This is a genomic window from Proteus mirabilis ATCC 29906 (assembly GCF_000160755.1).
Classification (GTDB): domain Bacteria; phylum Pseudomonadota; class Gammaproteobacteria; order Enterobacterales; family Enterobacteriaceae; genus Proteus; species Proteus mirabilis.
Window position 1 is genome coordinate 1 of record NZ_GG668593.1, and the last position, 57,671, is coordinate 57,671.

The 57,671-nt window shown below is 36.0% G+C and carries 52 protein-coding genes, 1 tRNA gene and 3 pseudogenes (1 of these 56 running past the window's edge); 28 read left to right on the forward strand and 28 right to left on the reverse strand.

Annotated features, from left to right (window positions below; all coding sequences use genetic code 11):
• Positions 1 to 447 precede the first annotated feature (447 nt).
• A complete protein-coding gene (locus HMPREF0693_RS19625; protein ID WP_004247006.1) occupies positions 448 to 639 on the reverse strand; it encodes a hypothetical protein in 192 nt (63 codons plus the stop codon).
• Positions 640 to 1,224: 585 nt separating this feature from the next.
• Between HMPREF0693_RS19625 and HMPREF0693_RS17605 the strand changes: the two genes are divergently transcribed.
• A complete protein-coding gene (locus HMPREF0693_RS17605) occupies positions 1,225 to 1,755 on the forward strand; it encodes a GNAT family N-acetyltransferase (RefSeq protein ID WP_004247007.1) in 531 nt (176 codons plus the stop codon).
• A 233-nt stretch (positions 1,756 to 1,988) separates the two neighbouring features.
• On the opposite strand, the gene HMPREF0693_RS17610 is transcribed toward HMPREF0693_RS17605, so the two are convergent.
• Both HMPREF0693_RS17610 and HMPREF0693_RS17615 read right to left on the reverse strand, forming a co-directional pair.
• Complete coding sequence (locus tag HMPREF0693_RS17610; protein ID WP_004247008.1) at positions 1,989 to 2,333, reverse strand: DUF1869 domain-containing protein; 345 nt, start codon at positions 2,331 to 2,333, stop codon at positions 1,989 to 1,991.
• Between the two features lie 2 nt (positions 2,334 to 2,335).
• Complete coding sequence (locus HMPREF0693_RS17615; RefSeq protein ID WP_004247785.1) at positions 2,336 to 2,668, reverse strand: TehB family protein; 333 nt, start codon at positions 2,666 to 2,668, stop codon at positions 2,336 to 2,338.
• A 352-nt stretch (positions 2,669 to 3,020) separates the two neighbouring features.
• Here HMPREF0693_RS17615 and cbpA point away from each other — a divergent pair, with 352 nt between their 5' ends.
• The 3 genes from cbpA (at position 3,021) to yafC (ending at position 5,311) form a co-directional block, all read left to right on the forward strand.
• Positions 3,021 to 3,965, forward strand: coding sequence for a curved DNA-binding protein (gene cbpA / locus HMPREF0693_RS17620; protein WP_004247010.1), 945 nt, complete (start codon positions 3,021 to 3,023; stop codon positions 3,963 to 3,965).
• Positions 3,965 to 4,270 carry a chaperone modulator CbpM gene (gene cbpM, locus HMPREF0693_RS17625; RefSeq protein WP_004247011.1) on the forward strand — a complete coding sequence of 102 codons (306 nt, stop codon included), beginning with the start codon at positions 3,965 to 3,967 and terminating at the stop codon, positions 4,268 to 4,270. The genes cbpA and cbpM overlap by 1 nt, the downstream gene beginning before the upstream one ends.
• A 144-nt stretch (positions 4,271 to 4,414) precedes the next feature.
• Positions 4,415 to 5,311 (forward strand): DNA-binding transcriptional regulator YafC, encoded by an 897-nt coding sequence (gene yafC / locus HMPREF0693_RS17630; RefSeq protein ID WP_004247012.1) that lies wholly within the window; start codon positions 4,415 to 4,417, stop codon positions 5,309 to 5,311.
• Positions 5,312 to 5,366: 55 nt separating this feature from the next.
• Here the strand turns inward: yafC and dkgB are convergent, their stop codons facing one another.
• A complete protein-coding gene (dkgB, locus tag HMPREF0693_RS17635) occupies positions 5,367 to 6,170 on the reverse strand; it encodes a 2,5-didehydrogluconate reductase DkgB (RefSeq protein WP_012367745.1) in 804 nt (267 codons plus the stop codon).
• Positions 6,171 to 6,731: 561 nt separating this feature from the next.
• Between dkgB and HMPREF0693_RS17640 the strand changes: the two are divergent.
• A pseudogene (locus tag HMPREF0693_RS17640) lies at positions 6,732 to 8,229 on the forward strand (C69 family dipeptidase).
• A 78-nt stretch (positions 8,230 to 8,307) separates the two neighbouring features.
• Here HMPREF0693_RS17640 and HMPREF0693_RS17645 read toward each other — a convergent pair.
• Positions 8,308 to 9,204 carry an AraC family transcriptional regulator gene (locus HMPREF0693_RS17645; RefSeq protein WP_004247018.1) on the reverse strand — a complete coding sequence of 299 codons (897 nt, stop codon included), beginning with the start codon at positions 9,202 to 9,204 and terminating at the stop codon, positions 8,308 to 8,310.
• Positions 9,205 to 9,555: 351 nt separating this feature from the next.
• On the opposite strand from HMPREF0693_RS17645, the gene HMPREF0693_RS17650 reads away from it, so the two are divergent.
• The 6 genes from HMPREF0693_RS17650 (at position 9,556) to HMPREF0693_RS17675 (ending at position 14,709) form a co-directional block, all read left to right on the forward strand.
• Complete coding sequence (locus HMPREF0693_RS17650) at positions 9,556 to 9,888, forward strand: MliC family protein (protein WP_004247019.1); 333 nt, start codon at positions 9,556 to 9,558, stop codon at positions 9,886 to 9,888.
• A 293-nt stretch (positions 9,889 to 10,181) separates the two neighbouring features.
• On the forward strand, positions 10,182 to 11,039 hold the full coding sequence (locus tag HMPREF0693_RS17655; RefSeq protein WP_004247020.1) for an alpha/beta fold hydrolase: 858 nt from the start codon (positions 10,182 to 10,184) through the stop codon (positions 11,037 to 11,039).
• A gap of 414 nt (positions 11,040 to 11,453) precedes the next feature.
• Positions 11,454 to 11,666: a transcription antiterminator/RNA stability regulator CspE gene (gene cspE / locus HMPREF0693_RS17660; RefSeq protein WP_004247021.1), complete on the forward strand. Its 213-nt coding sequence runs from the start codon at positions 11,454 to 11,456 to the stop codon at positions 11,664 to 11,666.
• Positions 11,667 to 12,122: 456 nt separating this feature from the next.
• Positions 12,123 to 13,049 (forward strand): LpxL/LpxP family Kdo(2)-lipid IV(A) lauroyl/palmitoleoyl acyltransferase, encoded by a 927-nt coding sequence (gene lpxL / locus HMPREF0693_RS17665; RefSeq protein ID WP_004247022.1) that lies wholly within the window; start codon positions 12,123 to 12,125, stop codon positions 13,047 to 13,049.
• A gap of 264 nt (positions 13,050 to 13,313) precedes the next feature.
• Positions 13,314 to 14,069: a class I SAM-dependent methyltransferase gene (locus tag HMPREF0693_RS17670; RefSeq protein WP_004247023.1), complete on the forward strand. Its 756-nt coding sequence runs from the start codon at positions 13,314 to 13,316 to the stop codon at positions 14,067 to 14,069.
• A gap of 145 nt (positions 14,070 to 14,214) precedes the next feature.
• A complete protein-coding gene (locus HMPREF0693_RS17675; protein ID WP_004247024.1) occupies positions 14,215 to 14,709 on the forward strand; it encodes an anti-virulence regulator CigR family protein in 495 nt (164 codons plus the stop codon).
• Positions 14,710 to 14,997: 288 nt separating this feature from the next.
• Here the strand turns inward: HMPREF0693_RS17675 and HMPREF0693_RS19210 are convergent, their stop codons facing one another.
• Positions 14,998 to 15,156 carry a hypothetical protein gene (locus HMPREF0693_RS19210; protein ID WP_004247025.1) on the reverse strand — a complete coding sequence of 53 codons (159 nt, stop codon included), beginning with the start codon at positions 15,154 to 15,156 and terminating at the stop codon, positions 14,998 to 15,000.
• A gap of 451 nt (positions 15,157 to 15,607) precedes the next feature.
• Here HMPREF0693_RS19210 and HMPREF0693_RS19215 point away from each other — a divergent pair, with 451 nt between their 5' ends.
• A complete protein-coding gene (locus HMPREF0693_RS19215; protein ID WP_004247026.1) occupies positions 15,608 to 15,784 on the forward strand; it encodes a hypothetical protein in 177 nt (58 codons plus the stop codon).
• A gap of 176 nt (positions 15,785 to 15,960) precedes the next feature.
• Here the strand turns inward: HMPREF0693_RS19215 and HMPREF0693_RS17680 are convergent.
• A pseudogene (locus HMPREF0693_RS17680) lies at positions 15,961 to 16,707 on the reverse strand (class I SAM-dependent methyltransferase); the annotation flags it as partial.
• Between the two features lie 849 nt (positions 16,708 to 17,556).
• Here HMPREF0693_RS17680 and HMPREF0693_RS17690 point away from each other — a divergent pair.
• Positions 17,557 to 18,135: an RBBP9/YdeN family alpha/beta hydrolase gene (locus HMPREF0693_RS17690; protein WP_004247030.1), complete on the forward strand. Its 579-nt coding sequence runs from the start codon at positions 17,557 to 17,559 to the stop codon at positions 18,133 to 18,135.
• A gap of 112 nt (positions 18,136 to 18,247) precedes the next feature.
• Here the strand turns inward: HMPREF0693_RS17690 and HMPREF0693_RS17695 are convergent, their stop codons facing one another.
• The 4 genes from HMPREF0693_RS17695 to HMPREF0693_RS17710 all read right to left on the reverse strand — a co-directional run bounded on the left by HMPREF0693_RS17695 (position 18,248) and on the right by HMPREF0693_RS17710 (position 20,096).
• On the reverse strand, positions 18,248 to 18,550 hold the full coding sequence (locus HMPREF0693_RS17695) for a LysE family translocator (RefSeq protein ID WP_223293454.1): 303 nt from the start codon (positions 18,548 to 18,550) through the stop codon (positions 18,248 to 18,250).
• 304 nt (positions 18,551 to 18,854) lie between these two features.
• On the reverse strand, positions 18,855 to 19,355 hold the full coding sequence (locus HMPREF0693_RS17700; protein WP_004247032.1) for a response regulator: 501 nt from the start codon (positions 19,353 to 19,355) through the stop codon (positions 18,855 to 18,857).
• A 95-nt stretch (positions 19,356 to 19,450) separates the two neighbouring features.
• Entirely contained in the window at positions 19,451 to 19,864 is a 414-nt protein-coding gene (locus HMPREF0693_RS17705) for a type II toxin-antitoxin system HicB family antitoxin (protein ID WP_004247034.1), read from the reverse strand.
• A 46-nt stretch (positions 19,865 to 19,910) separates the two neighbouring features.
• On the reverse strand, positions 19,911 to 20,096 hold the full coding sequence (locus HMPREF0693_RS17710; RefSeq protein ID WP_004247035.1) for a type II toxin-antitoxin system HicA family toxin: 186 nt from the start codon (positions 20,094 to 20,096) through the stop codon (positions 19,911 to 19,913).
• A gap of 72 nt (positions 20,097 to 20,168) precedes the next feature.
• On the opposite strand from HMPREF0693_RS17710, the pseudogene HMPREF0693_RS19840 reads away from it, so the two are divergent.
• Positions 20,169 to 20,977 (forward strand): annotated as a pseudogene (locus tag HMPREF0693_RS19840) (anti-CBASS protein Acb1 family protein); the annotation flags it as partial.
• A gap of 558 nt (positions 20,978 to 21,535) precedes the next feature.
• On the opposite strand, the gene HMPREF0693_RS17720 reads toward HMPREF0693_RS19840, so the two are convergent.
• The 5 genes from HMPREF0693_RS17720 to HMPREF0693_RS17740 form a co-directional block, all read right to left on the reverse strand.
• Complete coding sequence (locus tag HMPREF0693_RS17720) at positions 21,536 to 22,006, reverse strand: PH domain-containing protein (protein WP_004247039.1); 471 nt, start codon at positions 22,004 to 22,006, stop codon at positions 21,536 to 21,538.
• A 185-nt stretch (positions 22,007 to 22,191) separates the two neighbouring features.
• Positions 22,192 to 22,467: a hypothetical protein gene (locus HMPREF0693_RS17725; RefSeq protein WP_004247040.1), complete on the reverse strand. Its 276-nt coding sequence runs from the start codon at positions 22,465 to 22,467 to the stop codon at positions 22,192 to 22,194.
• A gap of 214 nt (positions 22,468 to 22,681) precedes the next feature.
• Positions 22,682 to 22,758, reverse strand: a tRNA-Pro gene (locus tag HMPREF0693_RS17730).
• 126 nt (positions 22,759 to 22,884) lie between these two features.
• Positions 22,885 to 24,618, reverse strand: a complete 1,734-nt coding sequence (yejM, locus tag HMPREF0693_RS17735) for an LPS biosynthesis-modulating metalloenzyme YejM (protein WP_004247041.1) — start codon at positions 24,616 to 24,618, stop codon at positions 22,885 to 22,887.
• 23 nt (positions 24,619 to 24,641) lie between these two features.
• Positions 24,642 to 24,869 (reverse strand): YejL family protein, encoded by a 228-nt coding sequence (locus HMPREF0693_RS17740; protein WP_004247042.1) that lies wholly within the window; start codon positions 24,867 to 24,869, stop codon positions 24,642 to 24,644.
• Between the two features lie 163 nt (positions 24,870 to 25,032).
• Between HMPREF0693_RS17740 and yejK the strand changes: the two genes are divergently transcribed.
• Positions 25,033 to 26,037: a nucleoid-associated protein YejK gene (gene yejK, locus HMPREF0693_RS17745; RefSeq protein ID WP_004247043.1), complete on the forward strand. Its 1,005-nt coding sequence runs from the start codon at positions 25,033 to 25,035 to the stop codon at positions 26,035 to 26,037.
• A gap of 83 nt (positions 26,038 to 26,120) precedes the next feature.
• Here the strand turns inward: yejK and rplY are convergent, their stop codons facing one another.
• Together rplY and radD are read right to left on the reverse strand one after the other, a co-directional pair.
• Positions 26,121 to 26,405 (reverse strand): 50S ribosomal protein L25, encoded by a 285-nt coding sequence (rplY, locus tag HMPREF0693_RS17750; protein ID WP_004247799.1) that lies wholly within the window; start codon positions 26,403 to 26,405, stop codon positions 26,121 to 26,123.
• Between the two features lie 140 nt (positions 26,406 to 26,545).
• Positions 26,546 to 28,309, reverse strand: coding sequence for a DNA repair helicase RadD (radD, locus tag HMPREF0693_RS17755; RefSeq protein ID WP_004251887.1), 1,764 nt, complete (start codon positions 28,307 to 28,309; stop codon positions 26,546 to 26,548).
• A gap of 194 nt (positions 28,310 to 28,503) precedes the next feature.
• On the opposite strand from radD, the gene rsuA reads away from it, so the two are divergent.
• From rsuA to HMPREF0693_RS17770, 3 genes are all read left to right on the forward strand, one after another.
• Complete coding sequence (gene rsuA / locus HMPREF0693_RS17760) at positions 28,504 to 29,208, forward strand: 16S rRNA pseudouridine(516) synthase RsuA (protein ID WP_004247801.1); 705 nt, start codon at positions 28,504 to 28,506, stop codon at positions 29,206 to 29,208.
• 35 nt (positions 29,209 to 29,243) lie between these two features.
• The gene (locus tag HMPREF0693_RS17765) at positions 29,244 to 30,428 is read left to right on the forward strand and encodes a Bcr/CflA family multidrug efflux MFS transporter (RefSeq protein ID WP_004247802.1); all 1,185 of its coding nucleotides are present in this window, start codon (positions 29,244 to 29,246) and stop codon (positions 30,426 to 30,428) included.
• A gap of 515 nt (positions 30,429 to 30,943) precedes the next feature.
• A complete protein-coding gene (locus tag HMPREF0693_RS17770; protein ID WP_004247049.1) occupies positions 30,944 to 31,291 on the forward strand; it encodes a YejG family protein in 348 nt (115 codons plus the stop codon).
• A 185-nt stretch (positions 31,292 to 31,476) separates the two neighbouring features.
• On the opposite strand, the gene mepS is transcribed toward HMPREF0693_RS17770, so the two are convergent.
• On the reverse strand, positions 31,477 to 32,091 hold the full coding sequence (gene mepS, locus HMPREF0693_RS17775; protein ID WP_004247050.1) for a bifunctional murein DD-endopeptidase/murein LD-carboxypeptidase: 615 nt from the start codon (positions 32,089 to 32,091) through the stop codon (positions 31,477 to 31,479).
• A gap of 348 nt (positions 32,092 to 32,439) precedes the next feature.
• Complete coding sequence (locus HMPREF0693_RS17780) at positions 32,440 to 33,162, reverse strand: phosphatase PAP2 family protein (RefSeq protein WP_004247051.1); 723 nt, start codon at positions 33,160 to 33,162, stop codon at positions 32,440 to 32,442.
• 346 nt (positions 33,163 to 33,508) lie between these two features.
• Here HMPREF0693_RS17780 and HMPREF0693_RS17785 point away from each other — a divergent pair, with 346 nt between their 5' ends.
• Both HMPREF0693_RS17785 and HMPREF0693_RS17790 read left to right on the forward strand, forming a co-directional pair.
• On the forward strand, positions 33,509 to 33,820 hold the full coding sequence (locus HMPREF0693_RS17785; protein WP_004247052.1) for a hypothetical protein: 312 nt from the start codon (positions 33,509 to 33,511) through the stop codon (positions 33,818 to 33,820).
• 264 nt (positions 33,821 to 34,084) lie between these two features.
• The gene (locus tag HMPREF0693_RS17790; RefSeq protein ID WP_004247806.1) at positions 34,085 to 34,411 is read left to right on the forward strand and encodes a hypothetical protein; all 327 of its coding nucleotides are present in this window, start codon (positions 34,085 to 34,087) and stop codon (positions 34,409 to 34,411) included.
• A gap of 134 nt (positions 34,412 to 34,545) precedes the next feature.
• On the opposite strand, the gene yeiP is transcribed toward HMPREF0693_RS17790, so the two are convergent.
• The 5 genes from yeiP to HMPREF0693_RS17815 all read right to left on the reverse strand — a co-directional run bounded on the left by yeiP (position 34,546) and on the right by HMPREF0693_RS17815 (position 39,370).
• Entirely contained in the window at positions 34,546 to 35,118 is a 573-nt protein-coding gene (gene yeiP, locus HMPREF0693_RS17795; RefSeq protein WP_004247054.1) for an elongation factor P-like protein YeiP, read from the reverse strand.
• 134 nt (positions 35,119 to 35,252) lie between these two features.
• A complete protein-coding gene (gene mtr, locus HMPREF0693_RS17800) occupies positions 35,253 to 36,494 on the reverse strand; it encodes a tryptophan permease (RefSeq protein WP_004247056.1) in 1,242 nt (413 codons plus the stop codon).
• A gap of 296 nt (positions 36,495 to 36,790) precedes the next feature.
• A complete protein-coding gene (locus tag HMPREF0693_RS17805; RefSeq protein WP_004247058.1) occupies positions 36,791 to 37,207 on the reverse strand; it encodes a nucleotide triphosphate diphosphatase NUDT15 in 417 nt (138 codons plus the stop codon).
• Between the two features lie 84 nt (positions 37,208 to 37,291).
• Positions 37,292 to 38,137 carry a deoxyribonuclease IV gene (nfo, locus tag HMPREF0693_RS17810; RefSeq protein ID WP_012367755.1) on the reverse strand — a complete coding sequence of 282 codons (846 nt, stop codon included), beginning with the start codon at positions 38,135 to 38,137 and terminating at the stop codon, positions 37,292 to 37,294.
• Between the two features lie 147 nt (positions 38,138 to 38,284).
• On the reverse strand, positions 38,285 to 39,370 hold the full coding sequence (locus HMPREF0693_RS17815; RefSeq protein WP_004247810.1) for a YeiH family protein: 1,086 nt from the start codon (positions 39,368 to 39,370) through the stop codon (positions 38,285 to 38,287).
• Positions 39,371 to 39,554: 184 nt separating this feature from the next.
• Here HMPREF0693_RS17815 and yieE point away from each other — a divergent pair, with 184 nt between their 5' ends.
• From yieE to HMPREF0693_RS17835, 5 genes are all read left to right on the forward strand, one after another.
• Complete coding sequence (yieE, locus tag HMPREF0693_RS17820; RefSeq protein ID WP_004247811.1) at positions 39,555 to 40,445, forward strand: DNA-binding transcriptional regulator YeiE; 891 nt, start codon at positions 39,555 to 39,557, stop codon at positions 40,443 to 40,445.
• A gap of 122 nt (positions 40,446 to 40,567) precedes the next feature.
• Entirely contained in the window at positions 40,568 to 42,055 is a 1,488-nt protein-coding gene (locus tag HMPREF0693_RS17825; RefSeq protein ID WP_036932513.1) for an amino acid permease, read from the forward strand.
• Between the two features lie 780 nt (positions 42,056 to 42,835).
• On the forward strand, positions 42,836 to 44,818 hold the full coding sequence (locus HMPREF0693_RS17830; RefSeq protein ID WP_004247064.1) for a ligand-gated channel protein: 1,983 nt from the start codon (positions 42,836 to 42,838) through the stop codon (positions 44,816 to 44,818).
• Between the two features lie 751 nt (positions 44,819 to 45,569).
• Complete coding sequence (locus tag HMPREF0693_RS19645; protein ID WP_017628390.1) at positions 45,570 to 45,779, forward strand: hypothetical protein; 210 nt, start codon at positions 45,570 to 45,572, stop codon at positions 45,777 to 45,779.
• Complete coding sequence (locus HMPREF0693_RS17835) at positions 45,769 to 47,148, forward strand: APC family permease (protein WP_004247065.1); 1,380 nt, start codon at positions 45,769 to 45,771, stop codon at positions 47,146 to 47,148. Before HMPREF0693_RS19645 ends, HMPREF0693_RS17835 begins: the two co-directional genes overlap by 11 nt.
• A gap of 64 nt (positions 47,149 to 47,212) precedes the next feature.
• Here HMPREF0693_RS17835 and HMPREF0693_RS17840 read toward each other — a convergent pair whose 3' ends face one another.
• Entirely contained in the window at positions 47,213 to 50,146 is a 2,934-nt protein-coding gene (locus tag HMPREF0693_RS17840; RefSeq protein WP_004247066.1) for an autotransporter domain-containing protein, read from the reverse strand.
• A gap of 316 nt (positions 50,147 to 50,462) precedes the next feature.
• A complete protein-coding gene (locus tag HMPREF0693_RS17845) occupies positions 50,463 to 52,112 on the reverse strand; it encodes an alpha-keto acid decarboxylase family protein (RefSeq protein ID WP_004247067.1) in 1,650 nt (549 codons plus the stop codon).
• Between the two features lie 149 nt (positions 52,113 to 52,261).
• On the opposite strand from HMPREF0693_RS17845, the gene HMPREF0693_RS17850 reads away from it, so the two are divergent.
• Both HMPREF0693_RS17850 and dld read left to right on the forward strand, forming a co-directional pair.
• Positions 52,262 to 53,155: a LysR family transcriptional regulator gene (locus HMPREF0693_RS17850; RefSeq protein ID WP_004247069.1), complete on the forward strand. Its 894-nt coding sequence runs from the start codon at positions 52,262 to 52,264 to the stop codon at positions 53,153 to 53,155.
• Between the two features lie 217 nt (positions 53,156 to 53,372).
• Entirely contained in the window at positions 53,373 to 55,142 is a 1,770-nt protein-coding gene (gene dld / locus HMPREF0693_RS17855; RefSeq protein WP_004247070.1) for a D-lactate dehydrogenase, read from the forward strand.
• An 81-nt stretch (positions 55,143 to 55,223) separates the two neighbouring features.
• On the opposite strand, the gene sbcB is transcribed toward dld, so the two are convergent.
• Positions 55,224 to 56,654, reverse strand: a complete 1,431-nt coding sequence (gene sbcB / locus HMPREF0693_RS17860; RefSeq protein ID WP_004247071.1) for an exodeoxyribonuclease I — start codon at positions 56,652 to 56,654, stop codon at positions 55,224 to 55,226.
• Positions 56,655 to 57,073: 419 nt separating this feature from the next.
• Here sbcB and HMPREF0693_RS17865 point away from each other — a divergent pair, with 419 nt between their 5' ends.
• Positions 57,074 to 57,671, forward strand: partial view of an MFS transporter gene (locus HMPREF0693_RS17865; RefSeq protein ID WP_004247072.1) — the 5' portion only. 665 nt of this gene lie beyond the right edge of the window; the window shows 598 of its 1,263 coding nt (coding positions 1-598); the start codon lies at positions 57,074 to 57,076; its stop codon lies beyond the right edge, outside the window.

Here is a 57,671-nt window from a genome sequence, read left to right on the forward strand (position 1 = left end):
TCCGTGTAGCAACTTCTTATTTTTTTCATTATAAAACACTAACCCTTTATTAAAATACATTCATAAATGTGCTGGTTGTTGTCGTTCAATTTCTACGGCAACAACTGGTATATTGAGTTGTGTTTATATTTTATTGAAATAAAACATGTAGCCACAATTAGGACCTAATAAGATTAGGTTCTTCTTAAGCTTGTGTTTATTTTATTTTGCAACGTAAGAACAACTTGGGCAGGTAACTTGTACTGGTGCGTCTTGAAACATTCTTATCACATTAAAAGCTTTCATATCTTTCACCCATTATAGGGATATCGTGATTCAGTGTACGCTACTTTGTATTTAATTGCTCAATTTTTGTTCTTTTATTTGTGGTGACAATTTTTATTACACCACATGATAAAGCACAGCAAGTACGTTTGAGTATTTAAGGTGCCAGAAACTGCCTGTTGGTTAGCCAACTACCACACACTCACCTTCAATAAAATCCTCTCCGTCATCTTCGCATTTCACAAGACGACACTTTCCACATAAGCCATATCGACTAACGACACAACGAACACCAGGAGAGCTACTTGAGCCTTGGTGTTTGTTTTGTCGTCTCTCATAGCTGGATATTTTTTCTAACAAGCCATCTTTAACCATGCTATCTAATGTTCTGCGAGTAGATTCGAGAATACTTTTCTTGTTAAAAGAATCCTATCCTTTAAGCATTAAGCTACACCAGAAACCTCAAAAGGAGGGGCGCCTATTTCGCCAGCTACTCATGCAAAATTATCAGGCTTAAATAATTCCATTATCTTTTTTTCTTTCTGGATTAGCTTCATGAGGTTCATAACAGCTCCAGTTAGTTTTTGGATAGGTGGAATTAAAAATGAGGAGGTGGTATAAAAGTATCACCTTTCTTTTTTTTGCATTCATGTCTTATCTAAAAATAACCTCTAAAAATCCAAAAGGGGTATTTATGGGGGTATGAAAATTTATTTGTATGTTTATTTTTATATAAATCAGTGTGTTAACCTATTTATTTTGTTCTCTCCTCCTCCGCCATTTCAATGTCTCCTAGTGTCTCCTTAACTTCCTTTGATCCACTAAAAAATTTCCTAGTTAATAGTTTTATTCATAATTATTCAAATTTCTGTTTGTATAAAGAGTATTGAGCATTATTGTAACCTCTAAATATTTCGAATAGATTATGGTTGAATATATTTACGACTGGGGACACTCAATATGATGATTTATTGTTATGATGACAAAATAAGTGAAATTAAAATAGAACAACTCACCAAATTGTTATATAGATGTGTCCTTGGTGGGGCAAGTGTTGGGTATACTGACGCAGAAACTCAAGTAGATGATATGAGAAATTATTGGCTTAGTGTTAATCACTCATTATCAACAAATACGTTTAAATTAATTGCTGCAGTGATTGACGGACAAATAGTCGGTGTTGTTGGTCTTGAATTATGCACTAAACCAAATGGCAAACATCGTGGGGAGATTTGCAAACTATTAGTATCCCCTGATCATAGGCATAAAGGAATAGCACAGCAATTGATGCAAAAGGCTGAACAAATAGCATGGGAGAGAGGGATAACACTTTTAACTTTAGATACCATTACAAAAGGTATGACGGTGAGTCTATATCGCTTTCTTGGTTGGCAAGTTAGTGGTGAAATTCCTGAGTTTGCTCAAGCAGTTGATGGTAAGTTTGAGGCTACAACCATTATGTTTAAACTTAAGCCTGAGAGTAATAGTTAAATAAAAATAAGTTAATGTCATTTTGCTATATATGATATTTTTCTAAATACACCAAAATAAGCCCCAGTCCTAGAGCTTATTTTTAAATTAACGATTAAAAAATTTAATTATTAATAATCGTTAATGTACTAAATGATGAATAAGATATTGTATTCATCATTTAGTAGCTTATTAACTCTATTTCCTTTATAGAATGAGATAGTGACTGCTTTAATTGTTGATTAATTTTTAATTTACCAACCACAAACATTGGCTTCTTCATCCATATCATAACCACGGACGATATTGATTAAATCTTTAACCATTAGACTCGCCATATCAGGATCAAGTAAATCTTTTATCTCGCATTCTTTATCCACTGAAACACCATTATTTTTATTGGTGAGCGTTAAAGTCAGCGCTTGGGCTGAGAGATCTATTTTGCCCTTTAATTCGTTAGTTAATAACAAAATTTCTTTAGCGGCAACATCAGGAATATAAAGTATCTTAGGATTAAGGAAGATTTTCTCTACTTTATCATTACTGTTATCACAAATAAGTGTCAATAAATAACCTTTATTATCATTTTTCATAGTCATTTTTAACCTTCAGCAAGTATTTTGGGGTCAACATAAAAGTCGATATTAAACACGGTGTCTTCAGTTTGTGCTTCAATTCTGTGCCAAGTTTCTGGTGGAAATACACCAAACTCACCCTCCTTAATCACTAAGGTTTCGGTAGGCTTTGGGCTATATTGATCGGCATAGGCATAATAAATAATAGTGCCTTGCATCACGGATAATCTAGGGTATACCCCTTGCTGGGTGCCTTTGTCTAAATGTCTCTCCCAGATTGATTTAGGGGCTGTCTCCCTTGTCCAAAAAGGCGTTGTTCGTATATGAATATAGTTTGTGGGAATAATGATACGTTTCATTGCTTCTCCCTTATTATTGCCAGTTATTTTGTTGCTTTTTATCTTAGTGAAAATAAAAAACAGAGATAAATCACCTGATAAATTATTTCTTCTTTGACCAAAATTTACCGCCAATAAAGAAGTATTTCAAATGCAATTTAATGATATTTAGATGATTAGTTATTCGATTTAGCTCTAACTATTTGTTTTTATTTATTTAAAATATTTAATAAATAAAAAATTTTTAATTTTAGCTCTCTAATGAGCTTAAATAGGGATTTATGAAACTTATTTTGGTTAACAAAAAAGCGTTCTCTGTCCTATAATCTATAGATGTAGGGTATTTAATGTTTAACATAATCGAGATATCACTATGGAATTAAAGGATTATTACGCCATTATGGGGGTAAAACCCACTGATGACATGAAAACAATTAAAACTGCTTATCGCCGTTTAGCGAAAAAATATCACCCAGATGTAAGTAAAGAGCCAGATGCTGAGGAGCGTTTTAAAGAAATAGCGCAAGCTTGGGAAATTCTTGGTGATGAACAGCGTAGAGCTGAATATGACGAACTTTGGGCTCACCGCAATGATCCGAAATTTAAACAATTTACACAGCACAACAATTCACATTCAAACCAACAAAGTTTTAGTCAGGAAGATTTTGACGATCTTTATGCTTCTTTCTTTGGTCAAGGTTCACCTTTTGAAGGGCGCCATTCACGTCAAGCACCTAGACAACGTGGACAAGATCTAGAAATTGAATTACCGGTTTTTCTTGAAGAAGCACAAGAAGAGCATAAGCGTACCATTAGCTATCATTTACCGGTTTATAATGTCTTTGGCATGATAGAGAAAGAAATTCCTAAGACCTTGAATGTCAAAATTCCTGCCGGTGTTGTTGATGGACAACGTATTCGTTTAAAAGGCCAAGGTACTGCTGGGGAGAATGGCGGAGAAAATGGTGATTTATGGCTAACTATTCGTATTGCACCTCACCCATTATTTGATGTAAAAGGGCATGATCTTGAAATTGTGGTTCCTATTGCACCTTGGGAAGCCGCATTAGGTACTAAAATTGCTATTCCTACACTTAAAGATAAAATTTTACTTACTATTCCTCCCGCTAGTCAGGCAGGTCAACGCCTGAGAATTAAAGGAAAAGGCTTAGTAAGTAAGCAAAAGAGTGGTGATCTCTATGCCATTTTGAAAGTCGTCATGCCACCTAAAGTGGATGAAAAAACACATTCATTATGGCAACAACTCGCCGAAGCCCAAGCCGATTATAATCCACGTAAAAACTGGGAGAATAAATAATGGCACAATTAACAACAATATTTACTATGACTGAGCTTTGTCATCATACTGGTGTTTCCAAAGAGGAACTTCAAGAAATTGTTGAATTAGGGGTTATTGAGCCTGTAGAAATTACCACACAGGAGTGGTTTTTCAATGATGATGCAGTTGTTGTTGTACATCGGGCGTTAAAACTTCATCGAGAGTTAGCATTGGATTGGCATGGTATTGCAATCGCCTTGACATTGTTGGATGAAAATGAACGATTAAAGCAAGATAATAAACAACTTCGACAACAGCTTATGCGCTTTATTAATAATGAATAAAGTGTCAGATAATATATCGCTAATTGCTTGAGAGAAACTAACTATAAAGATATGGAAATAATTTTTTAAAGCAATTAGCGTATATATTATATAATAAGAGTGATTCACCATTAGGTTATTATTCACTCGTTTCTAAGGTCAATCATGAAAGCCACCTCAGAAGAAGTCCAAGTTTTTATTGCAGTAGTTGAAAGTGGTAGTTTTACACGTGCTGCAGAAAAATTAGCATTAGCCAATTCTGCTGTTAGTCGTACAGTAAAAAAACTTGAGTCAAAGCTAGGCGTTAATTTATTAAATCGGACTACGCGACAATTGAGTTTAACGGAAGAGGGGGAGCATTACTTTCATCGTATGCAAGTTATCTTGCAAGATATGAAATTAGCTGAAGATGAATTAATTAATACACAAAAAACACCACAGGGTCTATTACGTATTGATGCCGCAACGCCGGTTGTTTTGCATCTACTGGTGCCTTTTATTAAACAATTTCAGCAAAAATATCCTCAAATAACCCTCTCTTTAGTTTCATCTGAAACATTTATCAATCTTATTGAACGTAAAGTAGATATCGCGATTAGAGTCGGTAATTTAACGGATTCCAGTTTACGGGCAAAACCACTATTGAATAGTTATCGAAAAATCGTTGCGACCCCGGACTATCTCGCCCGTTATGGACAGCCTAAAATCGCAGAAGATCTGCTTGACCATACTTGTCTAACTTTTACTGAACCAGTATCACTAAACACATGGCCTATTGAGCGAGAGAATGGACAATTATTAGAAGCTCCTATGGGAATATCGTCGAATAGTGGAGAAACGATAAGACAATTGTGTCTCGAAGGTAATGGTATTGCTTGCCTTTCCGATTTTATGGTGGTTAATGATATCGAAAATGGTCGATTTATCGAATTATTCCCCGATAAGCTGCGACCTATAGCTATGCCTTTTAATGCCGTTTATTATAGTGAAAAAGTGGTTAGCCAACGCATCCGTGTATTTATTGATTCTCTGAGTGAGTATATTGCTAAAAAAGTAGGTTAAAACATATAGGTGATAAAAATAATATCACCTATATTACGATTTAAATTGGTTAATCTTAATCCCAATGAGGCGCTAAACCTTCTGGGCTAACTAAACGATCATGACAATCTAACTTTGCAATCGCTTGTTTATCTTCACTATCCAATTTGATATTTACGCTGAGTAAATTACTGGCTAAATTTTCACGTTTTGTTGAAGATGGAATAACAGAATAACCTTCATTCATAGCCCAAGCTAAAATGATTTGTGCTGGTGTTGCATTGTGTTTTTTAGCAATGGTTTGTATTGTTTCATCTTTTAATGCTTTGCCGTAAGCTAGAGTCATATAAGATGTAATATGAATGCCATGCTGTTTAGCCCAATTTACCACTTTATGATTTTGTAAATAAGGTGATAATTCGATTTGGTTTGTTGCGATATTTTCAACACCAACGGCAGCAATAGCTTGTTCCATTAATGGAATGGTAAAATTTGAAATACCAATTTCTCGCGTTAATCCCATCTGTTTCGCAGCTAATAACTCTTGCATAAATTCTTTAACAGAAACTGCATCATTTGGTGATGGCCAGTGTACTAGAGTTAAGTCAACATAATCTGTTTGTAAATCACTTAAGCTTTGTTTCAAACTAGGAATTAATTTATCTTTACTTAAATTTTCTACCCAGATTTTTGTTGTGATGTAAAGCGCGTCGCGAGATATACCACTTTCTGCAATAGCTTGTCCTATAGCAGATTCATTTTCATAAATTTGTGCTGTATCAATAGCACGATAACCTAGTTCTAGTGCAGTTTTTACAGAATTTATAACCGCATCGTCTTTTAAACGAAAAGTACCAAGACCTAAAACGGGAACACTCATACATCTCTCCTGAAAGGTAATAACAGTAGGGGAATTAAGTTGATATTTGTGACACCTTATTGGGTGCCTCATCGTCATGGTGGACAGTATAGTCTTTTTTATTGTTCTAAAAACAAGCTATAAAGCAAAAGACTTTTGTGATAAAAGCAATAATCAAAAATATCAGTTTATAGGGGATAAAAAGTTCTTGGTATAAACATAATTAAAAATAAAATAATAAATTTATAATTATATTTTAGGTAAATAAATACGTTTTTTTATTAACGATATATCATATGATTATATTTTAATACACAATTCAATCAACATAGTTTGCGATATTTTTTAATATTTGACCACATCATATAATATTATTTGATTTTATATGCACTATAAAAAATGGTTGTTAGACTGATGCGATTTTTATTTTTTAAATAGTTAATCATTGAGATGTTAATCACGGTAATTGATTGTTTCTCATTGCTAATATTCTGCAGACCAAAAAATATCAAGTTTTTTACTCTAAAATAGAGATAATTAATTGAGATATAAATTATAAATAACAAGCAAATGAGGCATTATATGTTTTTATTTAAAAAAGCTGTTATCGCTTTGTCAATTAATATCGCATTAGTTTCTTCGGCTCTGGCCTGCACAACGTTATTAGCAGGGAGTGAAGCAACTAATGACGGCTCTTTGATTGTAGCTCGTAGCGCAGATAGTGATGCTTTAAAAGCACAACATTTTGTTATTCATCCAGCTAAAAGTAATCAGACTGGCATTTATAGCACTCAAGCCCATCATGGCGCTAATAACTTTACTTATCCACTACCTAAACACTCATTACGTTATACCACTGTACCTAATTGGAAAACTCAATTGCATGGTGCAACGGGTTTTAATGAGCTAGGCGTTGGGGTGAGTGGCACAGAATCCATTTTTGCCTCACCTAAAGCATTGGCGTTCGATCCTTATGTTGAAGATACAGGGATCACTGAAGATGATATTCCAGATATTTTACTCTCAAGGGCAAAAACTGCCCGTGAAGCAATTGAATTACTGGGGAACATCATCGAAACACAAGGTGCGGGAGAAGGATTTGGGGTTGCCGTCGTTGATAAAAATGAGGTGTGGTACCTAGAAACTGGTACAGGTCATCAATGGATGGCGCAAAAACTACCAAAAGATAAATATTTTGCGACGGGTAATCAAGGGCGTTTACAGGCTTACCATACAGATAGTAATGATAATTTAGGTTCTAAAAACTTAGTTGAGTTTGCAATAGAAAAAGGACTTTATGATCCTGCCACTGATGGCGAATTTAATTTTTCTAAAGCCTATACGCGTGATGATGAACGTGATCTCACTTATAATTACCCGAGGGTTTGGGTTATCCAGCAACAATTTAACCCTTCTCTGAAACAGAATGTGGCAGATGGTCGTCAATTTGCACCTATGCTGACACCGGAGAAAAAAGTATCAGTAGAAGACGCCAAAGCGATGTTACGCAACCATTTTGACGGTACAGAACATGATCCTTATACCAATGGATTGAATGGCAATGAACCATGGAGACCAATAAGTGTGTTTCGTACTTATGAATCTCATGTGATGCAAGTAAGACCTGAATTACCGCAAGAGATTGGTGAAGTGACTTATGTTGGTTTGGGAATGGCTGATCTAACCGCTTTTGTTCCTTATTACAGTGGATTAAAAGCATATCCGCAACACTATGCTATTGGAACAGATAAAGCAGATAATGACTCTATCTATTGGAAATATCGTAAGTTACAAACATTAGTAATGACAGATTATCCTCAATTTGCTCCTATTGTTAAAAAAGCATACCAAGAATGGGAAGCTAAAACAGCATTAGAACAAAAAGAAATGGAGGCTAACTATTTGTCAATGAGTAAAAAAAATAAAAGCAGCAGCGGATAACATGCTGAATGAATTTAATTTACGTGTAATGGCTGATGCAGAGCAATTAACTGAAAACCTAACTAATCAACTCTTTACTCTTAAAACTAAAAATATACAAGATGAGATCTTTTTTGCTAATCAATCTAAAAAAGATTAATTACTTTAACGTGTTGTAAATATTAAAAAGATCTCAAGATGCGTAATCAGATTGAGATCTTTTTATTTCTATTAGCGACTAAAGAACAGGGATATAGTAACTAATTTCTTGTAGATGTTGCTCACTATGACCGATTAACTTATCATAGCTAACCGATTGTTTTAAGGTATAGCGCTCAATATCAGGACCAGCTCGACGTAGCAAATTCATCTTTGGCAATACTTTGGTATATACAGTATAAATAATATCATCATACCCGGTGAGGGAATCTAAAATATTATCCATCTCGAAAGTAATAACTAAATATTTCCCATTGGGTAATTCTACGTTAGACATAGTGGAAATATTAGCAGAGCTTGTTAATTGTTCTTTACTTACTGCTGTTGTATAAATATAAGTCGTATCATCTAGCGAGCCTGCAGAAGCACGATGTGTGGCATACATTTCTGTAGGGATGGTATGTATTTCTTTTAAAAACTTCTTCCAGAATTCTTTTCTAAATTTTTTCTTATCATAATTCCATGCTGAAATATTTTTATTGTATTGATGAGCCATACCTATCAACTCTTTAGAAGGTAAGGTCATTACTTCATATTTTGCTTTAAGTTCAACAGTTTCTAATGCTGGAAAGATAAGCTCACTAATATCCCAACCTTGCTTTTTCCTGTATTCAGAAGGGGTGATATTAAATTGTTTTTTAAACGCACGACAAAACGTTTGTTGCGAATCAAAATGGTATTTTAAAGAAATATCTAAAAGGCTACTACGAGTGATCCTCAATGCATAAGCGCCACAAGATAAACGGCGTGCTAGGACATATTTGCCTAAAGATATTCCTGTATATGCTTTAAATAAGCGCTGGAAGTGCCACTTGGTATAGCCTGATTTTTCAGCAATAATATCTAATGATAAACGTGAATCTAAGTTTTGCTCGATCCAAACAATGATATCTTTAACTACATTTTCTTGAAGCATTGATCTTCCCACTATTTCACTTTATCGATATTATTAGATTAATCTATTGAAAATTAATCAAATTATTATTTGACAATAATATCATATTAGGCAGATTCTGTTACTCTAATTAAGGTAAAAGTTAATAACAATAATGTAAAGTTATGTATTTGAGTTGGTTTATTCTTAAAAATTAAGCTAGTAAAACTAATCTAGACTATTATACAGTGGGAAATAATTGCTTAGAAAATCGCTTATTTCTTTATATTACCCCTATAATTAAATACGGAGATATCTTATTTTTTATTTTAAAAAAGCTATCTAACCTAATTGGACTAACCATAGTTACTTTAATTATTTTAGGAGATGTAAATGCGTAAATTACTTTCTATCTCTGCAATTGCTTTATTAACTTCAATTATTGCAACACCTGCATTAGCTGCTAAAACAGAAACTTACGACTGTGAAGGGCAAAAAATCAGAGTTTCTTTCCCTAATGATGATTTGGCCGTAATGGATTATAATGATGAATTAATCGTGTTAAAATCTGCAGTCGCTGCAAGTGGTGCGCGTTATGTTGGAGAAAGTTTCCAACTGTGGGGTAAAGGTAGTGAAGAGTTCAATTTAGCGACGATGTCAGAAGATGAAATAGTTAATGATCGTATTGCTGAAGATACAGGGCGTACTTGTAAAATAGTAAAATAATTTAATGATTATTTATTGAGATAAAGGCGAGCTAGACTCGCCTTTATTTTTAAGTCATTATATATTTTTTATCGGCAGTTTGTTAGGATATCTAAATATCGATTATTTTATCTCAGATAAAATATAACTGTATAAATCAATGCATACTGAGAGTTAAAATGAAATCTTATCCTTAGCTAGTTTCAATATTAATTTTAATATCAGTTTTAATAAGAAACTGAAAAATAATTATTATATCTATCATTTTTTAATGACGGGTATTCTATCTATAAATTAATTTTGGATACAGTCTAATGAAAGTTACAAGTGCCGAAAAACATGCATTGTTATTACCAGATAATCGAACGTTAACTTGGTATGAATCTGGCCCATCAGATGGTCAACCGGTATTATTCTGCACAGGTGCAGGGATGAGTGGGCTATTAAGTATGGATGCTGATCTGTTAACTAAGTTAAATATTCGACTTATTACACCGACTCGTCCTGGTTTAGGTGAATCAACTTTTGATCCTAAAAAGACATTAAAATCGTTTTCTAGCGATGTATTATTCTTATTAGCATATCTTAATATTAAGAATATCAGTGTGATAGGATCCTCTCAAGGTGCTGTTTTTGCAATGGCCATTTGTTACTATGGTAAAGTGGATAAGCTGGCAATTGTTGCTGGTCAAGATCAACTAGATTATCCTGAAATAAAAAAACTGTTGTCCAGTGATGTGGTTAATATGCAACAACAGGCATTATTCGATCCTGATGGATTAAAGACCTGGATCATTGAAAATATCACCGCTGACTGGTTAATGGATTTTATTTTGAATTATAGTGCTGATGTTGATTTGGCTCTTTATCAAGAAAATAAATTTTTTCCTGTTTATCAAGCTTGTATGAAAGAAGCATTTAAATATGGAAATAAGGGCTATGCTCAAGATTTATTAATCACGATGCAACCTTGGGGATTTACTCCAGAAATGATTAGCACACCTACAACATTATGGTATGGACTAAAGGATACGAGTACTGTTCACTCGCCTGATTTTGGCAAGTTATTGTCTCAACGTTTTCCCCATGCACAACGTTATGTCTATGATAATGAAGGTGGCTCTTTGTTGTGGACTAAAACATCACAGATTTTAACTAATCTTATTAGTTAATCTGAGCAAATAAGCAATAAAAACAGTAGATGGTATAAATATATCAGTAGATATTGATTGTTTTGTAAAATTATCAGTATCTACTTTGAGTAGGCTTATTCCCAATAAATAGCTATCTATTTGTAAAGGTTAACAATTTCATGGTAAATAAATCAAATAAAAAATAAATTTACACTTCTATAAAAAATAAAAGTGAAAATAGTTTGCTATAAAATAAATTCTATGACTTAATAGCGTCATTGGTTTGGAAGTACAGACCTATTTATGTTAGTCCAGTTTTTAGTAGTTCACCGTTTAGCGCTATCCTTGATACCTCTTCGTTGCGAATTCCTTCAAATAGTACCCATAAGTAAAAATCCGAAATCAAACCGCAATTAGCCTTATGGCATAACTAAATTTATTAAAGGAAATTCTATGTCTAATACAATGACTGGTACAGTTAAATGGTTTAACGACGATAAAGGCTTTGGCTTTATCACACCTAAAGATGGTAGCAAAGATGTATTTGTTCACTTTTCAGCAATTCAAAGCGATAGCTTTAAATCACTGAAAGAAGGCCAAGAAGTATCATTTTCTATTGAAAATGGTGCAAAAGGTCCAGCAGCTGCTAATGTTATCGGTCTGTAATAATTATGGATTATTGCGTCTAAGACTTAAAGACACTTATATAAGTGTATCTTACTAGACGAAATAACTTAAAAACCTCACTGATGTGAGGTTTTTTTATATCTATTATTTGCTAATAAAAATAAATTTTATTCTAACTGATATTATTAAAGTTTGGTAAATATTCACCATACATAAAAAAAGAAAATAAAAATAATTTTACTTACTTTGCTATTACATATTTTTCCAAAAAGATTAGAATAAAAGCAATCAGAAAATAAAGCTATGACTGGTAGTTTTTTTTTAAGAAAAGAATAGGAAAAAGCCGTTTAAAATAAACTTATATAAGATAAATGGTAAATTTTATTAAGTGGTATTCACTAAGTAACTTATCTTAAATAAACTATCTTAAATAACTGTTGTCTAAATTAACTTAAGCTTAAAAGAAGTCTTTTAAGTGACGAAAGGACAAATCTTGTGTACGCTAAAAATTCTTTTTCACTACATCTGTTACACCCTAAATATTTTCTTACTTGGCTAGGCGTATTTATTCTTTTTTTATTAGTACAATTACCTTACACGTGGCTTTTATTCTTAGGAAAACATTTAGGATTACTATCGCGTTTTTTTATTAAAAGAAGAGTTTCGATAATAAAGAAAAATTTAGAGTTATGTTTTCCGAATAAAAGTAAAAAAGATATCGATAAGCTAGTTATGGAAAATTTATCAGCATTAGGTATCGCTTTATTCGAAACTGGCATGGCATGGTTTTGGAGCGATAACAGACTGAAAAATATCTATCAAGTCGATGGAATAACAAATTTTACTGAGGCTAATCGAAAGCATACCGGTATTTTGTTGATTGGTATTCACTCCATGTCGTTGGAGCTTGGAGGGCGTATTATGGGGTTGTGCTTCCCTGTAAACGCAATGTATCGGCCTCATAATAATAAAGCGATGGAGTTTATTCAAACTAGGGCAAGATGCCGTTCTAATAAAGGTATGATTGATAGACGTAATTTAAAGTTTATGGTCACTGAATTAAAAAAAGGGAAGGCCATTTGGTTTGCACCAGATCAAGATTTTGGCTTAAAAGGAACCACCTTTTCACCATTTTTTTCGGTGAAGGAAACGTCTACTTCAAAAGGCGCTGTTATATTAGCAAAGTTATCAGGAGCTCCTTCTTTAACGGTAACATTGGTACGTAATCATGGCCATGATAATAAAAAATATAGCTTAATTATAGGTAAAGAGCTTCATAATTATCCAACAGAAAATATTCAAAATGATACAGATAGAATGAATCATCTGATTGAAATTGAGATTATGCGAGCGCCAGAGCAATACTTATGGGCTCATAGACGCTTTAAGACCAGACCCAAAGGTGAAGCCAGTTTTTATTAATAAAAAAAGACCAACACATTAAGTGTTGGTCACAGTAAATACTGGAAGCAATGTGAGCAATGTCGTTGCAAATAGTTTAGTAAAACACTCAACTATTCACGAGTTAAAAGATAATCATTCTCAACTAGATTGTCAACCTTAAATTTTATAAGGGGATAAGTAGTGTGAGGGTAATGTAAAGGCCTACTCTAGATACCTTGGTGCCTTGTATAATTTTTTGTTTTTAATAAGATACATAAAAATTGGTACAGACTAAGGGATATTATGCAGAGTTATCACTCTCTATCGGCTCAAGTTTATCAATTGGATAAACCGATAGGATGCAGTTTCGGCGATGTTGAATACTATCAACAGCGATTAAAAGATGTTAAAGGTAAAATTTTAGAGCCGGCAGTAGGAACAGGACGCATCCTTATTCCTTTATTGCAATCAGGTTTTAATATTGAGGGATTTGATCTTTCCGAAGAGATGCTTGAATTTTGTAAGAAAAATCTAATCGAGCATGGGTTTACAACCAACTACGTAACTCAAAATAATTTAGTCACTTTTGAAGTTAATACCCCTGTCGAGGCTATTATTATTCCTACAGGGACATTCCTCTTATTAAATACGCAACAGCAGGCGATCCAAGCCTTAAAACAGTGTTATCAAGCGCTTGAGTTTGGTGGGCGCTTATTGGTTGATATTAGTCTTGCCCATCATTTTGTTAAAGGTGAATGTACTAGTCGCCAATTTAATACACCAGAAGGCGATCTAATTACCTTACAGATAATTAATGCTGAAATTGATTATATAAATCAGTTAACTACTTCACACCATCGTTATGATAAATGGCGAGATGGCAAGATCATTGAAAGTGAATGGGAAGTTTTCAGCTTAAAATGGTTTGGTGTGTCTGAATTTGAACAAATACTACGCTTGATTGGTTTTAAACAGATCACAATATCAGCCGATTACCAGTATCTGCAAACCCCCAGTAATACGACAGAAATTATGACTTTTGAAGCGTATAAAAAATAGCATTAAATAATAAGAGGCTGTATTTAAAGCTAATTTTTATAGCCTCATTTATTTCGCCTTTCTAAAGTTAATCAGAATATTGGCAGTTGTATTTTTATGTGTGGAATTATAACGTTGTAAGGCGTCCTTTTAAGGAATAACTCACATGAAAATACCCACTTTATTAAAGCATGGCTTAATAGCTACTTTGACCTTTATGGTTTCTTTGAATTCCTTCGCCGATCCCGGAAATGGTAAAGGTAATGGAAACGGTAATCCCCATAGTCATCAAAATCAAAGAGGTAACAACGGTTTTAATAAAGGACACCAGAACGTAAACCAACAAGATGGATTTTCTTCGCAACTGCGTATTGATAGTCGAGGAGGGCTCTCTGTCTCAATCACTTATGATGATGCAAGAGCATTAGCAATAAAGAACAATCTAACTGGATATAAAGGTCTTCCTCCGGGAATAGCAAAGAATTTAACAAGAGGTAAGCCATTACCTCCAGGTATTGCGAAAAAAGCCGTACCCAGCATTATGCTAAGTCAGTTACCGCATTACGATGGATATGAATGGCAGATAGTGGGTAATGATTTGGTGTTAATCGCAATAACCACATCAATTATTGCCTCTGTTATTAATAATGTTTTTGATTAAGGTAAAACATAGCCTCATTTTAATGTCATGTTATATCTGCTTCAAAACTATAAAACCTTCCTACTAACAGGGAAGGTTTTGTGTTTATTGAAAGGCAAAAATAAAAAAAAGACCAACGCTAGGAGAGTTGGTCAATAAATACTAGAAGCAATGTGAGCAATGTCGTTGTGAAAGACCGAGTAACGCACTCAACTATTCACGAGTTAAAAGATAATCATTATCATTTGAGTTGTCAACCCCACTGAAATTGTGACTACTATTTTTTGATATAAAAAACCAAGTGCTTAGCTATTTTATAAAAACAAGTGTTGGGTTTTTATTAATAATAACAAGTAGATCTGCTTCTTTATTACAATTAATCGCCTTTTCTATGGCACGCATTTTTTTTATCTTTTTTGCTAAATTCTTAACATGCTGAGAGCGTAATGACATTGTTGGTTTAACCATGATATTTCTCCTTAGTAGTAGAAGAGATAACAATAGTAGGGATATTGACTAAATGCAAATGATAATTAATATCATTTGATGGCTATTAATACCCTCACTTATTAAATGTGATCTGTATGGAGCGTTTTTATTGCAATTTTTCTTGCTTTTTCCCGTCAACAGACTAAAAAATAAGGATAAAGTACTTGAGATAAATTTTTTATCAGAACTACCTTCTGTAAACATTCTATTTAGTGCTATAAATCTCAATAATTAATATTAAAAATTACTCCGTAAATATAGAAGTATTATATATTGTATAATTTATATTTTAACCATACTTTATTTGAAATTTTTTATATAAGTAGTATGGTAGTTAGCAGCTATTAAAAAATAGCAAAGAAATAAAAAATTTATTTTTAACAAATCTAAGAGGAACCTATTTACTCTAAAATAATTGAGGAAAATAATAATGGATAGTAGTGATAAGTTTTTTTCTAACGATATATGTCCTAAAACTGCTTTATATGGACAATTTTATGGGAATGATCAATACGCAGGCCGTGAACACGAAAGAAAAATATACTACGGCAGAAAATTTCCTAAAACTAAAAAAGGTTATTATTTTAAAAAGCTAATGAATTTTTAATAATAAAAATCACTATATTAAATAATATATATTTTCTAAGTGCTTATAAGATGGGTAGTCTTATATAAGGTTATCCATCTTAGATGATTTTATATATTTATCTGTGGATATTAAATTTATATAAATATAATAATTTAAAAGGTATAGCCCGTTTAGACTATACCTTTAGTGTTATTTTATCGAGCAATTAATACAAATACCCCCCAGCCTAAGTATTCTCGTGTAAAACTAACATGACGTTTAGGGGCTATAGTCAATTCTGTTCGAATTTCTTGAGCAAAATTATCGGCACTATTTTTGTCAAGCCAACGGCGCATAGTCATCCATTTAGCAGCTTCATATCTATCCCAACCCTCTTGATCTGCCAGTACCATTTCGACTAGATCGTATCCTTGATTGTCGAAAGAGACAACAAGCTCAGATAAAGTTAAAAAATCTGATATGGATGAAGCACCACAAGCTTGTGCTATCTCTTGTGTTGTTGGAATTTGTCGCCAATATGGTTCTCCGATAAGAATAAGCCCACCTGTTTTAATACTTTTTGCTAGTAGCTCGATAGTTTCAATTACACCACCAGCAATCCAAGTTGCTCCTATGCATGCTGCTATATCACATTTTTTATCACTAATATAATCTGAGGCATCATGATGGATAAAATGTACTCGATGGCTGACGCCTAACTCTTCTGCTCTAGATTTTGCTTGTAGAGTAAACAGCGGGCTTATATCGATGCCAATACCTGTAATATTGTAATCGTGAGCCCAAGTACATAGCATTTCACCAGAGCCACTTCCGAGATCAAGAATTTGCCAGTTTTCTTTCATTCGTAATACTCGACCTAAGGTGGCATATTTCTCTGGTGTGAAAGGGTTATGAATACGATGCTCACTTTCGCTAATAGTGAAAATACGAGGAATATCCATTTTAATTTCCTTTAATTGTTATAAAAGAGAGTGTGGACATTATTAAACCTAGTAATATTATTGATATAATATTACTATCTAACTGATTTAATTTGCTTTTTAATTTTTTTAGAAAGGTAAGCTTATACGTTAGGACATCTAGATTTTGGCAATAATCTTTAATAAGAGTGATACAACTAGCTATAGCGCCAATAAACGTAAATTGGGTAGAAATAAGTAAAGAATAGTATTTTTGATGTGATGGATCCATACTAGAAAACCTGTTTAATCATCATATGCAATATAAGCAAACATATTGTGGTGCTTGCATGAGAATACAGCGCATTGAAACCAGCTATTCGCCCTAAAAGGTCGAAATAGTGGTTATTAGATGATTACATTTTCCAGCATCAAAGCCTCAGATAGGAATTAAAGGTTGTTTACACTAGGACATTTTCATCGATTTTTTAGATTTGTAAATGCGTAAGTCTGTAAAGTGTGAGCCGGATGATAGTTTTATTTTGGTTGAGCCATCTATTTACAATATATCAAAGTAAAAGATAGTGAACAGGGGAACCCCGGACCTTGGCCGACGCTTATCTTGCAGACCAAACTATTTCATGTGGTGTTTTATCAGGTGTATCGTAAAACCTTGTCCTCAGTGAAGAGAGTAGTGCAGAAGCTATGTTTAATAAGAATACAAAATAACTGGTTATAAAAACAGTACTTGCTTGTGTTGTGTCCGTGATTATCTTATTATTTCTAAATCGTGGGTGACTTATTACTTACCATACTAAATTTTATCAATACCTAGGGTATACAGGTATTAAACTTATTATTTTGATAATGTGTATCTATATAGGAGGATGAGTGAAAGGCAAAAGAGTTGTTATTGTTCATGGCTATACTGCATCTCCCAAGGATAATTGGTTTCCATGGTTGAAAGAAGAGCTTGGATCATTAGGATATGATGTCAGTATACCTATGATGCCTGAGCCTAATCATCCTAACCCTAATGAGTGGCAACAAAAACTTGCCGATGAAAACATAATACTTGATAAAGATACTATTCTTATTGGGCATAGTCTGGGATGTATAACTTTATTACGTTTTCTTTCTGAACAGGCTTGTGAAGATATAACAATAGGCGGGTATATTTTAGTCGCTGGTTTTAATAGTGAACAAAAAACTTTACCTGAGTTGAACTCTCATATTTATAATAACCTGAATTATAGTAAGTTAATTAAAATATCGGATAAAAGGGTATCATTAATATCATCCAATGATTGGATTGTGAGTCCTGATTCATCCAAAAAATTAGCTAGTCAATTACAAACTCAAATTGTTATTGAAGAAGATGCGGGACATTTTCTTGATAAAGAAGGCTATATTAAATTGCCAGTCATGCTTGATATTTTTAAATATATGCTGAATCAATATAAGCTATAAATACAATATCAGAATATTCGTCAATTGGTTTTTATCAGTCATTTAAATAAAAGAAAGAAAAGTCGCCTTTACCTTTATAAAAGGCGACTGTTTACTCAGCGTGTGGTGTTATTTAATGGCTTTTCTGTGAAACTAAAAGCCCAATCCCTGCACTAGCTAATAAACTTGAGCACATACGATTGAACACTTTTTTAGCATGTGGTTTTTTTTGCAACTTTTTCATGTGTAAGCCTAACCAAGCGTAGAGCATTATTGCAATAAACTCGAGTAACAAGAATAAAGAACCAAGTATTAGAAACTGGGAACTAGCCGGTAATTGTGGGCTAACGAATTGCGGAAGAAAGGCCGTAAAGATAAGTATTGCCTTTGGATTTCCTGCTGCAATAAAAAACTCTTGCCTTGCTAATAAGGTTATTACTCGTAATTAAGATGAAGCACTTGGAATGGTTGCACAGCATTTAGGTATGTTGAAAAAATAGAATTAACTGGTGCCGATGGTGAACCAATTCAAGCAACTGGGATTGGCCTAGGGCACCTAAGTTTTGAATAACTAATGAAGTTGAGGAGTAAAGATAGAAATTTAATGGGCAGCATTATTAAAAGCTCCGTTCCTGATGAAGTTATATCAGTAACACCTGCTTTTTTAGCTTCTTCACGTAAATTTGTAGAGGCCCAATTACCGCAGAAAATGAAAATTGGAGTTTGAATTTTAAGATCTCTTATTTTTTTGTAAGAGTTATGCCAGCTCGATCGTCTTCGGGTCTCCCCATATCTGATATTATAACATCAAAGTTATTGCTTTTTATTTTTTCAATGGCATCACTTGTTGAAAGTGAAGTATCTACATCTATATGATTTATTTTTAGTGTTTCAATCAAATAGCTATTATTTGAAGGGTTATCATCAACCCATAAGACCTTTTTTTTCATTGGAATATTAGGCAGTAAAATTTTTTCTGAATTAGGATGTAATGTGTGTATTTTCTTTCCCATTTCAACAAGTTTAGATTGTAGATCTAGAATAATGTGACCTTGTTGTATTGAATTTTCTTTCAAATTTAGTTCAAATCCTGAAATTTTTATATTTAACTTGCCATCAAAGAAAGTATCTATTAGCTTTAATAGATGCTTTCTAAAATAAAAAATTAAAAAACATACAATCAATGGCCATAATAAAGAAGATATTACCACATTCCCGTTTTCTGGCCATGACGCAAGCATTACGCGATTTATATCAGAAGAAAAAAGGTAGTTTCTTTACAACTAAAAGATGATAGAGATTACCTCGCCTATACAGGCGAGGCTTATAACTATTATTAAATATTCTTTTGGAGTTCTTTACGGGTTGCTGTGGCAATAAATCCGCTACGACTCCCATATTCAGGATTTGTTTTTACGATAGTATCGATGCGACTCAATAATCGATGTGGCAATGTGATATTAATACGCTCTGCTCGTCCGTCGTATTTATCCATATCAACATCAACTAAAAGCCATATTCCATTATTGTAATCACCACTAGAATTAATTAAATGCTCTTGTTGAGATTTTGGAGAGGGGATATCTAAACCCTTCTCGCTTAACAATTCAAAATGGGCATCAATAGCGCTCCTCGCATCTGCGTGAGCTTCTTCAATACTGTCCCCCGCAAAGATGCAACCATCAATATCAGGGAACCAGCCACTTGCGCTACCATCTTCATCAATTTCAATAAAGGCTGGATATAACATAATTTCATCTCCATAAAGAGCGCGCCCTATATGAGCGCATTCTTAATTAATTTTTCAGTTTGGCACTTTTAATAATTTGATTTAATGTTCCTTTTTTTAAATCTTTTCTTGGATGCGGTACTGTTACAACAAAAGAAAAATCAGGGTGAGTAAATTGATGATGACTTCCTTTTATTCTATCAAGTATCCATCCGTTTTTTTCTAACAACTTAATCAGTTCCGAACTTTTCAAACTCCCTCCATTCCGTCAACTGATATACACACTATACACACTAAGACGTAGGCAATCAAATATTTTGTGTGTATGGTGTGTATTTTATTATCTATAATAAAAGATTTGCCATGTAGCCGTTTAAAAGAAAAAATTGCAGAGCAGATTTCACCGCCACAGAGGTCAGCATTCACAACTGACTTATATCCTGCGCTGGCGCGAGAACAAGGCTTTGATGGGATTGATTTACCCCAGCCCACAATTGCAGGTGTTGCGATGGATAGCATTGATAGCTATGTGCCCTCATTTAAAGGGGAACAAGTTTACGGTGTGCCAGAGTCACAGGCCTCATGGTATGCCTCACAAATGTTTATCGGCAACAATATGTGTGCGGTTATCGCTAAACACTGGCTGGTGGATAAAGCCTGTAATATGCCCGCGCGTGATGCGATACGTCAGGGTTACGATATTGATTGTGATAACGACGATGATCGTGCTATCAGTAAAAAGCATCGCAAACGAGATAAAAATACCGCATTACACATCAGCTTAAAGAGCAGGTTCACTTTGGGCATGTATACGGTGATCGTTTAGCATTATTCGTTGTGGAGACATCAAATCCGAAAGAGTGGTATGAAAACCCGTTTAATATCGATGGTGTGACCAAAGGCATGTACAAGGGGATTAAACAGATTGATCCACAATGGGTAACACCTGATTTAACGGACGCCAATGTTCAAGATCCTGCCAGCATGGATTTCTACGAACCAACCTATTATGTGATTGGTGGGCGCAAGTATCACAAATCTCACTTTATTAAGTTTGTACCGTTTCCTGTGCCGAATGTCTTGAAACCAATGTACAACTACTTTGGTGTTTCTGTTCCTGAGCGCATTTATGAGTGACACACTATGCAACGGCTGGAAGTAGCTACACAAAAGAGGAAAGTGACGGGCGTTATCAAGGTTAGGGAAATTATCAACTAGCGGGCAATTATGCGCTAGTAGGTGCTTCGTATACTAAGGCTGAGTCTGACGGTAAATATCAGCCTAAAGGGAATTATGTCCCAGTAGGCAGTAGTTATACTAAAAATGAATCTGATAATCGATATAAAAAACTAGGTAATTTAAAACAGTTTAAAAAAACTGCGTCAACAGTTAATGCAGATAAAACAATAGTTAAATTCGAATCAAATATGATTGGTAAACAGCTTTTTGCTACTGCTAGCGATAATAGAGCATATCCTGTCACTGTGTTACCACCTCCTTATCAATCTCTCATTTTATGGTATGGTGGCAATCAGTTCTGGGGGACAACAGTCACTACTCTAGTGACGGTAAAACATTAACAATACACCATCCGGGTTATACTGGGCCTACCGATATGTATGTCTTGGAATAAAATAGAATGACTTAAAATTTTTATCATACGGACACCGATAGAGTGTCCGTTATTGAGAATTATAAATTAAGTAATTTACTTTTTTGTTCTTGGAACTCTTCTTCTGTCAGTACGCCACTTTCTTTTAGTTTTCCTAATTTTTCTAATTTTGATAGCAAGTCATCACCACTGTTATTTGAAGATTGCGATGAAGAGTTATTTTTTTTAGATAGGATAATATCAACTAGTGGTTGTACTGAGTTTTTTTGTAGTGTACCAATTTCATAAATAGTACCAGGAGTATTTATTTTTATTTTACCTCCTGTCAATCCGGAAGATGAGTCAATAGAAGTAATTGCATCATAGTTTACTGAAGATAAATCAACTTTTTTATGGAAAAGCCCACTCTTTTTATGCAGAAAAATAATTCGTTTATTTGTAGGTATAATCAACCAAATATTAGATTTTACGATTCCGCTATTAACACATAAAACTGTTTCATCATTATTTAATAATTCAGGTAATCTAGTAAATATATCAAAAACACCCATTGTTGATTTATAACTTGTTAATGCTGTAAGTCGATTAAACTCTTCTTTTAATTGTTTTTTATCGCATTGTTTTTAAGTCCATTATAATCTCTCTTTTTATCTAAACACTAAAGAAAATTTAATGGAAATAGATACTAACAAACTCCTAAGTAACAAGCGAGAAAGATGGTTTTAAATTACTCAAACTACATAAGTTTTTTTATGTTTTTTGATGTTAGTACCATATTTTTATGATTGAAATACCTCTCCAACTTCTCAAACAAATCCCTTGCTACAGCTTCCGTCATATACGTTCTCATCGGTTCCCGCTTAACATTCTTCATTTCAAACGTATTCTTATCAAACCTTGGATCAGAAAAGACAATGTCCATAAACAGGTAACCATAAGGGTTATCTGCAGATAAACGAGCCTCTTCTAACTGAGCAATATATTCCGCATTATTGATTTCAAGCTTAATCATGGCATCACCTATTGCACTGTGTTTTTATACAGTATCTTATATAAGGTAACGAATAGAATAGCAAGGAGAAAAGGGCAATTTTATGAGCTAAAGAAAGGGGGATTTTGAGAGATGATTTGTCGTCGTTTTACCAGAGTTTTACCAGAGTTTTACCAGTGACAAATTCCAGACATAAAAAAACCAACCGTAAGTGGTTGGTTTTCTTAAATAAAAATGGTCGGCATGATAGGATTTGAACCTACGACCCCTGACACCCCATGACAGTGCGCTACCAGGCTGCGCTACATGCCGATTGTGCTTAGTATATTACTGTTTTTTACTGCTAAAGCAACCCCTTAGATACTTAACTGCTGTATTTTTATTCATTATAGTGACGTCAGTTGTTATTAACTTTTTACTTATAGTCTTTTTTTAATACTAACGCTCAATAAATCGTTTTTGCTCAGCCAGTACTTGCAATAATAGGCGTAAATCAGGTTTGGCGGATTGGATCTCTTTGCCTGATTTATCAAACAAAGCATATCTGCCATGTTTATCTATCATTAACGTATTATCTTGTAAAAAGACCACTAGAGTTTCATTATCACCAGTAAAAATCCAAGGGTGATTACGCGTATTAGCAAATAGATCTTCGCCTTGAGAATAGTTATCTGCAGGGCTAATAACACCTAATACATGTTGCATTAGCGTTGTCATTATATCTTGGTGACTGGTTAGTTTATCTAGTTTTTGTGGTGTAACATTAGGCCAATGTATTACCAGCGGAACCTGCGATTGACTTAAGTTAAAAGTGTCTTTGCTAATAAGCCATTGGCTATCTTGTTTATCATTGTTCTGATGATAATTTGACGTTACGACCACAACGGTATTATCAAGTATGTTGCTTTCTTTTAAAGTAGTAAAAATGGTCTCTAATTGACTATTTAACTGTGCTTGAGAAGCTGATGTATGCTTATCACCGTTGATTTGTAAGAAAGAGAACCAAGGTGTGCTTTGTTTATTTTTTAACAACCATGAACGCCAACTATTAATCGTTGTGTCGTTATCCTCACTACGTGAAGTAGGTAGTGAGTAATCAGCCAGCACCGCTTGTGTAAATAATGGCGATTTAAATCCGTTAGTTGAAAATAGTGCTAATTGATAGTGACGATAATTTAAAGCATCAAAGAGCGCTGAGTTTTTGCGGCTACTTAACACACTATCTAAATAAGACGGTGAAATGCCATAAAATAATCCAAACAGCGCCGTTTCGTTATTTATGCCTGCTGAATAGTGTTGAGAGAAAGAGAGGTTATTATCAGCAAATTGTTGCAAGCTCGGTAGTTTGGCAACGTCTTCATTACCTAATCCATCAACCACAATCATAAGTAAGTTATATGAGCTTTCATCTTTAGAATAATCAAGAGGTGCAAGCGGGTAGGTGATACTCTGTGCCGCAGGATTACCCTCGCTCATTAAGCGCTGTTCATACTCAGATTGATTAATAAAACCATGCCGTTCAAGGAATTTACGTGCAGTCATTGGATAAGACAGCGGTAAGTTTGCACGTTGCATAGTAATAGGGCGATAAAAATTAGCATCTGCCCAAATAGACATAGAGTGGGATAAAATAAAGCAACTAATAAATACACAGGCTAATGGTTTTCCCCATCGCTGGCGGTTTAAGCTGCGAAGCTTTTGCCAACTCCATGTAGCAAATAGCATTTCGATAAGAAAGATAATGGGGATGCCAATAAAGATAAGTTGCCATTCTCGCGCCATTTCACCTTCATCTGGATTGATAACCAAATCCCAAACCAACTGGGTCAAATGAAGTTGAAATTGCTGGTAAACAGCTATATCAAAAATAAGTAATGTCAATCCTGCGCTAGCTAAGGCGCAGGATATCACCCTAAGTAATCGTTGCGAAACTACCACAAAGGTCAACGGAAAAAGAATAAGGATATAAATAGCAAACACAATAAAACTAAAATGGCCCATCCAACTGACAATAGCGTAAAGACGACCTGCAAAGGTACTTGGCCAATCAGCAATAAACAGGTAACGGCTCCCAAGCAAAAGGCTTAGAATAATATTAAACAGCGCAAACCAGTGACCCCAACTGATCATTTGGGATACTTTTTCACGATAGGACTGATTTCTCGTTACCATGTCTATAAATATTTCTGTGTTTATTAGTGAATATTGCCTTCATCAATTGAAGCACGTAAAGCGTGAACAAAAGAGTCTGCAATCAGCATTCGTTGAGCAGGGGCAATACTTGTATTGATTAAGTTTGTCACCATGTTCCCCAACACCATCAAAGAAAGATCTGTAGGAGTATGATGTTTTTCAAGAACGCTGACAAGTTCTGCAAGTAATTGCTCAACTTGTTCATCACTATAACGGGATTTTTGTGGCATAAAATCTGAATTCCTACTAAATGGATAAAACGCTATATGTTACCGCAAGGCGTGTTATTTTTCTGCTATTAAATTAATTATTTTGCGGTTATACCCCTTGATAGTAAAAGTAGGGGATGTTTGAATACGCGCACAAAAAGAATCGGGATAAAGGAGGGCGCCCATGAGTCTAGATATTAACCAGTTAGTCTTGCACCAACTTATTAAGCGTGATGAGCAGACATTAGAAGTGGTACTTCGTGATTCACTCTTAGACATTGAGCCGGTTGTTCAAGAGATGGTCGAAGAGTTACATCGTGTTTATAGTGCAAAAAGTAAAGCCTATGGTTTATTTAATGAAGAGAGCGAATTAGCTCAAGCATTACGTTTACAACGTCAAGGTGAAGAAGAATTTTTAGGTTTTTCTCGTGCAGCGACGGTTAGACTTAAAGATGAGTTAGCGAAATACCCTTTTGCTGAAGGGGGAACGGTTCTTTTTTGTCATTATCGTTATCTCGCGGTGGAATATTTATTAATCGCTGTATTGAATAGCTGTAATAGCATGTGGGTCAATGACAGTCTTGATGTATCTTCAACACGCTATTTAGATATTCCTCATGCAGATATTATCGCTCGTATTGATTTAACTGAATGGGAGACTTCACCCGATTCTTTACGTTATTTAACCTTCTTAAAAGGGCGTGTAGGACGCAAAGTTTCAGATTTCTTTATGGACTTTTTAGGGGCGCAAGAAGGTTTAAATACTAAAGTACAAAATAAAGGCTTATTACAAGCGGTTGATGACTTTTGCGAAGCATCAGACATGAATAAACAAGAGCGCCAAACTTGTCGTGAACAAGTCTACAGCTATTGTAATGAGCAATTGCAATCGGGTGAAGAGATTGCATTAACTGAACTTGCACAAGAGTTACCGCCATTAGGTGATCAAAACTTTGCACAGTTTACAGAAGAAAAAGGGTATGAATTAGCGGAAACTTTTCCCGCAGATCGCAGTACATTACGCCAATTAATGAAGTATTCAGGAAGTGGTGGGGGGTTAACGGTTAATTTTGATGCGAAACTGTTGGGAGAAAGAATTTTTTGGGATCCTGCTACCGATACACTGACGATAAAAGGAACTCCACCTAATTTACGCGACCAGTTACAGCGTAGAGTCTCAGAAAAATAGGCAATAGATAGAAACAAATAACGCCACATTAAGTGGCGTTACATGCTCGGCGTCCCGAAAAATAAAGCTCGAAGGTTGGCTTATTAAGCGCGCAGGAAGTCAATATGAGTAATTTTTGGCTTATACTCGTGACGTTGCACTGCTTTAACTTTAACTTTAGTTGCTTTACCATCGATAACGAGGTTAACGAAATCAGCGTAGAACTCAGATTTGTGTTCTTGGTTGATAACTTCGTTGTGATCTAAATCGATAGCGATTGGCTCTTCATTTCCGCCATAAACGATAGCTGGAAAACGGTTAGCCACACGCAGGCGGCGGCTCGCACCCTTACCCTGCTCTTTACGTACTGTTGCATTAATAGTTAACATCTTTTTTCTCTTATGAAAAAGAAAATACATACTTGTTACAGGCGACCCAGCAACAAGCTCGAGATTTGGTTTATCTAAAAACAGATAAAGCGGGGCGCATTTTAACGAAAAAGCACTCTAACAGCAAATATAAATCGACTTTAATATAAGGTATCTGCTTTACGAAAGCGTCCATGATAGTCAAATAACTTATTACGAATTTGCCAAAAGCCATCTTTTTTATTTTTTTGTGCCACAATAAAATCAGGATAACGTAATAAATCAAACTGATTAATAATATCTTGAGCGTTATGCCATACAAAAGGAACGCCAGGGGCGCGCTGGTGTTCGCGTAAAAACTTGAGTTCAAATACTTTACGTTGGGCAGGCGTTTTTAAACGAAATCGTTCTGAAACAGAAGTACCTTCTTCATCATAATAGTTGATTTTAAGCCACTCACCTTTTTCATCTTGACCACTGAGTAATTGCATTCCTCCACAGCGAAGGATAAGGGCGCCTTTTAGCTTTAAAGCAGCTTTGAGCATATCATCAGGATCAACTAGGATTTCATTACAGTGCACACAACGCCGTGCGGCGATATCATTTTCTTCATTACAGTGTGGGCATAATTTAAAACGAAAGCGATAATCACACTGTTTTTTTTGTCCTTGCTCATCAAGCTCCCAACCTTGGCAACGTCGCCCATAGTGCTCAATAATATCGCCATCTGCATCAACTATGCCCCAGAAAGTGTTAGCGAATTGACAGAGAGGACAAAACACTTGTACCGGTTTGCTATTTGGATTGGGTTTTTTACTACCCACTTCAGGAAGATAAAGGTCGTGAGGGTTACCTGCATAATCTAAGATTAAACATTCTGTTTTTCCTGCAAATAACCTTAATCCTCGTCCTACTATTTGTTGATATAAACTGACGGACTCCGTTGGGCGTAAAATAGCAATTAAATCAACATGGGGCGCATCAAAGCCTGTGGTTAATACAGCAACATTAACCATATAACGTAGCTGTTGCTGTTTAAACTGTGAAATTAATGCGTCACGCTCAGAAGAGGGGGTCTCAGCACTGACTAACGCGGCTTGTCCTTGGGGTAATAATGTGAAGATTTCTGTCGCATGTTCGACTGTTGCCGCAAATATCATCACACCACGGCGTTGTTCACCGTATTCAATTATCTGTGACACAATATGGGGTGTAATACGCTGTTGTTTTTTTACTTCGCGATTGAGATCTTCTTGATTAAAAATACCATTTTGGCTAGTTCTAACTTGGCTAAAGTCATATTGCAAAATAGGCATATCTAAACGTGTTGGTGGGACTAAGAAATGGTGACTTATCATGTAGCGTAAAGGTAATTCATAAATACAGTCACGAAAAAAACAATTGTCATCTCCTTTTACCATACCGTGATAGTGATATTGGTAAATCCAACCAGTCGGTAAACGATAAGGAGTAGCCGTTAATCCTAAGATGCGTAGTTGGGGGTTAATGGTTTGAAGTTGTTTGATCACTTGTTGGTATTGGCTATCTTCAGACAGACTAATACGGTGACATTCATCAATAATTAATAGAGAAAAAGCATGCTCAAACTGTGATAAGTTGCGTGCTACCGATTGCACACTGCCGAAAACAACCTTGCCTCGACTCTCTTTTTGCTGTAATCCGGCGGCATAAATATCCGCAGATAGACCATAGGCTTCATATTTGCTATGGTTCTGCTCTACTAATTCCTTTACATGTGCTAGAACCAATACCCGCCCACGTGCTCTTTTAGCAAGTTCGGCAATGACTAAGCTTTTTCCAGCACCGGTAGGTAATACAATAAGTGCTGGTGTTTTATGTTGGCGAAAATAAGTGATTGTCGCGTTAACCGCGTCAAGCTGATAAGGTCTAAGTGTAAAAGCCATAACCATACATCAAAAGCAAAACAGAGCACCAGCGTAGCACTTTTTAGCGATGAGTGCGAACAGAAAGACTGTAATTAAATACAGTGAAAGGCTAAATGATTTAAGGGTAAATTAATTAGTTGTTTTATTGTTAATATTCATTTTTAATAGATGCCTCATATCAGATGGTACTCTTCCATTTTTCAGAGAAATTCATGCGATTAGATAAATTTTTATCCCAGCAATTGGGGATTAGCCGTAATTTAGTAGCTCGTGAACTTAGAGCGGGGCTTGTGACTATAGATGGTGAAATGGTAAAAACAGGTGCGACTAAAATCACACCTGAACAAGAAGTTGCTTATGATGGCAATGTGTTGACACAAATTTTAGGCCCGCGTTATTTTATGTTGAACAAACCTATTGGTTATGTGTGTTCAACGGATGATCCTGTTAACCCCACCATTCTTTATTTTATTGATGAGCCACTAGCACATAAATTACATGCTGCGGGGCGTTTAGATATTGATACTACAGGGTTAGTGCTATTAACCGATAATGGTCAATGGTCTCATCGTATAACGGCACCTAAACATCACTGTGAAAAAACGTATGTCGTAACGTTGGAACAGCCTATTGCTACGGATGTTGCTGAGAAATTTAAAACAGGTGTCCAGTTAAATGGCGAAAAAGAATTGACTAAGCCTGCTACATTGGAAGTAATAACACCGACTGAGGTAAAACTGACCATCAGTGAAGGGAAGTACCATCAAGTTAAACGTATGTTTGCTGCGGTGGGTAATCATGTTGTCGCGTTACATCGAGAGCGTATCGGTGATATCACATTAGATGATGCTTTAGCGCCAGGAGAATACCGACCGCTAACAGAAGAAGAAATCAATAGCATTCATCTACCTAAATAATAATTATATTTTGTCGTTTTTTGGAGTTTAACTGCGTGCAAGAGCAACGTCCGTCGTACTTTAGCCTCATTTTAATATTGGGACTTATTTCCATGCTTATGCCACTGGCTATCGATATGTATCTGCCAAGTTTACCTACTATAGCACGGGATTTTGGCGTGCCTGGTGGCCAAGTTCAGATGACATTAAGTAGCTATATCTTTGGTTTTGCTATTGGACAAATGGTCTATGGGCCGATGGCAGATAGTCTAGGGCGTAAACCGGTTATTCTAGGTGGTGTGATTGTTTTTGCATTAGCATCGAGCGCTTGTGCATTATCTGACTCGATCGATATGCTAATTGGTATGCGTTTTCTACATGGATTTGCTGCCGCCGCTGCAAGTGTTGTCATTAATGCTTTAATGCGGGATATGTTTTCAAGAGATGAGTTCTCAAGAAGCATGTCATTTGTTGCATTAGTCATGACGATTGCTCCATTATTAGCGCCATTACTTGGTGCTTGGGTGATGAACTGGTTCTCATGGCATGCTATTTTTTGGAGTATTGCTATTGCGGCGATCATTGCTGCTGCATTAATTGCGCTCTATATACCGGAAACTTTGCCCAAACAGCACCGCCAACGCTTTAGCCTACGAGTGACATTTAGTCAATTTATTAGCTTATTTAGAGCACGTCGAGTACTTTGCTATATTCTGGCATCGGGATTTTCTTTTGCAGGGATGTTTTCATTTTTAAGTGCAGGGCCTTTTGTTTATATCGAACTACATGGTATTCCATTCGACCAATTTGGCTTGTACTTTGGTTTTAATATTATTTTCTTGATTGTCATGACCAGTATCAATGGGCGCTATGTGCGCCGATTTGGTGCACTGAATATGTTACGTTTTGGGTTAACTGTGCAGTTTTTAATGGGCATATTCTTAATATTGGTGGTCGCCCTTAATTTACATTTTTACTTCCTTGTTGTGGGAGTGGCTATGTATGTTGGTGGGATAGCCATGATAACCTCAAATGCGATGGCCGTTATTCTTGAAGACTATCCACATATGGCGGGTACGGTATCTTCTTTAGCCGGTACTATCCGTTTTGGTGTGGGGGCTTTAGTTGGAACCGCTATTGCAATGTTACCCGCTAAAACTGAGTGGCCGATGGTGAGTTCGATGGCATTTTGTGTTATCTGTGCCATGAGTTTCTTGTTACTTGCTCGTCGTTATAAATAAGAATATCACGCTATAAATACACTGTGTTTATAGCGTTTTCCTTTCTATTTATCTTTAAAATGTCATTATCGCCACGTTTTTCACTAAATTTTTCTCTAAATTCTTTCCCTTCAATGTAACTTATTTGATTTGTATCAACACTTAATGTTGTGTTTTTGTTAAATTAACTAGGGTTTATTTTAATAATCATCTACTATTGTTTTAGTAATATGAAATATCATGATAAAAATTGATAGATTGTTTTACTTAAATGCGTAAAATTTTATGCAATTATTTTATATAGTTGATAAAATGTTAAATAAATGAAAGAATAATTGAAAAGAGTAATCAGGGCTGATAGGAAGGTTGATAAAGGTTAAGCGAAATAAATAGCTTAAAATACCTCTCTTTTTGTAAGATTATTGTAACGTTCATGCTTTATTTTTAACAATATTTTAATATGTGTGTGAGCAAGTCAGTTCAAACTCGTATTGATGATGTATTAAATTAACGTGTTGATGAAACAGGATTGATTTGTGGAAAATGTTCAACTTTCGGTGGTTCATAAGCTGCCGCTGAGTTATCGGTGGCTAGCAGGCTTTACAGGAACAAGGGTAGAAATTCTACCTGAGAATGATGCTAGTAGACAAAATACCTTGATTGGCTTAAAACTGCTAAGTCATGATGGTATGACTTTAGATGAGGCAATACAGAACTTACAAAAGTATCTGAATAATCTCAATATTGAAAATGTGATTATTGAGTGGGATGGCGTACCTTGTTTATTTTTACATAGTGATGATGAGTGCGCAGCACTTTGTTGCTTAAAAAATGCTGGGGTTGCAATTGCTGAGCCATTTCCAACAGACTACTCTTATCTGTAGTTCTTTTTTGTTCTTAATGGGTATTTCTCTACGACATATGCACAATCTATTGCTATGTACTTAGATAAAAATACTCACTAACGATGGCTATATGGCTCTGTTATGCAAGAAAAAACAACATAAAAAAGCCCCATACTCAATAAGTATTGGGGCTTTTTTATTGCGATAAGATATAAGGGAAAATTTTATCTTAATGACGCTTGAGAATAGTTATCAGCAAGACTTGTTGTTGTATTATTATCAATGATCCGACGCGCTGTATAGAAACGGTTTTTCCAATAGACATTGGACATTTCAGAAACGATAACACCACTACTGGTTGACGCGTGAACAAACTTATCATTACCGATATAAATACCAATATGGCGCATAGTGCGACCAGTCTTAAACAGTACTAAGTCACCCGCTTTTAAGGTTGAACGATTAACTTTGGTACCAGCAAATTGCTGATCGGAGGTTGAACGAGGTAATTCGACACCAAATTGATCACGAAAAGTTCTTTGGACAAAAGCGGAACAATCAATACCACTTTTTGTATTGCCACCTAAGCGGTATGCAACACCTTTCCAGTCTGCATATTGGTCAAGTATCTTAGATTTTATATCGAGATTCTTCACCAATGATTCAAATTCATCTTGAGATGCTTGGGAAATAGATGTGCTTGAAGATTTATTAAGTGGGGCAGTTGTTGAATTAGCTAAGCGTGAAGACGCGTTTTGTGAACTACAGGCTGATAACGTAGCTACGACAATAAACGCCGGTATGAGCTTAAGCATTCTCATAAACGGTTTATTTCTCATTGTGACAGATTTCCCTTACATCCTTATGTGCCAGATGAGCACATGAATATTCACCAAATAACCAGAGAATATAGTGTAATTTAACTCTGGCAACCCTATTTCGCGAAAAACGTGCTCTAAAGCACGTAAATATCCACATTAAACAATAAATAATGTGGAAACGTAAAAAGTTTACATAAAGAAAAGTCAAATGGCGAGAGGAAAGAGGCTTAATTTACAAAACATTAGATAATAAAGAACACATACTAAAAATGATTATCTTTTTGTTATAAAACTATCCTTTTACAGATAAAAAATAAGCGCTCAGTAGGGCGCTTATTTTTACTTTTACTTATTTTTTATACTTAATTAGCTAAATGCTTTTTTGCCTTTAAAAGGGAGATGTTCATCTAGCCAATGAATGATGATATCGGATGCAGGGGTTATTAATAACCAGCTTGTTGTGACTAAAGTGAGCGAGATAGAGCCAACTAAGATATCAGAAGCCCAATGTGCGCCAGCCATAACACGAGGTAATGAAAAAATTACCGTAATCAAAAGGGCACATAAAAAAGAGCGAAATGAAAGATAACGTAATATAAAGCTACAAAAGATCAGTAGCATCAAACCATGATCGCCAGGAAAGCTATCACCTGATGCATCTTTAGTCGGTATTCCTGTCACTACACCTACGCGGTGCACATCGTGAAAATGAAGTGTTGGGCTAGGTCTTTCGATAGGAATATTTTGTCCAATCTGATTAATTACGATTGCACTTAGCACCATGACTATTCCCACAATAATGAGATGGCGTTTGCCCTGATAATCTTTCTGACGAAAGGTATGGTAATACAACCCTCCCATCGCCAGCAGAATAATCACATCGAATGCTCGATTATTGACATAAGCCACAAACATAGCAAAAGAAGAGTCTGGCAATAGTTGCCGATTAAAAAAATAAAAGATATGTGTATCTATTGAAAGCCAAAAGCCATGTTGTGCGGGAAGATACCAAGATAAAAAAAGAGTCAATCCAACCAAATTTAACAGCAAGATAAGAGACAATTTTTGTTTAGCAGTAGAAAGTTTCATAAGGATAATTAAAAAATTCGTTGATTAATTGTGATCTAAATCACAAATATTCCAAGTTTATGGCAGGGACTATAGCCAAAATAAAAAAAAATATCTTTGCAATTAATTGCTAAGGCAAATGTTATCTTTTTGTTTCAGGCTTGTTAGCTTCTCTTATCTTGATATAAGTCAAATATAGAATATTTTTTATTGATAGTCTTAATTTGAGTATTTTATAATTTCTTTCTAAACTTTAATCAAAGATAAAAGTTAAATAAATAAAGTTACTAGCCGATATTAGTTATTAGTTTAATAGCATATTGGCTCGTGGACATTCTGTACTTAAATAAATGAGAGGAGGTTTATTTTGAAAAAGATACCGATAGTTTTAGCATGTCTAGGTCTATTATTAACGGCACCTAGTTTAGCACGTGAAAGTAAAGTGTTAGGTTCAACAACAATTACTTTTGTTGGTGCTATTGTCGAAGGCGGATGTTTTGCATCATCAGAAGAAAATACTGTTAAAACAAGTTGTTGGAATGGTAAGGAGATGAAAGACTTCCAATATAAACTAGATGCTAATCAGCAGTTTAACTCGCAATTAATTAATAATAAAGGTTTTATGGATATCGAATGGATTAACGATCATCTAGCAGTAATGAATATTGTTTATAATTAGTTAATTAATACTAATAATAAAATAAATTGTGTTAATTAAATAGAAAGTTGATGTTTAAATAATTAGGTTATTAAAGTTATGAATATTTGACTTAAGCTTAAATCAACGTTGATTTTTTATTTATAAATAAAAACCACTCATATTTGATAGACATCAAACATTCTTATTGTGTCTATATGAATGTCATATTTTATTGCTATGATAAAAGTATGTCGAGTAGGCGTGATCCTCATACCTACTGCGCAAACAAGAAGTGAGGTCGTTATGAAAAAATATCTGACCATTTTATGCAGTCTTCTCGTTTCCAGTTCGATATCATTTGCTTGGGCGTCAACAGCACAGCAAACCACAGGACAGATTTATGTACGAGGAGCAATTGTTGATCCAGCTTGTGAAATTAATTTCACACTCGATCAAGCTGAGTACCAATGTTACAAAAATAACAAAGTCTTTACATCAACCCAGTCTATTTTCCCTACCTCTTTTGAACAATCATCATCAATTATACTGCCTCAAAATATGGGGAAAGCTGAAATCCGTTGGATGGATGGCGCTGAAAAAAATGGATTGATTAATGTGCAATATTTTTAATTGTGTATTGACAGGGAATGATTAGGTAAACAAGTCAAATAATCGTTGTCACAGTGGGTTTCTTACGATTATCTGACCTATTTAGCATCACATCAGTAAAATATTACTTTGTGAGGGAGGTTTTTGGCGGTTAATTAATCAGCACGCCCCATATAGCGACGTTCAGCAATATGAATACGGATTTTATCCCCTGTAGAAAGATATTCAGGGACTTGAATGACTAATCCAGTAGGTAGAGTCGCAGGCTTAGTACGAGCGCTCGCTGACGCGCCTTTAATGCCCGGTACTGTTTCGATAATTTTCATATCAACAGTTTGCGGTAACTCTAAAGCTAAAACTTGTCCATCCATAGTTAAGACCTGCATTCCAGCTAAGCCTTCTTCTGGAATAAACAGCAGCTCTTCTTCAATCTGATCTTTTTTGAAGGTGTAAGGTGTATAATCTTCATTGTCCATAAAGACATATTCATCACCATCGATATACGAGAAACTGACTGCACGGCGTGTTAAGTTGATAGTATCGAGGATATCATCCCCTTTAAAACGTTCTTCTACTTTTTGGCCTGTACGAATATCAGTAAAGCGCATTTTATACAAAGTACTTGCACCGCGAGCACTTGGCGCTTGGATGTCGATATCTTTTACCAATAATAATTTATTGTTATAACTGATAGCCATACCGCGCTTAATTTCATTAGCTTTTGCCATAGGTAACCTTCTATAAATAGCATTGACGATAATGGCGACAAAATTACTCGTAGTACTGAAACTTGGCAAGTATTTCGCAATATTTTTTTGGCAGAAGAAGGTTCAAGCCAGCATATTGCTGGCTTGACGGAAGATCAGCGGTAAATAGGTAGGAGATTAAAGTTTGCTAATATGTGTGCAATCGCATTAATTGCACCAAATAAGATCACAAAGATAATCATAAAGGTGCCACCAGGTGCTTTAAAGCTTTGTTGCTGATGACGTTGACGACTGGCTTTTGCCATTAATGCTGGAATTATCGCCGCCCAAATTGTGGCTGCAAGTCCTGCAAAGCCAATAGCATACAAGAAGCCATCAGGAAAAATAATCGCTAAAATGGTGGGTGGTACAAAAGTTACGATGGCCGATTTTAAACGTCCTGTCCCAGTATTTGAGAATTTAAAGAAATCAGCTAAATAATCAAATAACCCTAAAGACACGCCTAAAAATGAACTCGCTAATGCCATATATGAGAACAAGTCTAATAAGAATGAAACGGAAGTATTTGCTGTATTGATACGCATTTGTGCCAGTAAGTTACCAATATTTCCGCCTTCAGCAATGACTTGTTTAAAGCCTTCACGAGGAATATTACCTTGTACAACAAACTGCCATAAAATGTAGATAGCCAGCGAAATCAAGGTACCAATTAATAGACTTTTCATCACGGCTTTACCGTCTTTACGGTAGTAGGTGACTAATCCAGGAATATTGCCGTGATAACCAAAGGAGGTTAATAAATAAGGTAATGCGGCTAGTGCATAAGGTAAATAACTGGCATGGCTTTCTGTTGTATTAAATAATACTGGCATTTTCACTTCGGTAAATAATCCACCGATAGCAAATACAAAAGCCACAATCATACCGCCAATTAATATGGTACTTAAGCGATCAACGGCTCGGGTTGATAACCAAACGAAGAAAGCAACAACAAGGGCAAATACTAAGCCTGCAACGGCTTGTGGCAAGCTAACCACATTAGCAAAATTTTGCACAATGATGGAGCTACCTGCAGAAATATAGGCATAAGTTAAAATATAGAGAACAAAAGCAATAGAAAGACCATTAATGGTACTCCATCCCTTACCTAATAAATCTTTGGTAATAGTATGAAAGCTTGATCCTAGGGGGTAGTGAAGATTAACTTCTAAGATCATTAAGCCAGACATAAATAGGCAAAACCAAGTATAAATGAGTAAAAAGATAGAGCCGGTAAACCACACACCGGAAGTCACAATAGGGATGGAGAACATACCGGCGCCTACCGCCGTACCGGCAATAATCATCGCACCACCGAGTATAGATGGGCGTTTAGCAATGGATGTGACTTCTGACATAACATGTCCTTATAAAAAATGACTCAATGTACTAGCTTGATAGTGTAGAGAATACACGCTTGATCTGAGGGTGTAAATAGAGCACTTCCTTGTTTATTAAATAAAAAATGAATAAAAATAGTACAATAAGTTTTTATCTTTATATAAATCAATGGGTTAAATCATTTGTGCTCAAAAATAAGCCAAATATAATAAAGGACATTAAACAGAAAAAAGATCACGTTGAATAATAACTAAGTAGGGGAAAAACATTATTCTGAATAAAGAATATTCAGAATAATGATGAAGAGTGTTAATTAAGGTTGATAGAAACGTTTACTTTTCCATAAAGCAATAGAATTACGGCTCGCTTCAAAATGGGGTTCAGGTAAATCATCAGGTGAGCACCAGCGTAGTTCAGAACATTTATCTGGCTCCATTAACTTAGGCTCGCCACCTTGATATTGCGCTATCATACAGATAGATACGGTATGTTTACCTTCTAATTGATAAGTTTGTAGATTGTTGCTGATCCCAATCACTTCAGGAGTAGGGATGGTAATGCCAATCTCTTCTTCAATTTCACGAATAGCACATTGCTCAAAGGTTTCCCCCGGATCAACATGGCCACCAAAAATTGACCAATAAGGAGCGTGTTTACCACAGCGTTTACCTAATAATACTTCACCTTTTTCATTGACGATGATCACTCCAACACCAACGACTACAGACATGAGAGACTCCAAAATAGCATACGGATAAAAAAATAGAGGCTTGCGATTTTAGTACATCAAATCGCAAGTAAAAAAGAAATAAGGTTATTGAGTTTGTTGTGATTTTAACCAAGCTATTTCTTCTGGCCAAATATCAGGATTAATTGTTTCTAAGATAAGTGGGATCCCATCAAAACGGATATCTTGCATAATATAAGTAAAGGGTACTTTGCCAATATTGCCTTGCCCTAAACTATGATGGCGATCGACACGACTAGCCAATTCGCTTTTAGCATCATTTAAGTGCATGGCTTTTAAATATTGAAAGCCGACAATATTATCAAATTCAGCAAAGGTCTTTTCGCAGTCTTCAACAGTACGTAGATCATAACCTGCAGCAAAAGTGTGACAAGTATCAATACAAACGCCCACTCGAGATTTATCTTCTACACCATCGATAATGGCGGCGAGATGTTCAAAACGATAGCCTAAGTTAGTGCCTTGTCCAGCGGTATTTTCAATCACTGCGGTCACATTTTGGGTTTTATCTAAGGTGATATTAATTGATTCAGCGATGCGTTGCAGACATTTATCAACATCGATTTTTTTTAAATGGCTACCTGGGTGAAAATTAAGTAATTCAATGCCTAATTGCTCACAGCGTTGCATCTCATCGAGAAAAGCGGCTCTTGATTTTTCAAGGGCTTCTTCTTCTGGATGCCCTAAATTAATCAGATAGCTGTCGTGTGGTAAAATTTGTGCTGGACCATAGCCATAGATTTCACAATTTTTTTTAAATTTATCAATCGATTCAGTTGATAACGGGGCTGCTTTCCATTGGCGCTGATTTTTAGTAAAAAGAGCAAATGCCGTTGCTTTGATCTCATGAGCTCGTAATACAGCCTGATCAACACCACCTGCAGCACTGACATGTGCGCCAACAAATTTCATCATAGTTCTCCTCTAATCTTATTTCACACTACGATAACAAATCGTGGGCTTATTGACATCCGAATATGAGGAAATATAAAAAAGCGCAACTTAAACTAGAATAAGTTGCGCAATACGGAGGTACATACTCAAGGATAGATTAAACAATCACATCAACACAGATTGGATAAAGATATTAATAGCAGCACCACCTAACGTTAGCCAGAAAAAGAGAAATAAAGCTAGCAGTAGTGGTTTTACACCCGCTTGACGTATCGCACTAATATGCGTTGTTAAACCTAGTGCTACCATCGCCATTGCCAATAAAATAGTATCAATAGTAACGATATAGCTCACAATAGCGGCAGGAATTAAATTAAATGAATTAAAACCAGCCATTAAGATAAAGAACACAGCAAACCAAGGAATAGTTATCGGACTTTTTTCTGTTGTCGCACCTACTGTTTTACGGCCCTTTTTACTAATATAAGTAGAAAGGATAATTAAGAAAGGTGCCAGCATCATCACGCGGATCATTTTACTAATTACGGCTGCATTTTCTGCATCTGGACTAATTGAATGACCCACCGCAACAACTTGAGCGACTTCATGTATGGTTGAACCAGCGAAGATACCAAAAGTTTCTTCACTAAAAGGTAACCAACCCGCAAAAGCGTTAAGATGGAAAAACCATGGGTAGAGGAAAATACCGATAGTTCCAAAAATTACGACAGTGGATACAGCCACCGCAACTTGGCTCGCCTGAGCTTTGACAACAGGCTCTGTTGCCATGACCGCAGCCGCACCACAAATACTACTACCCGCACCAATTAACATGACGGTTTGATCATCAAGACCAAAATATTTTTTCCCCACCCACATTGCAATGAGAAACGTTGAGGTCAACATAATAGCGTCAATAATTAATCCTGTTGCACCTACATCTGCAATTTGCTGAAAAGTGAGTCTAAAACCGTATAGGATGATCCCCGCACGTAGTAAATAGTGTTTGGCAAACTTAACGCCTTCATCACTATAAGGTTTAGCGATGGGATAAACCGTATTACCCGCAATAATGCCAAATAAGATAGCCAGTGTAAGAGCACCTAACCCCATACTGGAAAACCATGGAATATCACCTACGTAAATAGCGAGGGCGGTTAATATACCTGTTAGCAGCAAGCCGGGGAGCCAGCGATAAACAGGAATAAAACATTTTTTAGCCAATGTGGTTGTTTGACTTTGCTCTGACATAGAAAAACCTTGCTTATGTAAATTTTGCATAAGCATATAACAGATACTATTATTTATTAAATTCATTATTTTTATAATAATAACCACTAAAACTAATATGGATATATTTTCACAATTGTTCTTGGTATGTTATTGGTTTGTGGATAGTATGTTATTACTATGACAGCTAAAAGGTGGGATGGACATGCGTATTACATTGCGACAACTGGAAGTATTTACTGAAGTACTTAAAAGTGGTTCTACAACACAGGCTTCACAACAGTTGGCATTATCTCAATCCGCTGTGAGTGCTTCTTTAACTGATCTAGAAAATCAGTTAGGAGTACAACTTTTCGATAGAGTGGGGAAGCGCTTAGTGACTAATGAACATGGGCGATTATTATATCCAAGGGCACTCTCTTTACTTGAGCGTGCTACTGAAGTAGAGCAGTTATTTCAAGCCGGAAATGGTGCTTTACGTATTGCTGCAAGTACCACTATTGGTAATTATATTTTGCCACAAATGTTGGGTAATTTTCATCGTAACTACCCCGATATTCCACTTGAAATGAGTATTGGCAATACGGAAGAAGTCGTCAAATCAGTCAGTGAGTTCCGTGTTGATTTAGGCCTTATTGAAGGGGCTTGCCAAAGCTCTGAATTGATCAGCCAAAAATGGCTACTGGATGAAATGGTCATATTTTGTTCCCCTGAACATCCTTTAGCTAAGGCGAAAACAGTGACATTAGCCGATCTTCAATCCGCGCCGTGGATCCTACGTGAAAACGGTTCTGGGACGCGAGATGTACTCAATCATCTGCTGTTTGCTTCATTACCCGGATATCGAATCGAAATGGAATTAGGTAATTCAGAAGCGATAAAACATGCTGTAATGTATGAAATGGGGATTAGTTGTTTATCTCGCCGAGTGATCCAAGATCAAATAGAGAGTGGCTCTTTAAAAGAGATAAAGGTCGAAGGTCTAAAATTACAACGTACTTTATATTTGGTCTATCATCGCCAAAAACATGTCTCTGATGCCCTCAAAAAATTACTTTCATATTGTAATGCTGAACATTTAATCGACAACGCTTGATAAGTTACTAATAATTGAAGCCCGATTATGAAGGTATCTTATAATCCTAGATCCTTGCTATTCACCACAGCCAGATTTGTTACAATTGATGCTAGGAATATGAATATAACCGTGGAATGATAATGTCAGAACAACAAACAGATACCGCAAAATCGGGTGCGGTACGCACTTTGCGTCGAGAATTAAAGGCGCGACATTTAGCGATGATCGCTATTGGTGGTTCAATTGGTACAGGGCTTTTTGTCGCATCAGGTGCAACTGTTGCTCAAGCAGGGCCAGGGGGCGCATTACTCTCTTACGCATTAATAGGACTTATGGTCTATTTCCTTATGACCAGCCTTGGAGAGTTAGCGGCATTTATGCCTGTTTCCGGATCTTTTTCAACCTATGGCTCTAAATATGTTGATGAAGGATTTGGTTTCGCACTAGGCTGGAACTACTGGTACAACTGGGCTGTGACGATTGCAGTTGACTTAGTCGCCGCGCAGCTCGTGATGCTGTATTGGTTCCCTGATGTGGATGGTTGGATTTGGAGTGCGTTATTTTTAGCCGTTATTTTCTTGCTTAACTATATTTCTGTAAAGGGATTTGGTGAAGCTGAATATTGGTTTTCATTAATTAAAGTATCGACCGTGATTATTTTTATTACGGTGGGTATTGCGATGATCACCGGTATTATGAAAGGCGCTGAAAATGCAGGTTGGCACAACTGGGAAATCGGCGATGCGCCTTTTGCTGGTGGTTTTGCCGCCATGATAGGGGTAGCGATGATTGTTGGGTTCTCTTTCCAAGGAACTGAACTTATCGGTATCGCAGCGGGGGAGTCGAAAGATCCTGCGAAAAATATTCCTAAAGCAGTACGTAAAGTTTTTTGGCGTATTTTACTGTTTTATATCCTAGCTATCTTAATTATCAGTTTAATCATTCCTTATACCGATCCTAACTTGCTACGTAATGATGTGGGTGACATCAGTGTGAGTCCGTTTACACTGGTATTTAAAAATGCAGGGTTACTTTCAGCTGCCGCTATCATGAACGCAGTTATTTTAACGGCGGTGCTTTCGGCAGGGAACTCCGGTATGTATGCATCTACGCGTATGTTATTTACCTTAGCAAGAGAAGGTAAAGCGCCGAAATTTTTTGGTAAATTATCCAAAAACGGTGTTCCACGTAATGCACTTTATGCAACAACAGTGGTTGCGGGTTTATGCTTTTTAAGCTCAATGTATGGTAACCAAACGGTTTATTTATGGTTATTAAATACATCAGGTATGACAGGATTTATTGCTTGGTTAGGTATTGCAATCAGTCATTACCGTTTTCGTCGGGGTTATGTAGCACAAGGTCGAGATCTGAATGAATTGCCATATCGTTCAGGCTTCTTCCCTGTAGGACCTATTTTTGCCTTTATTCTCTGTTTAATTATTACATTAGGTCAAAACTATCAGGCATTTTTAGAAGATACTATTGACTGGTATGGTGTTGTGGCAACCTATATTGGGATCCCATTATTCCTGCTGATTTGGTTTACCTATAAAATAGTGAAGAAAACACGTTTTATTCGCTACAGTGAAATGCAGTTTCCTGAGCATATTGAAAACAAAAAATAGTTAGTTTTATCACTAAATAGAGAGCCGGCTAATTTGTGAACTTTATCACAATTTAGCCGGCTCTTTTTCTATTCTATGACTAATAATTACACAAATAAGAGAAAATTCTAATTTATATTCGCAATCGCATTGATAAGTATTCTTATTTGCTTTATTGTTAGCAAACAGTTTATTGCATAATAATGTGACGACAGTGTTATTGGTTATAGAAAATAGATCTGATGTATGTAAAGCGTCATCATCCACTCTCTAGAGCGATTTTTAGCTCATCTAATAACGCATCGTTGTATAAGAAGTCATATATTGAATATCGCGTATTATATCAATTAAGCGAATTTTCTTCTTATTTGTCACATTATTCTCAATTAATCAATTTTAATGCAAAAAAGTGATGAATAAATTATCAGGTTAAACTTTGGCATATTTATCTGTTAATGAAACAGCTGGATAGAAAATCAATAGCAATATGCAAATAGATGTAGGTATATATTTGTTTGATTAATCTACAGACAAGCCTGATAAATATATTGTCTCTATTAATAGGATTTTATTAACACATTGTTTTAAAAGAAAATTTATATGTCAAATTACTTGAATGATAAAAATCTTATAGAAGCATAAAACAATAACAGCAGAAGTATAGGAATTTAGTCAATAGGGATATAAAAATAATATCAAAATAACTAAGGGTAATTAAATTAATTACCTTCATTGTTGAGCAACTGTCGATCTGTCCATCTATATAAAACTTAAAGAATATATATTCTTGGAGAATCGGGAATGGTAGTGTTAAAGAAAAATAAAATTGCGCTTGGCGTTGTTGCTGCTCTTGCATCAAGTTTTGTGATGACAGCTTCCGCAGAAGATCCTGAAAGGTTACTGGTGACAACCGCTTCGGGATTTAAACAGACTGTTGAAGATGCTCCAGCTTCTGTTTCAGTTGTAACTCGTGAACAATTAGAAACAAAATCATATCGTGATGTGACTGATGCGCTAAAAGATGTTCCGGGGGTGCTAGTGACGGGGGGCGGTAGCAGCTCTGATATTAGTATTCGTGGTATGGATCCTAAGTATACCATGATCTTAGTCGATGGTAAGCGTGTTGCATCTCGTGAAACGCGTCCTAATAGTGATAACTCAGGTATTGAACAAGGTTGGTTACCTCCTTTACCCGCGATTGAGCGTATTGAGGTAGTAAGAGGCCCAATGTCTTCTTTATATGGCTCTGATGCCATGGGAGGCGTTATCAATATTATTACGCGTAAAGCGCAAAAAGAATGGAACTTTAGTTTACGTGGTGACACAACGTTGACTGAGCGTAAAAATGAAGGAAATACAGGACAAGGTAGTTTCTATGCTGCAGGTCCATTGATTGATAATGTGTTAGGTCTAAAGCTGCAAGGGCAATATTCTCACCGTGGTGAAGATAGACGTGTTGATGGCTATAACCGTCAGATCACGGCAAGTGGTGGCGGTACATTAAGCTGGACACCAGATGAGAAAAATACCGTTGAATTTGAATTTAAAAAAGATAATCAACATCGTGATTCACGTGTTGGCTATTCAAAATCAGCTGAACTTGTTAAAGGGAAAAAACCACAAAGTAGCTTTACTGATTATGAGTTAACGCATTATGCCTTAACCCATGATGGTATTTATGATTTTGGTACTATGAATACCTATGTTCAGCGCGATGAAAGCCGCAATCCATCACGTAAAATGGATTATGATGATACAACTGTTCGTAACCAAACCGTCTTTATGTTTGGTGATCATATGTTAAGTGTCGGCGGTCAATATCGCTATGAAGAGCTGAAAGATGAAGGCAATAAGCTTAAAGGTAATAATAAGCTAGATCGCTATAGTTGGGCGCTGTTTGCTGAAGATGAGTGGACATTGACAAACGACTTCGCTTTAACCGCCGGTTTACGGATGGATAAAGATGAAAACTTTGGTACTCACTGGACACCGCGAGTTTATGGTGTTTGGCATTTAGCTGATGAATGGACATTAAAAGGTGGGGTATCTACTGGATATCGTTCACCGGATTTACGTCAAGCGACAGCCACTTGGGGACAAGCTACAGGCGGTGGTCGTTATGATGCGGTTATTTACGGTAATCCTGATTTAAAACCAGAAAAATCGGTGACAGAAGAAATTGGTATTATTTGGGATAATCGAGATAATTTAAATGCAAGTATTACGATTTATAATACTGATTTTAAAGATAAAATAATGGAAAGGCGCGTTTGTGACAAAGACTCATCTAAACCATGTAAAGCGAGTGATGGATTTGGACATGTTTATGATTTTGTGAGTACTCGTGAAAATGTTGATAAAGCCAATATGCGCGGTGTTGAAGTTACTGCTAACTGGATTATTTCCCCAGAATGGAATTTAGCAGCAAACTACACGTTCACAGATACGGAACAAAAGAGTGGCGATTTCAAAGGTAAGCCTCTGAATAAGCAACCGCGCCATATGGCAAACGCGACCTTAAATTGGGAAACCACACCTGAAATGGAAACTTGGGCACGCATTAATTTCCGTGGTAAGACATCAGACTATTTATCACGTACTTCAATGGCTAAGAGCACACCTTCATACGCCTTTGTTGATGTAGGTACTAGCTATAGTCTAACGAAGCAACTAAATCTGATCGGTGGCGTCTATAATGTTTTTGATCGTCGCATCGAAAGAGATAATTACGGTTCAACCTTAGAAGGCCGTCGTTATAACATCGGATTAAACTACAACTTCTAGTTTTATCCCTCAGTGTGTGTCAATCAAGCTCCACATTATGTGGAGCTTTTTTTGTTATTTAATTAAAGCCAATACTGGCAAAATGCATAATAGGCATTTATATTTAGTTTAATGAATCACCTAAAAATAAGGTTCATTTGTTTTAACCACTGACTATCTTTACTGAATACTTAATCTTTTTTTCTTATTACTGAAAATCATTTTTGATTACTCTATATGGCTTGTTGAAAAATAATGGTATTTCAGTTATCTGTATCTTTTTTAGTCTTTATAGCGTGAAAGAAGCAATTAATTTACATTAGATTTGTTTATGTATCATTGATGCTTTATTTTGGTTGGTATTGTTGTATATAACATGCAAAATTAATTAACTTTTTGATTGTTAATGTATTAATGATTTTTGTTGTTTAATACCAAACGACAATAGGCTATATCTCAAAGTTAGGCTTTGTGATAAAAACGCAAATATTGTCAATGAAATGTGACAGTAAAGGCTAACTTAGTTTGCTATTTAAAAAGATCGTAAAAAAAGGTGGTTTTTTGATGAAAATCTATTGCTATTTAAGTCTGAGACGTGCAAAATGCGCCCACTAAAAATATGACTGATGCGTTTTAACTGCATCGGTTTTTTTTTGCTTTTTACTTATTACTACACCAAGAGGTCAGACTTATTTTAGTCTGAATAGATAACATAATTTGATTAGCAGCCAGCCCCTTAGAGAAAGGGTTGTCGTGATAGAGGAATGCTAATATGGTACAATTATTCTCTTTCGCAGTCGGGCCTAACGGCACCTGCGGTAATGATGACTACGGAGCACGGCGTCTCCTAAACTCACTCCTGTCCTCAAAAACTTCTTTCTATTCTGTTTATAGACAGATGCGAAGTCTTCCCAGTAACTGTCGGTTGAGTTTATCAAGTACTCAGTTCGAAGTTATGGGAGGGTTCGCTCATGTCAGATAATGTCATCTCCTCTATCGGCACCAATCAAACTGGTGTTAATAACCGTGTTCAATTACGCAAAACATTGACGCTAATGCAAGTCGTCATGATGGGGTTGGCATTTTTACAACCTATGACGATTTTTGATACTTTCGGTATTGTATCAGGCATAACCAATGGTCATGTGGCAACATCATATGCTATTGCGTTAACCGCTATTTTATTTACCGCAGTGAGCTATGGGAAATTAGTCAAGCGTTTCCCTTCAGCAGGCTCTGCTTATACTTATGCACAAAAATCCATGAGTCCACATGTTGGTTTTATGGTTGGGTGGTCTTCATTATTAGACTACTTATTTATGCCAATGATAAATATCTTATTGGCTAAAATTTATTTACAAGCCATATTCCCAGGCGTTGATCCGTGGATCTTTGTTGTTGCGTTAGTCGCGTTAATGACATTTTTTAATCTACGCGGAATTAACGTTGTGGCTAACTTAAATACCGTTATTGTTGTTATTCAAGTAGCTGTAATGGTGGTATTTGTTGGTTTATTAATTCATGGCGTATATAACGGCGAAGGTACAGGGGAGTTATGGACTTTCCGCCCATTTGCGTCAGTAGATGCTGAATTAATCCCAATGATAACCGGCGCGACAATTTTGTGCTTCTCGTTCTTAGGGTTTGATGGCATTAGTACCTTATCTGAAGAAACACCCAATGCCGGTAATGTGATACCAAAAGCGATTTTCTTAACTGCGTTAATCGGTGGTTTAATTTTTATCGCTGTTTCTTATTTTTTACAATTATATTTCCCAGATATTTCACGTTTTAAAAATCCAGAAGAGTCACAACCTGAGATTATGCTGTATGTAGCAGGAGCCTTGTTCCAGTCTATTATCTTAGTGTTTTCTTGTGTGACGGTATTAGCATCGGGTATGGCGGCTCACGCAGGTGTTGCGCGTCTGCTGTATGTGATGGGACGTGATGGTGTATTCCCTGAAAAAGCGTTTGGTTATGTTCATCCCAAATGGCGTACACCGGCATTTAACGTACTGTTAGTTGGCTTTTTAGCGCTAGGGGCGATCTTTTTTGATTTAGTCACTGCTACAGCGTTAATTAACTTTGGTGCGTTAGTGGCATTTACCTTTGTCAATTTATCTGTTATTTCGCAGTTCTACATTCGTGAGCGTCGTAATAAAGGGTTAATGGATCATATTAACTATCTTATATTACCGATTATTGGTGCCGCGACAATGGGGGTACTGTGGGTAAACCTTGAACCAGGCTCTATGGAATTAGGACTGATTTGGGGGGCAATTGGTATACTTTATATGGTGTGGATCACTCGTCGATTCCGTCGACCTATGCCTCAAATGCCAGAGAAATAACATTGTATTTAGTGTGTTGATTGTTTAAAAATGGCCTCATCAGTGAGGCCATTTTTTGTTTATGTTAGAACGCGATAGAGAGTTTCATATCAATACCATTATCGTGCTGATTTCTTGCCGCTAGTCCGCTGTATCCAATTGAGACTTTTGATGTCTCATTGATTTGGATAGTTGTTCCAGCTTTTACCACCAGTGCATCTCGAGCAGCATCAACACTATTCGCTATAAATGTAGGCTGGGTTTGTGTGAAGCGTAAATGGATCCCTCGTTCTACATCGTTATATTGGTGTCTCCAGCCTAGCTCACCATAGAGAGAAACCGTTGATTTATTGTTAAATTTCCATTGGTTATTTAAACGTAGCCCTGTAGTGGAGGTGGTTGACTCTAGAGTTTGCGAATGGGCTTGTAAGGCTGCTCGTCCACCTTGCTCGTTAATGGTAGCATTTTTCGTTTTGGCATATTCAAGATTAACAAAAGGCTCTAATTGTGTATCTGAGAGGGTGATGGGATAAGCTGCTTCAATAAAGATTTGGCTAGTGTTCCCATTGTAATTCGCCTTATTTTTATCTGACTGTACACCATAGTTGACCGATTTTGTTGTATGGATACGATGAAAGGTATTAGATGCACCAGCACGTAACACGATTGTGTCAAAATCATAGCCACCATAGAGTGATAAGTGGTAATTTTCGCTATTTGCGTGACTGTTATCACCAGATAGTGAGGTTTTGGTGACCCCTGTTGCAATACCAAGCAGCATTTTATCGTGACTAACCCGCTGATCTGCACCTAATAGTACGCCATAGGTGGAAGCATCATAGCTATTTGCATTGCCATCATTGGAAGTCTTTTCCCAATTAGAGAGAATTTTAGCCCAAACATGACCTTTGTTACCTGCACTTTCTTTCTCTCTATTAATTATTTCTGCATTTTTAATCTGAGAGAGGAGTGTTTCTTTTATTTGCCGGCTATTGTTGAGTTGGTTAGATAAGATATCCGCATGAATTTGACCTGTTAATTGATTATAGGCAGAGCGGGCATCATTCCCTGTATCCATTCTTATAATGCTTTCATAAATAGGATGTCCCAAGGGTAATGCGTCTATCGCATTGGCGATTGATAGTTGGTTTTTTGTTTTAGCCACACTTGAAAAGGCGGTGTTATTTCTTCCGACATTTAGTATTACTGAATTTTTATCGTAGGACAGTGTGGTACCTAAAAAAAGATAGTTTGGATTTACATCAGTAAATTGACCATTAACACCGTGATCTGCCGTTAAAATGGTATATTTTGTGTTATATAAACTTTGAACATCATCTTTTGTTAGCAGATTTTGGCTATTTTCAAGCGATACATTAACCATTCCACCATTCAGTGTCGCGGTACCCAAACTGATTATTTTATCGCTATCACCTTGTGAATTTATTTCAACATGGTAGTTGCCACCAGAATTAAAAATAACAGTATCATCGATATTAATTGTACCTATTGAATGACCCGGTGATACGATGCCTCCTGAATAAACGGCCAGCTTATTAATTTTTCCTTTACCAGAAAGTATCCCTTTGTTATTGATATTGACTTGAGAATCAACGCTCCCACCATTTAATAGCAATGCTCCTTTGTTGACATCTAGTAAAGTGTTTAGTGTTCCTTCAAGAAGCAATGTACCACCATTAATGGAAGAATTTTTTGCATAGTGGTTTTCACCAGTGAGCAGTAAATGACCCTGATTAACTTCAACGCCAGCAAAATGGTTATTGCCTGATAAGATCAAGGTGCCATTACCTTGTTTGATTAATTTGCCAGGCCCACTAATATCATTTTTCCATTCATCAAGTTGACCAAATTCAGCAAAGTCAAATTCATTAGTTATTTGATTAACAATAAAATGATTGTAGAAATAACTAGGGCCATTATAGGCTTTCGGGAGATTAATTAATCCCCAATTGGCGTTTGGATCATCTTTGTTTGCAGCCCAGCCAGCCAATGAATTACTCGGGTAGGCGGTACTCGCTAAGATAGATTGCCGTTGCTCTTTGGTTAAATAGGCAAAGCGTAAACGCAGTAAAGCGTTGGCAGATGTTGGTATTTCATTAGGGGTAATGCGTGGTGCAGGCTCTGGATCTTTGGTTGCGTAATAACCTGTTTCATCGTTAGTGATTGTTGTCGAGGTCGTTAAGCAATGTTGATTTTTGCATTGGCTAGCAACATTTTGGCGGACTTCTTTGGCAAGCTCTACAAAAGTGCGGGTGGTGTCATCATCTGCAAGCATTTGTGACAGCAGGTAATAATTGCCTATTCTGGATGCGATGGTATCTGTTGCGAAGTGTGCCCCGACAATAACTCGACTTTCACCATATTCTATTGCTCGGGCAAACATTTCACTGCCCTTTTCAGGGAATAAGATGGATAACACTGCAGCTTGTTTGTATCCGTTCCACGTATGACCACTGGGATAAGATGAGCCTGTTATAGAGGTGTAGTTATCAAGATAATGACCTTCTTTATCAAGTACTTGGTAAGGTCGGCCACGTAAAAAAAGTTCTTTTAAGATAAAATCTATCGAGCGTACTCTTTTTTTATTTGTATCATAAGCATAGGTGCCTGTGCTATGTAATTTATTGAGATCTTGATAAGCTTGAATATCGCTAAAGTTGATCGATTTAGCCTTATCACCAAATAAAATATTAGCATAGGTATTCAACACATAAGTATGAGACTGTGATTTATCCGCTTCGGCAAGTTCTCTACGTTTGCCGGTAATGGCTTGATAATTATTACTGATTATTCTATCTAATTCGGCGGTTCTCGATCCTTTTTGAGGGCTAGTTGTGATAACACCATTTTTGATTTCATCTAACCAATAATTACGTTGGTCGATAATACGTTGCTTGGTTTGTGAAATATTGGTTTCAGACCATGTTGAATGGGAAAAAAGTAAAAAAAAGCAGCTTAACGAGGTAGGTATTACGATATTTTTCATAAAATAAGCCATAGTCTCTAAAAAATTGAGAGCTAATTTATATTAGCTATGTTTAGTTTTTATGACAGGCATTATTATATTAGAGATATTTTCTAAATTGTTTGGTAGTAATTTATTCAGAGTTTTTTTATTATTTTTACTAACATTATATGATAGTTTGAATATAGTGTGACCAATGTAGTAAAAAATATCGGCATATTCTCTATATTAAAAATAAAAATTAGAGTATGCCGATGATTTAAATTATACCTTATTTATTAAGCAAATTAGCTAAGCTTTATCTATTTTGTACTGTTAAATGCTTAATTAGTTATTCTACTTATTCATTTTAGAATGAATATAATGAACTTTTTGATTCTTTTAATTTTTGCGCTAATTCAGAGGCCTCATATCGCTCTGTGACTATCTCAATATAAGATGCGCTATTTGTTAGTGCGGCTTTATTTAACGCATTATCTAGTCCACTTGCTGTAGTTACTTTTTCACTATACCAATCTGTTGCACCAAAGGCTTGCGGTAACTGATGATAGTTCCACTGAGCTAAATCATTATAATAAGCTTCGGGGTAATCACATAATAATCTCTCTATTAAATAACCATCGTTATTTAATACTAGAATAATAGGTTTTAAACCGAAACGAACAAATTGACTAATTTCTTGTACTGTTAATTGATGAGAGCCTTCACCGGTAATTAAAATAATGCGTTTTTCTGGTGCCGCTAACGCAGCGCCTAATGCAGCCGGTGTTGCCCAACCAATAGAGCCCCATAGTGTTTGATTATGAAATTGTGCACCTTCAGGTAATAAAGCGAAGCCTAATCCCATGGATGAGGTTCCTGTTTCTGCAATAATAATATCATTAGGTTTAAAGAATTGTTCTAAACGAGGATAGAGATATTGTGCTGTAATTTTATCATTATCAGATATAACCGCTTCACCTAATCCTTTCGCTGTTATTTTATGATAAGTTTTATTTGGTAGTCGTTGGGTTAATTCAGAAAGAATATCTGTCATATAAACGCAGGAGTAGATCACAGAATCAATTTCAACATAATCTGGCATAATACTGATTAATTGTTCTGATTTAATATTAGCAGTGAAGCTGCCTGTATTAAAGTCAGTCATTAATGTACCGATCCCTAATATATATTCACTACTTTCGACAAATTCTCTGACCTCTGGTGTCATTAATTGTCCGTCATACATACCAACATATTGCGCGTTAGATTCACTTAATATGCTTTTATCCATAAACATAGTGGCATAAGGTAAACCTGTTTTATCAATAAAATGCTGGATTTTATCTGTTAACCCTAAACGTGCAGATAAAAAGCCTGGTAATACACAGACATTATTGCTGTGGGTGAGTTTCTCAATGATTGCTGATACTGCTTTTTCTAATGTTGCTTTATCACTTGTTGGCTTTTGTGGTGCGGTAACAGATAACGGCGCTACTACTTGGCTATTAGCATAATCTGAAGGTATACCAATATAAACAGGACGACGCTCTTTTAATGCTGCTTCTATTACGCGCTCCATTTCTTCCACACAATTTTCGGGTGTTAAAATAGTATGAGCGCAAGCAAGGCGCTGAGCAATCTGATAAAAAACATCAAAATCACCATTACCTAAAGTATGATGCACAAGGCGTTTACTTTTTTGTACGCCACTTGCTGGCATGCCAACTAAATGGAAAATCGGTAAATTTTCAGCATAGGCACCAGCAATAGCGTTAATCGCACTTAATTCACCTACGCCAAAGGTAGTGGATAATGCTGCCATACCTTTAATTCGGGCATAGCCATCTGCAGCATATGCCGCATTTAATTCATTACAGTTACCAATCCAACGTTGTTGTTGGTTGTTGCAAACAGTGTCTTCAATAGGGAAGGCGTAATCACCAGCAACACCAAAAATATCTTTGATACCTAAATCATATAATCGGTCTAAAACGTACTTAATAACTGTGTTTGTCATATAATCTCCAGAAAATCTGAAATAATAATCTACTAAATGATAGTAAAGTTCCTACATTATGCTTAATGTTCTATCGCTAATTTTGTTTTTAAGGAAATGGTTTATTATTATTGGGGGTATAACCAAAAGTAATAAGGTAAAAATTATTTATGGATATTCGTGTTTTACGCTATTTTATTGAAGTTGTTCAATTAAATGGATTTAGCCGAGCCGCTGATGCTTTATTTATTACACAACCAGCCATTAGTCGTAGCATTAAAAAATTAGAGGATGAATTAGGCACTGTTTTATTAATAAGAGAAGTGGATGGGGTAAAATTAACTGATGACGGTGCTATTTTATATGAGCATGCAAAGCAGATCCTCGCTCAATTTAATAGTATGAATAAAGCATTAAATGATAAAGATGAACCTTTAACAGGCGCCTTAAATGTCGGATTACCTCCTGTTATAGCCTCAACCTATTTTGCTGATATTATCATGGCGTTTAGCTCTCGCCATCCCAATGTTGAACTTAAAATTTTTGAGCTGGGCACCAAACAGATGGAAGATGCGATGTTAGAAGGCACGGTAGAAACTGCTGCAGTGATGTTACCTTTTAATGATAAAGATTTTGAATTAACCATTTTTTCAGAAGATCACTTGATGTTATTAGTAGCACAATCCCATCCTTTGGCTAAAGATAAGAAGGTTAATTTTAAACAACTTATTACAGAGCGGTTTATCTTTTTTTCAGAAGATTTTCGTATTAATGATTTGGTACGTAGTGCTTGTGGGATTTATAACATTGAACCACAAATTGTGGGGAGAAGTAATCATTTAGATTTAATTATTGCAATGGTTAAAGCCGGTGTCGGGATCACACTGTTGCCTAATAGCATGTGTAATAAATATCCTATCGATGATTTAGTGGTTATTCCCATTACTTCCCCTAGGTTATCTTATCAATTAGCTTTAGCCACCAATCAAAATAGTTACCAAAGCCGTAGTTGCCAAGCATGGAATAAATTAGCAATAGAGAAATTAATGAAAGAGAATATTTAATCATGGAATGATAAATACGCTTTGTAAAAAGCGTTTTATTAATGGTAGCTATAATTATTTTATCAAACTAGTGGCTAATTTATTGTGATTAACTTGCTCACAATGGTATAAAAGTGGTTATATTGATAATACATTTCTTTTTATCTCATTATTTTTAAATAAAAATTAAACAGTGATAAATAGAAAAATCAGACAAGACAGGAATAGGATAGGGACAATGAATGAGAGTAGCAGCTCCACAAACCAGCATTTTATTCGTAAGTTAGAAGGTATTGTCGGTAAAAAACATGTATTAACCCAAGAGCATAAAACAGAGCGATATCGTAAAGGGTTTCGTTCCGGACAGGGAAAAGCACTGGCAGTGGTATTCCCCGGCTCTTTATTAGAACAGTGGCGTATTTTTAAAACCTGTGTTGAAGCCGATAAAATTATTATTATGCAAGCGGCAAATACCGGGTTAACAGAAGGTTCAACCCCCAGTGGTGATGACTATGATCGTGATATTGTTATCATCAGTACCTTGCGCCAAGATAAAATACAAGTTCTTTCTGAATATAACCAAGTTATTGCCTTTCCTGGCAGTACATTATGGCACTTAGAAAAAGTATTAAAGCCATTAGGAAGAGAGCCACATTCAGTGATAGGCTCTTCTTGTATTGGTGCTTCGGTAATTGGAGGCATTTGTAATAACTCAGGGGGGGCATTAGTGCGCCGCGGCCCTGCTTATACTGAGTTATCACTTTACGCCCGTGTTAATGAACAAGGTGAAGCAGAGCTTATCAACCATTTGGGAATTGATTTAGGTGACACTCCGGAAGAGATATTAACCAATCTGGATAATCGACATTATCATGCGAAACAAATTCATGCGACGGATAAACTGGCATCTGATCATGAATATAGTGAGCGAGTACGTGATATTGATGCAGATACACCATCTCGATTTAATAATGACGAAAGACGTCTCTTTGAAGCGGCGGGAAGCGCCGGTAAGCTCTCTGTTTTTGCCGTAAGATTAGATACTTTTCCTGCTGATCATCGCACTCAAGTTTTCTATATTGGGACCAATGATCCTGATGAGTTAGAAGATATCCGTCGCCATATTCTCAGTCAATTTAAGGTATTACCCGTTGCGGGTGAGTATATGCATCGAAGTTACTACAAAATGGCAGAAGTTTATGGCAAAGATACCTTTTTAATTATTGATAAGTTAGGTACAGATAAGATGCCAGCATTATTTGCTATTAAAGGGCGTGTTGATGCTGTTCTTAATAAAGTGCCATTTTTACCTAAGAATCTAACTGATAGAACAATGCAATTGATGAGTAAGTTATGGCCTGCTCATTTACCTGCTCGTATGACAGAATATCGCGATAAATATGAGCACCATTTAATGCTAAGAATGGCGGATAGTGGTATAGAAGAAGCCTCAACTTATTTAAAAGAATACTTTAAACATGCCACGGGGGATTATTTCGAATGTACAGAAGAAGAAGGTAATAAAGCCTTTTTACATCGTTTTGCCGCCGCGGGTGCCGCGGTGCGTTATCATGCCGTTCATATTAACGATGTGGAAGATGTGCTACCTTTGGATATTGCATTACGTCGTAATGATCGAGATTGGTTTGAAAAACTGCCTCCTGAAATAGAAAACCAATTGCTCTATAAATTGTACTGTGGTCACTTTATGTGTCACGTTATGCATCAAGATTATATTATTAAAAAAGGTGTTGACGCTAAGGCACTTAAAGCACAGATGTTAGCCTTACTAGACAAACGTGGTGCGGAATATCCAGCAGAGCATAATGTAGGGCATCTCTATTATGCAAAACCGCAATTAAAAGCGTTTTATAAACATAACGATCCGACAAATAGCATGAACCCAGGCATTGGTAAAACCTCCAAATTAAAATATTGGGGAGAAGAGTGTGGTTGCGGGCATAATCATAATCAAGCTGAAGTTAATCATATAGAAAACAAAGAATAAGTTTTTTATTCTATGACAGCTAAACATAATAAAGGCAGGGAAACCTGCCTTTTGCGTAATTTAATTGCTTATCTGATGTTATTAACTCGCAATTTCTTGAGCATATAAATATAGCTCTTGCAGTTGTTTTAGCTTTTCTTCGTTATCGCTATGTTCTTCTGCTAACAGCTGAATGGTATTGATATATTCAGTCAGCTTTTCTGGCGTTAATTGCTCTTTTCTATGCGCTAACCAACGTTGTTGTTCATCATAAGTTAATGTGGCTGGGAAGTTTCTCGCACGGTAACGGAAAAACAGCGGCTCCATACGTGGATCTTCAAAAGTTAAATTAAGTGCTGGTAAGTTTTGTGGCTGTGTTGAGCGAATAATTTCCATCGCGCTACGATCATTATCGCTAAAAAAGCCATTGTATAATTGAGCATCAACATCATCTGCAGGGGTAAATGGTGTTTGCTGAGCAAAAATCTCGACGACTTTATTGCGGATCTCAGGATTAGACAGCAATATTGCTTGGTTATTTAAACAATTATCAATATCTAACCCAATTCTATCGGCATCTTGAGATCTGAGGGTATTTTTAGGTGCAACGATAGGGCATTTATTAATATGCAGTAATTTTATCGGAACTGGTGGCTCATCGGCAGATAACTCACTGCGAGGAGTATATAAGCGCTCACGCAATTGCTCTGAAGTGAGGGTTAATAAAGGGGAAATATCCGCAGCTAAATCACAAACAATTACCGCATTACGATTATCTGGATGCCAAGCTAAAGGAGCTACAAGGCTTAAATTAGAACGCGCTGCACCAAACATACCAGAGACATGCACAAGCGGCGTCATGGTTGGGATATCTATCAGTGCTTGTACTTTACGTTTATCACGTAAATTAAAGAAATAATCAAACATACGAGGTTGCGCTTGTTTGAGTTTTTTTGCCATCGCAATAGTTGCATAAACGTCTGACATGGCATCATGCGCATTTTCGTGGGAGATCCCATTTGCTTTAGTTAATAGCTCAAGGCGAAAACTCGGAAAACCATCATCATTCTCAGGCCAATTAATTCCCTCAGGACGCAATGCATAACATGCACGTAAAACATCAAGTAAATCCCAACGTGAATTTCCTTTTTGCCAACTATAAGCATAGGGATCATAAAAATTACGATATAAGATATTTCTGGTGACTTCATCATCAAAGCGTAAATTGTTATAACCCATAATACAACTGTTAGGCTGGCTAAAGGCTTGATGAATTTGGCGAGTAAATTCAGCTTCTGATACACCATTCTTTAGTGCTATTTGTGGTGTGATCCCCGTTATCATGACGGCTTCTGGCTGAGGTAAGTAATCATCATTCGGTTTGCAATAAATGACCAGAGGATCTTCAATGATATTAAAATCCATATCTGTTCTGACACCGGCAAATTGCGCAGGGCGATCCATCGCAGGATGCGTACCAAAGGTCTCGTAGTCATAGATATAGAAAGTGGGGGTATTAGCTGAATTTGACAAGGTTTCCTACCGTAATTTATCTGCTTAATTAATTGATTTTTAAATGAGTTTTAAAGCATTAAACCTTGCACTATTGAGTTGCATCGGGTTTAAACAATGGATATAACGACAAAGTTTGATTGATGATAGTGTCACAAATATCAAATTGTTAACAATGCTTAACTGCGATAAAAGGTATGGTAAACCATATTGACTAAAACGTGAAATATCTAATGAATAAGAAATAAAAGGAGCATAGCGTTGAGTATAGGGAGAACCTCGTTTAATGGGGATATACAAATAGCGATCTATCGCACATAACTTATATGTTAACGTTAACTTTAGTGCGTTAAATCACATAATGGTAAATATTTTCTACGTTATAAATAGAGTTAACGTTAACATTCTGGTCGCAAAATGACTTTATAAGGCGCTTAACAATGAATAAAGATGCTAAAAAATACTATGTGATCTTAAGTGCGTTGCTATTTTTCTTCTTTTTTACATGGTCTTCATCGTTTTCATTAATCTCTATTTGGTTACATCAATATGTTGGACTTAAAGCAACAGATACTGGTTTGATATTCTCGGCTATATCATTGATTGCTTTATGTGCCCAGCCACTCTATGGCTTTATTCAAGATAAACTGGGTTTACGCAAAAATTTACTGCTGGTTATCGCGGTATTGCTTATTTTATCGGGGCCTTTTTTTCTTAGCTTTGCGACAATATTGCGCTGGAATATTTTTATTGGCTCTATTCTCGGAGGGCTCTATGTAGGAATGACTTTTAATGCCGGGATCGGCGTTTTAGAATCTTATACTGAGCGTGTTAGCCGTATTCGTGGTTTTGAGTATGGCAGGGCGAGGATGTGGGGCTCTTTGGGATGGGCATCGGCAACTTTTATTGCTGGGCATAATATCAATATCGATCCTAACTATAACTTTTTTATGGCATCGATAGCGGGGGTGATCTTCTTAATTCTGTTGGCGTTACTAAAAACAGATAAACCAGATGCTTTTAATCAATTAGAGCATG

Coding starts and splice junctions, on each gene's coding strand:
- HMPREF0693_RS19625 (WP_004247006.1), bottom strand. CDS start 639: ATGGTTAAAGATGGCTTGTTAGAAAAAATATCCAGCTATGAGAGACGA.
- HMPREF0693_RS17605 (WP_004247007.1), top strand. CDS start 1,225: ATGATGATTTATTGTTATGATGACAAAATAAGTGAAATTAAAATAGAA.
- HMPREF0693_RS17610 (WP_004247008.1), bottom strand. CDS start 2,333: ATGACTATGAAAAATGATAATAAAGGTTATTTATTGACACTTATTTGT.
- HMPREF0693_RS17615 (WP_004247785.1), bottom strand. CDS start 2,668: ATGAAACGTATCATTATTCCCACAAACTATATTCATATACGAACAACG.
- cbpA (WP_004247010.1), top strand. CDS start 3,021: ATGGAATTAAAGGATTATTACGCCATTATGGGGGTAAAACCCACTGAT.
- cbpM (WP_004247011.1), top strand. CDS start 3,965: ATGGCACAATTAACAACAATATTTACTATGACTGAGCTTTGTCATCAT.
- yafC (WP_004247012.1), top strand. CDS start 4,415: ATGAAAGCCACCTCAGAAGAAGTCCAAGTTTTTATTGCAGTAGTTGAA.
- dkgB (WP_012367745.1), bottom strand. CDS start 6,170: ATGAGTGTTCCCGTTTTAGGTCTTGGTACTTTTCGTTTAAAAGACGAT.
- HMPREF0693_RS17645 (WP_004247018.1), bottom strand. CDS start 9,204: ATGCTTCAAGAAAATGTAGTTAAAGATATCATTGTTTGGATCGAGCAA.
- HMPREF0693_RS17650 (WP_004247019.1), top strand. CDS start 9,556: ATGCGTAAATTACTTTCTATCTCTGCAATTGCTTTATTAACTTCAATT.
- HMPREF0693_RS17655 (WP_004247020.1), top strand. CDS start 10,182: ATGAAAGTTACAAGTGCCGAAAAACATGCATTGTTATTACCAGATAAT.
- cspE (WP_004247021.1), top strand. CDS start 11,454: ATGTCTAATACAATGACTGGTACAGTTAAATGGTTTAACGACGATAAA.
- HMPREF0693_RS17670 (WP_004247023.1), top strand. CDS start 13,314: ATGCAGAGTTATCACTCTCTATCGGCTCAAGTTTATCAATTGGATAAA.
- HMPREF0693_RS17675 (WP_004247024.1), top strand. CDS start 14,215: ATGAAAATACCCACTTTATTAAAGCATGGCTTAATAGCTACTTTGACC.
- HMPREF0693_RS19210 (WP_004247025.1), bottom strand. CDS start 15,156: ATGGTTAAACCAACAATGTCATTACGCTCTCAGCATGTTAAGAATTTA.
- HMPREF0693_RS19215 (WP_004247026.1), top strand. CDS start 15,608: ATGGATAGTAGTGATAAGTTTTTTTCTAACGATATATGTCCTAAAACT.
- HMPREF0693_RS17700 (WP_004247032.1), bottom strand. CDS start 19,355: ATGCTTGCGTCATGGCCAGAAAACGGGAATGTGGTAATATCTTCTTTA.
- HMPREF0693_RS17705 (WP_004247034.1), bottom strand. CDS start 19,864: ATGTTATATCCAGCCTTTATTGAAATTGATGAAGATGGTAGCGCAAGT.
- HMPREF0693_RS17720 (WP_004247039.1), bottom strand. CDS start 22,006: ATGGGTGTTTTTGATATATTTACTAGATTACCTGAATTATTAAATAAT.
- HMPREF0693_RS17725 (WP_004247040.1), bottom strand. CDS start 22,467: ATGATTAAGCTTGAAATCAATAATGCGGAATATATTGCTCAGTTAGAA.
- yejM (WP_004247041.1), bottom strand. CDS start 24,618: ATGGTAACGAGAAATCAGTCCTATCGTGAAAAAGTATCCCAAATGATC.
- HMPREF0693_RS17740 (WP_004247042.1), bottom strand. CDS start 24,869: ATGCCACAAAAATCCCGTTATAGTGATGAACAAGTTGAGCAATTACTT.
- yejK (WP_004247043.1), top strand. CDS start 25,033: ATGAGTCTAGATATTAACCAGTTAGTCTTGCACCAACTTATTAAGCGT.
- rplY (WP_004247799.1), bottom strand. CDS start 26,405: ATGTTAACTATTAATGCAACAGTACGTAAAGAGCAGGGTAAGGGTGCG.
- radD (WP_004251887.1), bottom strand. CDS start 28,309: ATGGCTTTTACACTTAGACCTTATCAGCTTGACGCGGTTAACGCGACA.
- rsuA (WP_004247801.1), top strand. CDS start 28,504: ATGCGATTAGATAAATTTTTATCCCAGCAATTGGGGATTAGCCGTAAT.
- mepS (WP_004247050.1), bottom strand. CDS start 32,091: ATGAGAAATAAACCGTTTATGAGAATGCTTAAGCTCATACCGGCGTTT.
- HMPREF0693_RS17780 (WP_004247051.1), bottom strand. CDS start 33,162: ATGAAACTTTCTACTGCTAAACAAAAATTGTCTCTTATCTTGCTGTTA.
- HMPREF0693_RS17790 (WP_004247806.1), top strand. CDS start 34,085: ATGAAAAAATATCTGACCATTTTATGCAGTCTTCTCGTTTCCAGTTCG.
- yeiP (WP_004247054.1), bottom strand. CDS start 35,118: ATGGCAAAAGCTAATGAAATTAAGCGCGGTATGGCTATCAGTTATAAC.
- mtr (WP_004247056.1), bottom strand. CDS start 36,494: ATGTCAGAAGTCACATCCATTGCTAAACGCCCATCTATACTCGGTGGT.
- HMPREF0693_RS17805 (WP_004247058.1), bottom strand. CDS start 37,207: ATGTCTGTAGTCGTTGGTGTTGGAGTGATCATCGTCAATGAAAAAGGT.
- nfo (WP_012367755.1), bottom strand. CDS start 38,137: ATGAAATTTGTTGGCGCACATGTCAGTGCTGCAGGTGGTGTTGATCAG.
- HMPREF0693_RS17815 (WP_004247810.1), bottom strand. CDS start 39,370: ATGTCAGAGCAAAGTCAAACAACCACATTGGCTAAAAAATGTTTTATT.
- yieE (WP_004247811.1), top strand. CDS start 39,555: ATGCGTATTACATTGCGACAACTGGAAGTATTTACTGAAGTACTTAAA.
- HMPREF0693_RS17825 (WP_036932513.1), top strand. CDS start 40,568: ATGTCAGAACAACAAACAGATACCGCAAAATCGGGTGCGGTACGCACT.
- HMPREF0693_RS17830 (WP_004247064.1), top strand. CDS start 42,836: ATGGTAGTGTTAAAGAAAAATAAAATTGCGCTTGGCGTTGTTGCTGCT.
- HMPREF0693_RS19645 (WP_017628390.1), top strand. CDS start 45,570: ATGGTACAATTATTCTCTTTCGCAGTCGGGCCTAACGGCACCTGCGGT.
- HMPREF0693_RS17835 (WP_004247065.1), top strand. CDS start 45,769: ATGTCAGATAATGTCATCTCCTCTATCGGCACCAATCAAACTGGTGTT.
- HMPREF0693_RS17840 (WP_004247066.1), bottom strand. CDS start 50,146: ATGGCTTATTTTATGAAAAATATCGTAATACCTACCTCGTTAAGCTGC.
- HMPREF0693_RS17845 (WP_004247067.1), bottom strand. CDS start 52,112: ATGACAAACACAGTTATTAAGTACGTTTTAGACCGATTATATGATTTA.
- HMPREF0693_RS17850 (WP_004247069.1), top strand. CDS start 52,262: ATGGATATTCGTGTTTTACGCTATTTTATTGAAGTTGTTCAATTAAAT.
- dld (WP_004247070.1), top strand. CDS start 53,373: ATGAATGAGAGTAGCAGCTCCACAAACCAGCATTTTATTCGTAAGTTA.